This is a genomic window from Actinoplanes sp. NPDC026670, from assembly GCF_040638175.1.
Lineage (GTDB): Bacteria > Actinomycetota > Actinomycetes > Mycobacteriales > Micromonosporaceae > Actinoplanes.
This window is the reverse complement of record NZ_JBEZXU010000031.1, coordinates 54827-112096: the sequence shown is the minus strand read 5'-3', so window position 1 is coordinate 112096 and position 57270 is coordinate 54827. Positions and strand designations below refer to the sequence as shown.

Here is a 57270-nt window from a genome sequence, read left to right as displayed (position 1 = left end):
GCATCACCGACCCGCGCAACGTGGGCGCGGTGATCCGGTCGGTGGCCGCGTTCGGTGGGCACGGCGTCTTCATGACCGAGCGCCGGGCCGCCGGCATCACCGCGACGGCCTGGCGCACCAGCGCCGGCGCGGCCGCCCGCGTCCCGGTCTCCCAGGTGGTCAACCTGACCCGGGCGATCAAGTCGGCGCAGAAAGCGGGCTTCACCGCGATCGGCCTGGACGCCGACGGCGAGACCGGGCTGTACGAGTTGGAGGCCGCCGTCGGTCCGCTGATCGTGGTCGTCGGCTCCGAGGGCCGCGGGCTGTCCCGCCTGGTCGGCGAGACGTGTGACCTGCGGGTGAGCATCCCGATGGCCTCCGACGTGGAGTCGCTGAACGCCAGCGTGGCGGCAGCGGTCACTCTCGCCGAGGTGAGCCGCCGCCGCCACCAGGGCTGATCGTCAGGAGTAAGCGCGCAGGCGGTTGCCGTCCGTGAGGAAGAGGCGGCCGCCTGCCACCGCTGGTGGATAGTTCTGACTGCTCGGCATGCCGCCCTTCAGGACCCGGCCGGTCGTCGCGTCCGCGACCGACAGCGGCGACCCCATGCCGGACGGGCTGTAGAGCAGCGCCCCGGCCCGGACCGGCTGTCCCGCGCCGTCCGGCAGGTGCACCGACCAGAGTTTCCGGCCGGTCTTCGCGTCCAGGCAGACGACACTGCGATGACGGGGGAAGTAGACCCGCTCGTCGTCGGTGGTCACCGAAGGGGCCGGCCAGTCCGACTCCCACGCCTTGTTGCCGTTGGCCGAGTCGATCGCGGTGAGCCCGCCGTTCCGGCCGCCGACGTAGAACCGGGAACCGCTCGGGTTGCTGCCCACGGCGTACCAATCCTCCGGGGTCTGCCAGATCGTCGCCCCGGTTTTGACGTCGACCGCCCGGGAGCCTTCGCCTTCGGTGCGCAGCAGGATCCGCCCCTGCGCCGACAGCAGCCCGTCGCCGCGGGTGCCGAAGAGTTTCCACAGGCGGGCGCCGGTGGCCAGCCGGTGCGCGATGGTGGACGCCTCGAAGTCGGGCCGGCTGTCCACCACGACCACGCCCCGGTCCACGATCATGTCCTGGGCCGGGACGCCGAGTGGGATCTCCCAGATCCGGGCGCCCGTGGTGGCCCGGTAGGCGCCGAGGAAGCTGTGCTGGTTGTCGCAGGCGTAGGAGAGGGTGGCCAGGACCCCGTCGGACAGGGCCATCCGGGTGACGCCGCGGCGCTCCAGGGCGACATGCCAGCGGCGGGCGCCGGTGGCCGGGTCGTATGCGCCGATCCCGCCCGGGTCGCTGGTGTACAGGTTGCCGTCGTCGGCGAGCGGCTCCCGCCCGACCTCGCATTCCGGGGCGCCGTGGGTGGCGATGTCCCAGCGGCTGGTGATCGTGTCGACTGATTCCGGGGTCAGCGCCGTCTCGTGCGGGTTGTAGAAGGTCAGGCCCGGGCCGTACCCGGTCTGGTTCCACTCCGAGACGGCTGCCGGGGCCGGTCCGGGTGGGGTGGGCAGACTGAGTGCCGCGGTGAAAGCAGCTATCAGGAAGAGGTTCACACAAGATCAACGAGCGGGGGCGGGATCGATGATGGGCCGTTCCTCCACCGCCCGGTCAACGGCCGGACGGTGGAAGAAGCGCTGATCAGAGGTTTGCGGCGGGTGTGAAGACGTCGCAGTTGCGGCCCTGCTCGGCACGCGCCAGAGTGATGCCGGTGCACAGGCGGACCTCCGGGTGGCCACCGCCCCAGAGGAACTCGGAACGGGCCGAGAAGTTGGTCTTCCCGGGCCGGCACAGGCTGTTCAGGGTGCGCCACTCGATGCCGTCGGCCGGGCCGTTGTAGGCGATCTGCGCGACCGCGCACCGGTTACGGCCGTTGACGGCAAGCGTGCCGTTGACCGCGATCGGCGGAACCGGGCGCTCCGGAACGCTCATCATCCGGTCGTAGGTGCCATAGGCGCTGGCCTTTCCGACGGCCAGGTCGAAGGTGTTGTCCGCCGCGAGAGCGGGCGTGGCGGCCAGAGCGACGGCCGATCCGACACCGGCGAGAATGGTGATGGTACGGCTGGCGAACGATTTCATGAATTAGTCCTCAATTGTGTCGAGGGTATACGTCGAGACAACAACGAATGAAATGAGAAAAAGGCGCGCGAACGGTCAGCGCACGAGCAGTGTGTAGCTCGGCACGAACCCGGTCCGGCAGCGGAACGAGACCCAGGCCCGCTGCGCGACACCGGCCGCGCCGACCTTCTGGCACTCGCCCCGCGGGTCGGCCACCTCGTTGAAGGCGGCGGTGTAGACGACGGTCTCGGAGGCCAGTGGCGTGGTCCGCGCCGGGTGGCTGACGATCAGGTCGTCACCGGCGTATCCCGAGCGTACGGCATACGCCGACCAGGCTCCGGACGCCAGTCCGGCCGCCCCGATGACAGCCGCCCGGCCGAAGCCGAAGGTGCCCATGAGGCCGGTGGCGTCGACGGCCGGTGAGGCCTGCGCGGCGGCCGGAGTGAGCACGGTCGCAGCGGCGGCGAGCAGGACGACGCCACGTGTGATGGAACGCATTTGTTCGGTGTCCCTTCCATGAAAGCCCGGGGATCTCCCGCGACATGATGGACGGCCGTACGGAAAGGATCGTGTCTCCCCGCAGGCATTACCGAACATACATGAGAAGCGCGGCCGGTAAAGGGCGGGGCCGCAGGTTATATTCGCACGTTCGTATTGTTTGCGGATCTGTTGTTTTCGTAGTCGATTTCAGCGCCGAAAAATGAAGAACCCCCGCCGGTCGCAGGGGTGCGGTGGACGCCGGGTGGCGGGGTGATGCTCAGTGGCGGAGACCGTCGAGCATCCGGCCGAGCACCTGCAGGCACTCGTCGGTGGCGGCCTCCGGAGCGTCGGCCGCCGCCACGTGCCGTGCCGCCTCGTTGAGGGCGCCGAGCAGCAGCCGGGCCAGGGGTGCGGCCGGTTGCGGGGCGAGGGCGCCGGTGTCGATCAGGTTCTGCACGGCGGACTCGATCAGGCCCAGGCCGTAGCGCTCGTTGAGCTCCTGCCAGCGGGCGGCGCCGAGCGCGGCCGGGGCGTCGCGCAGCAGGATCCGGTCGACGCCCGGATTCGCGCACGCGGTGAGGAAGACCCGGGCGCCCTGCAGCAGCCCGCTGACCGGATCGGCGGCCGGCTCGGCCAGCGTCGCGGTCACCTCGGCGACGATCTCCGTCTCGACGGCCTCCACCACCGCGCCGAAGAGCTCGGCCTTGTCACGGAACTGGTGGTAGAGGGCGCCGCGGGTGACTCCGGCGGCGTGCACGATCTGCTCGGTGCCGACGGCGGCGTATCCCCGCTGCTCGAACAGCTCCCGAGCGACAGTGATCAGCCGCTCCCGGGTCGCGGCGGATCTCAGGTCGTGCTTGGTCTTGCGTTCCATCGCCACCCCGCCCTTGATTACGTACAGCCTGTATGTAATTTTTACGTACAGGCTGTATGCATTTTAGGAGCAGACCATGCCGTACGCCGCCCTGCCCGCCGGAACCATCCACTACCGCGACCTCGGCACTGGCCGGCCGCTGGTCTTCCTGCACGGACTCCTCCAGGACGGTCGGGTGTGGAACGAGGTCGTCGACCGGCTCGCCGGCGAGTTCCGGTGCCTCGTCCCCGACCTGCCCCTCGGCGCCCACCGGACAGCCATGCGCCCCGATGCCGACCTGAGCGTCACCGGAGTCGCCGGTCTGGTCACCGACCTGTTCGAGGTCCTCGACCTGCGCGACGTCACCCTCGTCGGCAACGACACCGGTGGCGCCGTCGCCCAGATCGTCGCGGCGCAGCGGCCGGCTCGGCTCGGCTCGCTGGTGCTGATCAGTTGCGAGGCGTTCGACAACGTCCCGCCGCCGGTCTTCCGCGCGCTCCCGCCCGCCGCCCGGCTCGGGCTGCTGCCGGCGTTGCTGTGGCCCCTGCGGTTCCGTGCACCGCGATCGCTGGCGACCGGATACGGCCGGCTGACCCGCGGCCCGCTCCCGCACGACCTGATCGACGACTGGATCGCGGCCTACCGCAGCGATCCGGGCATCCGTCGCGACACTCGCCGGTTCGTCACCTCGCTGGGCGACCGGCACGTCCTGACGCGTCTCGCCGAGCCCCTGGCGGCCTTCCCGGATCCGGCGCTGGTCCTGTGGGCGGCCGACGACGAGTTGTTCCCGGTCGACCACGCGCGCCGGCTCGGTCGCCTGCTGCCGGCCGCCCGGGTCGAGATCGTCGAGGACTCCCGTACCTGGGTCATGCTCGACCAGCCGGACCGGACCGCCGCCGCGATCCGCCGTTTCCTCGCGTAGCGGCCCCGCCCGGGGCCGCTACGGGCGTCAGGGGGTCTCAGAAGAGGTCGCAGCCGACCGAGTAGTCGAAGGCGCCCTTGCAGGTGTCGGTGCCGGTGAAGTAGTCGACGACGGACTGCTTGGTGCGGTCGCCCTCGCCGACGTCGAGGTAGTCGTCGGCCGCACCGCCCCAGACCTTGTCGTCGCCCTGCTGACCCCGGAGCGCGGCCGGCGCGGTCTGCCCGTTGGCGTCGAGCTGGTCGTTGCCGGTGCCGCCCTGCACGCTCACCGGGACCGGCCCGTCGATTTTGATCCGGTCGTTGCCGTCACCGAGCTGGAAGAAGAGGTACGAATTGAACTTGCAGATGACGATGATGGTCGGCCCGGTCTGTTTGATGCACTGGTAGTAATAGGCGGCGTCCGGGTGGATGACGATGTCGCGGTTGGTGTCGTAGACGGTGAGCGTGCCGGCCGCACTGGTGAATCCGTGAAGGTCGTTGGCGATCCCGGGCGCCGCGAAGAACTCGACACCACGCCAGCCGAACTTGAGCGTGCCGCCGACCACCGGGGCCGCGCTCGCCGGAACGGCCGGGGCGATCATCAGGGCGGCGAACAGCGCGAGCAGGGCCGTCATAGATCGTCGCAGATTCATCGGGCCACGCTAACCACGACGGTCAAGCCATACCCGTGCGTGATGGACGTCAAAGGCTGTTTGAGCCCCCGGTCGGGATCGAACCGACGACCTCCCGTTTACAAGACGGGTGCTCTGGCCATCTGAGCTACAGGGGCGACGGACATCAGCATAACGTCCTGTGATGCGGTCGCCATCTTGGCAGGTCGGAAAGAAACGAATACGGTGGCGGGGCTGTTCCTTCTACTCGGATCGTCCGGCACGTTCCTGCCGGTGGAAAGGAAGTCGCTTCACCATGGCTACAGTTACCTATGACAAGGCCTCCCGGATCTACCCGGGCTCCGAGCGCCCCGCGGTCAACGAGCTGAACCTCGAGATCGGCGACGGAGAGTTCCTCGTCCTGGTCGGGCCCTCCGGTTGTGGTAAGTCCACCAGCCTGCGCATGCTCGCCGGCCTGGAGGACGTGGACCGCGGCCGCATCCTCATCAACGACAAGGACGTCACGCACCTCCCGCCGAAGTCGCGGGACATCGCGATGGTGTTCCAGAACTACGCTCTCTACCCGCACATGACGGTGTACGAGAACATGGCGTTCGCCCTGAAGCTGCGCAAGACCCCGAAGGCGGAGATCGACCGCGCCGTCAAGGAGGCCGCGGCCCTGCTCCAGCTCGAGGAGTACCTGTCGCGTAAGCCGAAGGCGCTCTCCGGCGGTCAGCGTCAGCGTGTCGCCATGGGCCGCGCGATCGTGCGCCAGCCGCAGGTGTTCCTCATGGACGAGCCGCTGTCGAACCTCGACGCCAAGCTCCGTGTGCAGACCCGTTCGCAGATCGCCTCGCTCCAGGCGAAGCTCGGCGTCACCACCGTCTACGTCACCCACGACCAGGTCGAGGCCATGACCATGGGTCACCGGGTCGCGGTCATGCTGGACGGTGTGCTCCAGCAGGTGGACACCCCGCGGGCGCTGTACGACACCCCCGGCAACGTCTTCGTGGCCGGCTTCATGGGCTCCCCGGCGATGAACATCAAGACCGTTCCGCTGAACGAGACCGGCGCCCACTTCGGCGCGCTGAACATCCCGCTCACCCGTGAGCAGGTGGCCGCGGCCCGCGAGGGTGGCGACGGCAAGGTGACCGTCGGCTTCCGTCCGGAGGCGGCCGAGGTCGTCGGCGAGTCGGCCGAGGCCCTGGCGATCGTCGTCGACCTGGTCGAGGACCTCGGCTCGGACGCCAACGTCTACGGTCACGCCGACCTGCCGGGTGGTTCGGAGCGGTTCGTGGTCCGCACCGAGCGCCGCAACATGCCGCACATGGGCGAGACGGTCTACATCCGTCCGCAGACCAACGCGCTGCACGTCTTCAACGCGGGCTCCGGCATCCGCATCTGAAGCTGAGCAGTACCGCGACGGCCTCCCTTTCGAGGGGGGCCGTCACTGTTTCAGGCGAACGAATAGACGACGTATTCCTTCTCCTCGGCGCAGACGACCACCGACGTGTTCCAGGAACACGTGTCGGAGCGGACCTTCTGCAGCACGCCGAGGTTCACCGACTCCTCGCCGAGGTGCGTGCCGGACAGCTCCCGGTCACTGACCGAGCTGGTCAGGGCGTCGGAGAAGCTGAGCACGTTACGGGCGTCCAGCCGGACCGTGACTCCGAGCCGGTACCAGGCCTGCTTGCCGCCGACGAACAGCGTGGTGCCCTCGTCGCTGATCGCGAGCAGCCCGTTGCTGCCGACCGAGACCAGGCTCTCGGCGCCCGGCACGGTCTTCTCCCAGCCGCCCTCGCCGCCGACCGCCCGGACGACCGCGGCTTTCCGGTCGTAGCCGGTCGTCGCGACGAAACAGAGCAGGTTGCCGCACGGGGTGAGCTCGTCGAGGCTCTCGTCGGCTGCGACCGTGTACACCGACTCCGGCTGGGCGTCGGCGAGCTTGGCCAGGTCGTACCGGAAGACGCGTTTGGTGGTGCCGGGCTCCAGCACGTACAGCCGGCCGTCGTGGGCCGCGACCTTGTCGCCGGTGGAGGCCACCTCGGCGCGTTTCTGCAGGACGTCACCGGTGCGCACGTCGCGGACCGAGACCGTACGGTCGGAGTCGATCTGCACGAACCGCTGCTTGTCGCCGGCGGCCGGGGCGAACGGCCGCCCTCCGGTGCCGGCCGGACCGTTCACGTCGTCGGGGCCGGTGACCAGCAGCAGGGTGGTGCTGTCCGGGTCGTCGACCGACCACTTCACCGTCCCGTCGGCCAGGTCGAGGCCGGTCAGTTTCTTGGCCTCCCGGTTCACCCAGAGCACGACGTCGGACGCCAGGTACAGCTCGTCCGAGGAGCCGAGGTCCTCATCCCAGACCAGCCGGCCGTCGTCGCTGCTCAGGGCCACCACCCGGCTGCGGCTGGTGGTGGGGTCGACACCGGAGACGAAGACCACCACCTTTTCCCGGGCATACATCCATTTCCAGCTGTACGCCGTACCGGCGCTGTCGTTCTGCCAGAGGGTGGTGCCGGTCCCGGTGTCGACGGCCACCGTGTGCAGTGGCCCCGCCTCGGTGACGCCGGCGAAGAACGCCCGATCCCCGTACACCTCGCTGTCGACGAACGTCGACGTGAACGCCGGCTCCGGCGCGACCCGTCCCACCTCGCGCAGCGAGTGGTAGTCGAGGGCCGGGAACTTCGGCCAGAGCAGCACCGTGGCCACGGCGGCCACGAGCACCACCACGGCGGTCGCCGCCCCGCCGATGATCAGCCCGAGCCGGCGCCGGGACGAGACGGTCGACTCGACCGCGCCGGGCACCGTCCACGTGCCCTCCGGGTGCGGATGCGGGGTGTAACCGCCGGGCTGGCCACCCGCGGCGATGGCGGCGGCCTCGGCGGTGGCCCACGGGTCGACCGGCTCGGCGTAGGTCTGGCCGTCCGGAGCGGCCGCCGGAACGGTGACCGGCGTCGGTGTCGGGGTGGCCGCCTCGGAGAGACCGGCCGTGAAACGCACCTCCGTCGCCTCCGCCTCGGCCGGCTGCGTCTCGTCCTCCGGACCCGGACCCGCCATGTTCCCGCCCTTCTCCGCCGTACCGGCCCGTCATCGTACCGACCTGGGCACCGGCGATCAGTCCGGCGATCATCCGCGGGGCTGCCGGAAAACCGAATGCCGAGTCGTGATTAGTCCGTGGCTATCGTGGCGTCATGCGCATCGAACGAGTCACCGCCGAGGCCGACGTCCATCGAGCGGCCGACCTGTTCGACGCGCCGCCCATCGACTCGGTGACCCGCCGCTTCCTCACCGAGCCGACCCACCATCTGCTGCTCGCCTACGACGACGCGGACCGCCCGGTCGGCATGATCACCGGGGTCGAGACGACCCATCCGGACAAGGGCACCGAGATGCTGATCTACGAGCTCGGTGTCGCCCCGGTGGCCCGGCTCCAGGGGGTCGGCACGGCGCTCGTCGACGCGCTGGCCGCGATCGCCCGCAAGAACGGCTGTTACGGCATGTGGGTGGCCGCCGAGTCGGACAACAAGGCGGCCCTGGCCACCTATCGCCGGGCCGGCGCCGACGAGGAGATGACGTTCACCCTGCTCAGCTGGGATCTCGCGAAAGATTGAGATCCTTTCTGGTACGGCTGGGCCACACCGCGGCCAGGCAGAGGGCGGCGAGGATGCCGACCGTGGGCAGAAGCAGAACCCGGGGGTCGTCCGCCACGTCCTGCCAGTAGGTCTCCGGGAGGAGCGGATCGACGAGCCCTTGCCGGTCCTGCACCACGGTGACCTTGTCACCCAGTTCGCCAGCGCCGTCCCCGGGCCATTCGGTGAGCCGCCCGGGCAGCGGAACCCCGTCCTCCTCCAGGTCGTAGAACGGCGCCCCGCTGTGCCCGTCGTACACCTTCGCGACCGTGGCCCGGATCTCCTGCGCACGCCCGCCATCCAGCAGCCACATCTGCACCGACATCGCCACGAAGACCATCAGGAGGGCGTTGACGATGCCGGCGGCGACGAGCGGGATCATCCGTGGCAACCGCTCGCTCTCGGTGGCGATGAGCCGTAGCACCAGCACTTCGCCGGCCAGGATGAGAACGGCCGGAATCGCGTCCACGTCATGGCGTACCCAGGTGGTGGCCACCGGTACGACCATGGCGGTGAACGCCAGGAACGTGAGCAGATAAACCGGAGCAATCGCCAGATCGGCCCGCGGACGCATGCGCACACGCTACCGGCGTCCTTCAAGGACGGTGGGGCCTAACGCTTCCACTTCTCCCGGTTCACGTAACCGTCCACCGGCTCTTCGAGCAGCCGGGGGTCGTCGAGAGCGGTGAGGGTGAGGATCTTCGGCTTCGGTCCGACCGGTTTCTGTTCGGCCGGTTTCTGTTCGGCGGCGAACGCCGGAGCGGCCGGCGACAGTGTGGGGGTGGCCGGGGCCGGGGTGTCGGCCGGCGGCGGAGCGGAGACGGACGCGATCCCGGCCGTCGGCGCGGGGGTCGGCGTGGAGCCGTCGTCCGGCATGATCCCGGCCGAACGGAGTCCTGCCCCTGAGGCGACGCCGGCCCAGGCGGGCGCACCGCCGAGGAACAGGATTCCGGTCGCGATCGCTCCGAAGCACCACAACTTGCGCACTGAACTTTTCTCCCGGTCGGGCGGTGGGTTCGGGATACCCACCAAGTCGGACATCAGCTGTCGGATGAGGCAACGAGCGGGCACACGAGGGGGTTCGGGCTGACTACGATTCGTGAACGTGAGCGCCGCGCCATCGGAAAAGATCCACAACCGCCCCGAGTCCGACGAGGACACCCGGCCTCACCTGGTGCTCTGCGGTGCAGACGCGCTGGTTTACACCCTCGCCGAGGAGCTGGCCAACTCCCGCCACCGGATCCGGATCACCGTGATCACCCCGCACCGGATCCGGGCCGACGTGCCCGACCTGGCACAGCTCGCCGACCGCGACGTGGTCTGGCTCAAGGCCGACCGGCTGGACGAGCGCACCTTCCGCGACGCCGGCCTCACCGGATCCTCGGCCCTCGCCCTCGTCATGCCGGACGACATGGTCAACCTGCACGCCGCGCTCTGCGCCCGCGAGGTCGAGGAGAACCTGCGTGTGGTGGTGCGGATGTTCAACACCGGGCTGGGACAGAGCGTGGTCCGGCTCTTCCCGGACTGTGCGGTGCTGTCCGACGCCGAGATGGCCGCGCCGGCGTTCGTCGCGGCGGCACTGGGCGAGGTCGCTCCGACTCACTTCCGGCGCGCCGGCCGCACCCTGTATGTGGCGCACCGGGGCGACGTACCGGATAGATCGGTGATTTTGACCCTGACCAGCGGAAACGGTGACGGCGAGGTGAGCGTGCTGCCCTCGGAGCCGGCGCCGGCCGCGGCGAAGCCGGCCGATCTGGTGCTGGCCGAAGCGGTCGGGCGTCCGGCCGGCGAGGATGTGACCCGGAGGCTGCTGAGCCGGGCCGGGCGCCGTCGACGGCCGGGCCGCGCGATCGGGAACGCGCTGCGCGCCGCGCTGAGCCGCAAACTCGGCATCGCCGTGCTGATCACCCTGGCCACCACGCTCGTCGCCGGGCTGGTGCTGGCCCAGTTCGACGGTTCGCCGCACGGGCTCTGGGAGTCGATCTACATGACGCTGCTGACCGCGGTCGGCTCGTCCGATGTGGAGATCGGCCGCGAACCGGTGGCCCAGGCCGCGCAGCTGGTGCTGACGATCGCCGGTCTGGCGCTGATTCCGCTGATCACCGCGGCCGTGGTGGACGGCATGGTGAACGCACGGCTCGCCCTCAGCCAGGGCCGGCTCACCGGGGAGATCAGTGACCACATCGTGCTCGTCGGGCTCGGCAATGTCGGCACCCAGGTGCTGCGTCAGCTCACCGACCTGGGCGTACGCGTGGTGGCCATCGACCGTGTCGCCGACGCCCGCGGGGTGAAGACCGCCCAGCGCCGTGGCGTGCCGGTGATCGTGGGTGACGCCGCCGCCGAGGCCACCCTGCGTGCCGCCTCGATCGACACCTGCCGGGCTCTGGTCGTGCTCTCCACCGACGACACGGTGAACCTCCAGGCCGCGTTGCAGTCCCGGCTGGCCCGCCCGGACCTGCGGGTGGTGCTGCGGCTCTTCGACGACGACTTCGCGCAGCGGGTCGAGTCGGCGTTCCAGATCAACACCTCCCGCAGCGTCTCCCGGATCTGCGCGCCGGTCTTCGCCGCCGCCCTCCTGGAACGCGACGTGCACGCCACCATCCCGGTCGACAGGCACTCGGTGCTGGTCGCCACGGTCACCGTCGCGGCACTGTCCCCTCTGGACGGCGCGCCGCTGGAGCACGCCGACCACCCGGGTGAGGCGCGGGTGCTCGGCATGTCGTCGGCCGGCCAGCAGTGGGTCGACTGGGTGCCGGACCGCCGGCGGGTGCTGGCCGAGGGCGACCGGATCCTGGTGGTGGCCCGCCGCGGCGGCCTGCGGGCCCTGGTCGAGCTGGCCAGCCCGCCGTTACAGCGACCCGCTTAGCTCGTCCGCCTCGACGCCCAGCACGGCCTGCTCATCAGGCTTGTTGACCAGCACGTCGGACAGGTAGCTCTGCACCGCCGGGCCCATCCCGACGTCACGCCCGGCCTTCTCGGAGAGCAGCCACTTGTGCTGGATGATCTGCGAGAACACCTCCTGCGGCTCGAGCTTGCGCCGCAGGTGGGCCGGAACCGCCCGGACCACCGGCTCGAACACCTCGGTCAGCCAGCGGTGCGCGGCCTGCTGCTCGTCCTTCAGGTGACTCTCCGCGCGGTACGCGTCCAGGTCGTTGAGCAGCTGCCGGGCCTGGTTCTCCTCGGCGTCCAGACCGGTCAGGCGCATCAGCCGGCGGGTGTGATAGCCGGCGTCGACCACCTTGGGGCGGACCAGATAACCGCCGTCCACCGTGGACATGGAAACCTCGGCGATGTCGAAACCCATCTCGTTGAGCCGCCGGATCCGACGCTCGATGTGGTGCCGGGCGTCCTTGGCCACCTCCTGCTCGTAGGTGACCTCGTGCCACAGCCGCTCGTAGCGCGCCACGATGTCGTCGACCACCGTCTCCGGGTCGATCGACTCGTGCAGCAGCTCAGCGGCCTGCAGGTCCAGGCACTCGCCGAAGATGTTCAGCCGCAGGATCTCGATGTCCTCGCTGCGCTGCCCCTCGGACAGTTTCGGGTACAGGTTGCCGGTCTCGGCGTCGACCAGATACGCCGCGAAAGCGCCCGCGTCCCGCCGGAACAGCGTGTTCGACAGCGAACAGTCGCCCCACGAGAAACCGGTCAGATGCATTCGCACGACCAGCGCGGCGAGGGCGTCCAGGAGGCGGTTCATCGTGTCCGGGCGGAGCACACGAGAGAACAGCGCACGGTACGGCAGCGAGAACTGCAGATGTCTGGTGACCAGCACGGTCTCCAGCGGTTCGCCGTCGAGCGTCTGCCGGTCGGTGGCGATGGCAACCGCTTCGACGGCCGGGAAGCCGATCCGCTCCAGGGCTCGGAGCAGGTCGTACTCCTTCTCGGCGATCCGCTCCCGGGTCTCCTTCATGGCGTAGACCACGCCGTTCAGCTTGACGAACCGGACGATGTGCCGCGAGATGCCCTGGGGCAGCGCGACCAGGTGATCGGCGGGCCACTCCTCCAGCGGGATGTGCCACGGCAGGTCCAGGAGCGCTGGGTCGACGACGGCTGAGGTGATGCGCACGGACCAAGTGTGCCGGTTCGTGCGGCGCGTCGTGCCCGCACGTGGCTCGTTACACAGGTGCGAAACGGCCCACGACGTAACGGGAGTGGCATGCGACGCAAGACACGCCGCACCATTGGCATGGTCATCGGAACGTGCGCCGCCCTGGCCCTGGCCGGAGTGGCCGGCGCGGTGGCCGCCGGGCAGGACGACAGCGAACCGGCCGGATGGCACGAACCGCCGGCGGTGGCGCCGACCCCGGTGGCGGAGCGCGGTCTCGTCCCGGGCGCGTCCGCATCACCAGCCCCTCCGGGGACATCAGACACACCGCCCGCATCGTCCGCTCCGGCCACATCGAGTACGCCCGGGCAGCCCGCCGGGTCACCGTCCGCGGCGCCGCCGACCCCGGAACACGTACAGGACCGGCGTCTCGAATCGACCGACGCGCCCACCTCCGGGCGGGAGCGGATCGGCAGCATGCACCGCGTCGACGAGCTGCTCGGGTATCAGGCCGGGCCGGCGCGGCAGGAGCTGTCCTATCCCGGTGCCTCCTACGTGAAGGTGCACTTCGAGAAGATCGCCGTGCCCGCCGGGGACTACGTGACCGTGGCCAACCCGTCCGGCACCGAGTCGTACCGGTACGAGGCCGACAGCGACGGCCGCTGGGCCATGTCGATCACCGGGGACACCGCGGTCGTCGAGGTGCACCGGCGGACCGAGTCGCTGAGCAACGCGGTCCTCGCCGAGCTGGGCGTCGACATCGACCGGGTGGCTCGCGGGGACGCGCGTGAATCGGGCGGCGCCGGCGCTGGCGCCGCCGTTCCCGGGCCCGCCGGTCCAGGCAAGGAGGAGTCGGTCTGCGGCACCGACACCTCGACCGATGCGGTCTGCTACGAGTCGAGTGACCCGGTCGCGTACACCAAGTCGAAGGCGATCGCCCGGCTGCTGATCAACGGGACCGAGCTGTGCACCGCCTGGCGGGTCGGCGCCAAGAACCGCATGATCACCAACAACCACTGCCTGACCTCGTCCGAGGAGGCATACGACACCGAGGTGTGGTTCAACTACCAGTGCGCCAAATGCGGTGGGTACGACGTGTTCAAGCCGACCAAGGTCTGGGGCGACAAGGTGCTGGCCACCGACAAGACCTACGACTACACGCTGTTCACGGTGGACGGTTTCGCGTCGATCGAGAAGTTCGGCTTCCTCGTGCTGGACGTCGCGCGGCCCAAACGGGGACAGGAGCTCTACGTGCCACAACATCCGGCCGGTGAACCGGCCCGGATCGCCGGCAGCCAGGGCGAGGCGGCCGGCAACTGTGCCGTCGACAACCCCGACTACACCGGGTACACCGCACACTCGGACGTCTCGTACTTCTGCGACACCGCGGGCGGCTCCTCCGGCTCCCCGGTGATCTCCCGCGCCACCAACAAGGTGGTGGCCCTGCATCACTTCGGCGGATGCCCCAACTCCGGGGTCCGGGGTGATCTGCTGGCCGGGAGGTTGCGCGCGTACCTCTAGGTTTGAGGGGTGCTTTCGAAGATCACCCGGAGCTGGTGGCCCGACCTGCTGGCCGTCGTCGCTTTCGTGGCGCTGACCGTGGCCCTGGCCCGGGGCCACCTGCTCGACCTGGACCAGCAGGTCGCCGACTGGTCCCTCAGCCATCAGCCATCGGTGCCGTTCTGGACCGCCCGGGTCTTCAACTACCTGGGCCAGGGCGGGCAGGTCCTGATGCCGGTCGCGGTGATCCTGACCGGCCTCCTGGTGTGGCGGACGAGGTCGATCCGGGCGGTCCTGCCGTTCGTGGCGGCGTTCGTGCTCACCCTCTTCACCATCGGCCCGGCCAAGGTCTTCTTCGACCGGGCCGCGCCGAAATTCACCGGCCCGGATCGGGCGGTGCTGTTCAACCCGTACGCCGAGGGCGATCTCGCGTTGAGCTACCCGTCCGGCCACATGGGCAACGTGCTGGTCTGGTATGCCGTTCTGGCTCTGCTGGCGACCGCACTGCTGGGCCGGTCACTGACCAGGACCGAGTGGATCGCCATCCGGGTCGTCCCGGTGGTGATCGTCTTCGTGACCACGGTCTACCTCGGCTACCACTGGATCACCGACTCGGTCGCCGGCGTTCTGCTCGGCCTGGTCCTGGCCCGGCTGCTGGAGCGAATCCGGTGGGATCGGATTCCGATGCCGCCCCCACTGACGGAGTGGAGCCAACCGGCCGGATTGCGGTGAACCACGCGATGTCAGAGATGGATCCCGCCGAGATTGCCGTTTACTGACATCCACGCGATCCAGATGTCTGTCATCCCAAGGTTGACACACATCTCCCCTATGATGGGTCCGTGGATCTGGCGGCTTTCACTTCAGTGTCTCCGGGCGATCTCGTGCGGATCTCCGGAACGGACCTGCGGCACGGTTCCTGGGAGCATTCCGCCTTCGTCCCGTCGCCACTTCCGCGAGTTCCACCCGCCCTGACATCGCGGACGTACCGCGCGGTAGCGGATGCGCGGGCTGCCTTGGCGGCTCTCGACAGCACGGCCCGTCGGCTTCCGAACCCCCGGATCTTCCGGCGGCCCGCGCTCCAAGCGGAGGCGCAGAGCACGTCGGCCCTGGAGGGCACCTATGCGCCCCTGAGCGAGGTGCTGACCGCAGACGAGGATCGCCCACCGAACCTCGATCTTCGTGAGGTGCTCAACTACGTGCGGATGGGTGACACGGCATTCGGCTGGATCGAAGCCGGACAGCCGGTGAGTGTCGGCATGCTCGAGGAGTTACAGGCACTGCTCGTGCAGGGCACTCGTGCGGAGAGCGCCGCCTCCGGCGCGCTGCGCGGCCATCAGGTGGTGGTCGGGCGGCGTGCCGATGCCGATCCGCGGGCGATTCCGGTTCACGCCGCGCGTTTCGTGCCCTCGCCGCCGGGCCCGGATCTCCGGATCAACCTTCAGCAGCTTCTCGACTGGATGACCGACGACGAGGTCTCCTGGGAGATCGACCCGGTGGTCGCCTCTGCGATGGCTCACTACCAGTTCGAGACGCTACACCCCTTCCACGACGGCAACGGGCGGATCGGTCGCTTCATCATCGTCGTGCATCTACTGCTGCAAGGCGTGCTGGCCGAGCCCACCCTCACCGTGTCGCCCTGGTTCGAGGTGCGTCGGTCGGAGTACTACGACCGGCTCCTCGCCGTCAGCACGGGTGGGGACTGGGACGCGTACATCAAATTCTTCGCCATGGGCCTGGGTGCGTCGGCGGAGAGCACCCATCGGAGGATGGGTGCCCTGGTCGAGGTGCAGGCCTCCTTGAAGGAGCGGATCCGCGGCTCGGCGCTACGGGCGGACACCGCTCACGCCCTCGTCGACTTTGCGATCACCCGTGCCTCGTTCACGGTACGAGCGGTCGAACGAGGCCTCGGCATCTCGTATGGCAGGGCCAATACGCTGGTCAATCAGCTCGTCCAACTCGGCGTGCTGGCGCCGGTGGAGGAGCGGGCGAGCGCGGTCAACAGGCGTTTCTTCGCCCCCGCAGTCTTCGACGTGCTGGTCAGCGACCCGGGGTCCTGATCAATCGATGGAGGTTCCGGCCCGGAGCACCGTGTGAAGGGTCAGGTCGGGGGAGAGCACGACCAGGTCGGCGCGCAGGCCCGGGCGGATGGCGCCCAATCGATCGGAGAGGCCGAGGAGGCGGGCCGGGGTGGTCGCGGCCATGATCGCCGCGTCGACCAGGGGCAGGCCGGCGGCCACCGCGTTGCGCAGGGCCACGTCCATGGTGAGGGTGCTGCCGGCGATCGAGCCGTTGTGGGCGAGCCGGGCCACCCGGTCGGCGACCACCACCTCCTGGCCGCCCAGTTCGTACCGGCCGTCGGGCATTCCGGTGGCGTCCATCGCGTCGGTGATCAGCATCGCGTGGCCGGGGCCGGCGCTGCGGGCGGCGAACGCGAGCATGCCCGGGTGCAGGTGGATGTTGTCGGCGATCAGTTCGCACACGACGGTCGAGGAGAGCAGTCCGACGACCGGGCCCGGCTCGCGGTGGTGCGGCGGGCGCATGCCGTTGAACAGGTGGGTGGCCACGGTCGCGCCGGCCGTCACCCCGGCGTGGGTCTGGCCGTACGTGGCGTCGGTGTGCCCGATGGCCGCCAGAACCCGGTGTTCGGCCAGGTAGGTGATGGCCTCCAGAGCGCCCGGCAGTTCCGGGGCGACGGTCATCATCCGTACCGTGCCCTCGCCGATCTTGATCAGGTCTTTGATCTCCGACATCGAAGGGTCACGCAGGTAGGCCGGGTTCTGCGCGCCGCAGCGCACCTCGGAGAGGTAGGGGCCCTCGAAGTGGATCCCGGCCAGTGTCCCGTCGGCGACCAGCGGCTGGAAGGCCAGCACCGCCGACCGCATCAGCTCGAACGGTGAGCTGACCAGGCTGGCCAGCATCGTCGTCGTCCCGTGCCGCAGGTGGAAGGCGGCGGCCGCCGCAGCGGAGGCGGGATCTCCGGTGGTGAACGTGTGCCCGCCGCCGCCGTGACAGTGCAGGTCGACGAACCCGGGCACGATCACGTCGTCGCCCACGCTGTCGTCCGGGACGATCGCCGCGATCAGTTCGCCGTCCAGGTCGAGGTGGCCGGGAACGACCGCGCCGGGGGTGACGATCCGGCCGGAGATTCGAGTCACGATGCGCCTTTCGGGAGGGTCACGGCTTGCCGGAACGGCTGTCCAGGGCGAGCAGGGCGGAGCCGAGGCAGCCGGCGGTGTCGCCGAGCTCGGCCCGGACGATCTCGGGCGACCTGTGGAACGTGACCCGTTCGGCGATCGCGGCCCGCACCGGCAGCAGCAGGTCGTCGCCCGCTTCGGCCAGGCCGCCGCCGAGCACGACCACCCCGACGTCGTAGAGCGCCTGCGCGGTCAGCAGCCCGTCGGCCAGCGCCTCCACGGCGTCCAGCCAGACCTGCCGGGCCAGCTCCTCGCCGCGGGCGGCCCGGGTCGCCACGTCGAACGCGGTCGCGCCCGCCTCGCCGGACAGCTCGGCGTACTTGCGGCCGACCGACTTGGCCGACGCCTCCGCCTCCAGGCAGCCGCGCAGGCCGCATCCGCACTCCGCGCCGCCCGGCCGGACCACGACGTGTCCCAGTTCGCCGGCTGCGCCGTGTGCTCCCGGGTAGCCGCGGCCGTCGATGACGAGGCCTCCGGCTATGCCGGTACCGATAGCTACGAACAGGACATGTCGCCGGCCGCGTCCGGCGCCGAGGCGAGCCTCGGCAAGAGCGCCGACACGCACGTCGTGGCCGAGCGCCGCGGGCAGGTCCAGGCGCTGCTCGGCAAGTTCCTTCAGCGGTACGTCACGGAAGCCCACATTCGCCGACCACACCGCCACGCCGTTCAGCTCGTCGACGACACCCGGCACCGCGATGCCCGTCGCGATCGGCGTGAGCCCGTCGGCACGAGCCCGGACGGCCAGCCCTTCGGCGACGGTCAGGATCGTCTCGGTGACCGCCTGCGGGCCGCGCTCGGCCCGGGTCGGGTGCCGTTCCTCGTGGTGGACGGCGCCGTCCGGCCGGACCAGGGCGCACTTCATCCCGGTGCCGCCCACGTCGAGGGCGACGACGACCGGGTCGCTCATGCCAGGACTACGGAACGGCTGAGGTTGCGTGGGTGGTCGGGGTCGAGCCCCTGGGTGGTGGCCAGTGCGAGGGCCACCCGCTGGGCCAGGATCAGGTCGGCCATCGGGTCGAGGGGGGCCCGCTTGCCCGCCCAGCGGCCGATCGCGCCATAACCGCCGTGGTGCCGGCTGTGCACGAACGCGGCGCCGGTCGCCTCGACCTCCTCGGCCAGGCCGGCCGGAACGTCACCGAAGGCCCACACCACGCGGCGCGGGCCGGCGATCGCGATCGGGCCGTGCCGGTAGTCCATGGCCGGGTACGACTCGGTCCAGAACCCGGCGGTCTCCCGGCACTTGAGCGCGGCCTCCTCGGCCAGTCCGACGGTCCAGCCGCGGCCGATGAAGGTGATCTGGTCGACCAGCGACGGGTGCACCGGCAGCGGCAGCCGGATGGCCACCTCGGCGTCGGCCGCCGCGGTCTCGATGTCGTGCCCCAGGTGGGCCCGGAGGGTGGCCAGCACGCTGGTGGCGAACCGGGTCTGCACGACCGACTTCTCGTCGGCGAAGTCGAGCACGACGGAGTGGCCGGCGATCTCGGTGGCCGCCTGGCCGGCGTCGGCGGTGAAGACGGTGACCGGGGTGTGCTCACCGACCGTGCGCATCACGTCGAGGGTCTCGGTGGTGGTGCCGGACCGGGTGATCGCGACGAGCCTGTCGTAGCGCCTGCCGTACGGGAAGTCGGAGGCCTGGAAGGCGTCGGTCTCCCCGTGTTCGAGCTGCTCACGCAGTACCGCGTAGGACTTGGCCATGAACCAGGAGGTGCCGCATCCGACGACGGCGACGCGCTCCCCACGGGCCGGCAGCCCGGGGGACTCGGCTAGTTTCGCCGCCTGCCGCCAGCACTCGGCTTGTGTGGCGATTTCCGCTTTGACATGGCTCATGTCGGTTCCTCACCGGTAGGTGCTGCGCATTCGCGCTCGGTTCCCGGGTCTTTCGCGCGTTATTGTGCTCAGAGTGCTGCCGCGGGGGCAAGTTCCAATGGTCCTTCGCGCATCAGATGGCTTTGCTTCCGGGCCTTTCGCGCACTAATGTGCACACACTTATCATGGAACGTGCATCGGAGAGTGGTGGGTGGACCGGTACGCGCGGTGGAATGCCCTGCTTGAGCTACTGACGGAGAGCGGCCGGGTGACCGTGGAGGAGGCCTCCGAGCGCCTCGACGTGTCCCAGGCGACCATTCGCCGCGACTTCGACCAGCTCGCCCAGCAGCAGATGATCACCCGCACCCGGGGTGGCGCGGTGGCCAACGGGGTCTCGTACGACCTGCCGCTGCGCTACAAGAGCGCCAAGCACTCCGCCGAGAAGCAGCGCATCGGTGAGACCGCCGCCCGCCTGGTCGCCCCCGGCACCGTCGTCGGCCTCAACGGCGGCACCACGATCACCGAGGTCGCCCGGGCGCTCGCGGTCCGCCCCGACCTCAACGCCGGCGGCGAGGGCTCCCAGCTCACCGTGGTCACCAACGCGCTGAACATCGCCAACGAGCTGCTGCTGCGCTCCCGCATGAAGATCGTGGTCGCCGGTGGTGTGGTGCGCCCGCAGTCCTTCGAGGTGGTCGGCCCGCTCGGCGGAGCGCTCCTCAAGGAGGTCACCCTCGACATCGTGCTGCTCGGCGTCGACGCGCTCGACGTCGAGCTGGGCGCGGCCTCCCACCACGAGGGTGAGGCGTCGATGAACAGCCTGATGGTCGCCCGGGCCAAGCGGGTCGTGGTGATCGCCGACTCGTCCAAGCTGGGTGGCCACGCGTTCGCCCGGATCTGCCCGATCAGCAAGATCGAGACGCTGGTCACCGACTCCGGGGCGTCCGCTTCGACGATCGCCGCGTTCCGGGAGGCCGGAGTGGACGTCATCACCGCCTGATTTCCTCAGATCGGCCGTGATTTAGCCGATCGGGTGGCAGCTATTTGGACGGACCGTAGTCGATGTGTCGCGTCGGGTAGCGTCTGCGGGGATCTTCGGTGCGTCCTATGCTGAGGATCCCTCGTGAAATCCGTGGTCACCGATGCCGTCTGGGAGCGCCATGCAGCCCGCCGCCGAACCGACCGGTGACCAGCCGGTCGAGGAGCAGCAGCACATCCCTGCCCCACGTGTGGCGGAGCCGGTCACCCCCGTTCCGGAGGCCGCGCTCACCGATCGGGAGCAGGAGATCCTCGCGTTCGAGGGCAAGTGGTGGAAGCACGCCGGCTCCAAGGAGCAGGCCATCCGGGACACCTTCGGCCTCTCCTCGACCCGCTACTACCAGCTCCTCAACAGCCTGCTCGACAACCCGGCCGCCCTGGAGAAGGACCCGGTCCTGGTCGGCCGCCTCCGTCGCCTCCGCTCGGCCCGCGCCCGCACCCGCCGCCGCTGAACCCAGCCGGGTCGGCGGTGAGGTCAGGGCTGGTGGGAGTCGGCGTACGCGGCCAGCCACGCCACCTGGTCCGGGTCCAGTGAGGGGCGGACGCGAGAGCGGGCCGTCGCCACGTTCGCCGCGGTGACCGTCGTCGCCTCCAGCGAGTCGCGCATCGCGGCCAGCGCCGACTCCCGGATCAGCGCGGCACAGTCGGCGGCCGAGAACCCGTCGAGCGAAGCGCCGAGCTCGACCAGGTCGACCGACGAGTCCAGCGGAACCGCCTTCGACGACGCGCGCAGGATCGCGGTCCGGGCCTCGGCGTCCGGCGGCGGCACGAACACCAGCCGCTCCAGCCGGCCCGGCCGCAGCAGCGCCGGATCGATCAGGTCGGGCCGGTTGGTCGCGCCGATCACCACCACGTTGCGCAGGTCTTCGACACCGTCCAACTCGGTCAGCAGCGCGGCCACCACCCGATCGGTGACACCGCCGTCGGTGCCCTGCCCACGGGCCGGGGCCAGCGCGTCCACCTCGTCCAGGAAGACGAGTGTCGGGGCCGCCTCCCGGGCCCGGCGGAACAGCTCCCGCACCGACTTCTCACTGTCGCCGACCCACTTGCTGAGCAGCTCGGCGCCTTTGACGGAAAGGACGTTCGCTTTACCCGTACCCGCGATGGCTTTGACCAGATAGGTCTTTCCGCAGCCGGGCGGGCCGTAGAGCAGCACGCCGCGCGGCGGCGAGACGCCGAGCCGGGCGAACGTGTCCGGATAGGTGAGCGGCCACAGCACCGACTCGGTGAGCACCTGCTTGACCTCGGCCATGTCGCCGACGTCGTCCAGGGTGACCGCGGCGACCTCCAGCGTGGACTCGGCCATCGAGGTGGGCCGGACCACGTCGAGGGCTGCCTCGAAATCGGCCATGGTGACTGTCGGCGACGGCGCCTCCTTCTGCCGGAGAGCGGCCCGGACCCCGGCCTCCCGGGCCAGCGCGCCGAGATCGGCGGCGACGAAACCGGGGGTACGCCCGGCGACCTCGTCCAGCCGCACATCCTCGGCCAGTGGCATCCCGCGGGTCAGCACGCCCAGCTGCTCCCGCCGCATCGCCGAATCCGGCAGCGGCACGGTGAACTGGACGGACAGCAGCTCCGGGGCACGCAGCGACGGGTCCACCGACTCCGGCTTGCTCGTGGTGCAGACGACAGCGGTCCCGTCGGCGAGCGTGTCGGCCAACACCTGACGGAACACCGTGGAGATCGGGCCGGGCTCCTCACGTGGAGCGAGCGCCTCGACATCGGAGATCAGCAGAACGGCCGGCTGCCTCGCTCGTACCTCCTTGGAAAGCTCTCGCAACCTGGCCGCCGCCGCATTGTTGGTGAGAGCCGCGAGCTCGGGCGCCCAGACCGTGCGCACCTCGGCGCTGACCGCCGCGCCGACCGCCCGGACCAGCGCCGATTTGCCGGACCCGGCGGGGCCGGAGATCAACACGCCGAGTGTCACCCGGGTGCCCAGTTTGGCCAGCACCTCCCGGTGGTGGAAACCGAGATCGAGCAGTTCCTCCAGCTCCTTGGCCTGGGCGCGGAGGCCCGGCAGATCGTCCAGGCTGAGCGGCGGCACATCCGGGTCGGTCGAGGCCGGCGCGTCCGGGGAGACCGCCGGGCGGGCCGCCGGAGCGGCGGCCGCGGACGGGCCGTCCTGCCAGGCGACGACGGTGTCCATGGTGACCAGCGAGGCGTCGCCGCCGGCCACCTCGATCACGTTGAGCAGGGTGCTCGTCCAGGCGTAACCGACCCGGTTGGCGAGACTGCGCCGGGCCGCCTCGACCAGGGGCCGGTGCCCGGCCTCCGGGAGCACGTCCTGCGGCAGCAGGGAGACGTCGTCGCCGGCGCTGACCACCTTGCCGAGCAGCGCCAGCCGCAGCATCTCGGGGGAGACCACGGCGACCACCTCGGCCGGGCCGGCCAGGGTCACCCTGGTCGCCTGCGTCACCGGGACCGGCGTGACGGTGACCTGGCCGCCGTCGCGCATGCCGAGGTTGCCGAGGGTCAGATCGTCGGCGTAGAGCAGGCCCCGCCCGGCCGTCGACTCGGCCTTGGCCACGATCCCGGCCGTGGTCCGGGCACCGGTCAGCCGCACCGGATCGCCGGAACGCAGAGCCAGCGCGGCCATCACCTCCGGGTGCAACCGCACGATGCCACGTCGCGCGTCCAGGGCGGCCGGTCGCAGGGTCACGGTCAGCGTGAGGTCATCGGCCACCGGGCGTGCCTTTCCGAAGGTGGGTGGGACTGCGGCGTCCACGCTATCCGGCGCTGGGTAGCGCTGTCGGCTGAGAGGTTTCACAGGCACCGCTCAGTTGGATCGAGCTAGCGTGTGCGCCATGCCTGACCTGACCGCCGGACTGCGCCGTGCGCTTTCCCGGCTTCCCCGGCGCCGGGTCCTGCCCGCGGCCGCCGCTCTCGTGGTGCTGGCCGGCGCCGCCGTCTGGGCGGTCCGCCCGGCGCCTGACGCCTGGACCACCGAGGATCTCCGGATCGCCGGCGCCGACGTCGAGCTGGACGCCCGTTTCTACCTGCCCGCCGACCGGGACGGCAAGGTGCCCGCGGTGCTGCTGGCCCACGGGTTCGGCGGTTCCAAGGAGTCGGTCCGGGAGGACGCCGAGTCGCTCGCCGAGCGGGGTTACGCGGTCCTCGCGTACACCGCCCGCGGGTTCGGCCGCAGCACCGGGCAGATCCACCTGGACAGCCCGGACCACGAGGTCAAGGACGCGCAGAAGCTGCTCGACTGGCTGGCCGCCCGTCCCGAGGTGGTCACCGACACCGCCGGGGACCCGAAGGTCGCGGCGGTCGGCGGCTCCTACGGTGGCGCTCTGGCGCTGCTGCTGGCCGCCCAGGATCAGCGGGTCGACGCGATCGTCCCGCAGATCACCTGGAACGACCTGAACCAGGCGCTCGTCCCGGGCGGGGTCTTCAAGAAGGCGTGGGCCGGCTACTTCTTCGGCAACGGAGCGGGCTCGCTGATGCCCGGCGGCCGCGGCCAGGAGCAGGGCGATCCCGCGTGCGGCCGGTTCGCCGAGGACGTCTGCAAGGCGTACCTGCAGATGGCCACCACCGGCACCCCCGACGAGACCACCAAGGCCCTGCTGCTCAAGTCCAGCCCGGCCACCGTGCTCGACCGGATCAAGGCGCCGACGCTGCTGATCCAGGGCGCGGTCGACACCCTCTTCCCGCTCTCCGAGGCGGACGCCAACGCCAAGGGCATCGCCGCGGCCGGCACCCCGGTGCGGGTCGCCTGGTTCACCGGCGGCCACGACGGCGGCGGTGGCCCGCGCTCCGACTCCGACCGGCTGAAGTACCTGACGGTCCAGTGGCTCGACCACTACCTGAAGGGCGAGGGCGACGCGCCCGGCGACGACTTCACGTTCTCCCGGGTGGCGGGGTTCAGCGCGCTCGACCGCGGGCTGGTCACCAACGGCTACTCCACCGGCTCGTACCCGGGCCTCACCGGCACCGGCAGCACCGAGATCACCGTGCAGGGCGCGGCGCAGCCGATCGCGAACCCGCCGAACGGCAACCCGGGCGCCATCTCCTCGGTGCCGGGCATCACCAGCCGGCTCAGTTCGGTGCTCAGCGGCGGCGTCGCCATGGACGTCCCGGGCCAGCACGCGAACTTCGAGTCGGCCGCGCTGACCACTCCGGTCGAGGTGGCCGGCGCGCCCACGGTCCGGCTGCGGGCGGGGTCACCGACGGGCGAGGCGGTCCTCTTCGTCAAGCTCTACGACGTCGACGCCAACGGGTCGGCGACGCTCAGCGCCGGCCTGGTCGCGCCGATCCGGCTCACCGGCCTGCCGGCCGATATCGCACAGGCCCAACCGGTCAGCGTCACGCTTCCGGCGATCGTTCGGCAGATCGAGGCAGGTCATACGGTACGGGTGACAGTCGCCACCTCCGACCAGGCATTCCTCACGCCCGCCCAGCCGGCGACGTACACGGTCGCGGTGGAGCCGGCGCTGACCCTGCCGACGCTGACCGGCACACCGATCGCCGATCCGGGCAGCCTCTGGTGGTACGTGCTGGCCGGCGTGATCGGCGCGATCCTGCTCGGGCTGGCCGTGCTGCTGCTGGTCAGCCGGATCCGGCACCGGCGGCGGGACGTCGCCGTGGTCGCGGAGCACGTGGACACCCCGCTCGTGGTGAACGGGCTCCGGAAGGCGTACGGCGACGGGTTCGTGGCGGTCCAGGAGATCGACTTCACCGTTGAGCGCGGTCAGGTCGTCGGCCTGCTCGGCCCGAACGGCGCCGGCAAGACCACCACGCTGCGGGTGCTGATGGGCCTGACCCAGCCGACCGCGGGCGAGATCTACGTCTTCGGGCACCGGCTGGTTCCCGGCGCCCCGATCCTGTCGCGGGTCGGCGCGCTGGTCGAGGGCCCCGGCTTCCTGCCGCACCTGACCGGTGAGGAGAACCTGAAGGCGTACTGGCAGGCCACCGGCCGTCCGTGGGAGGACGCTCACTTCGCCGAGGCCCTGGAGATCGCCGGCCTGGGCGACTCGGTGCACCGCAAGACCCGCAAGTACAGCCACGGCATGCGGCAGCGGCTCGCCATCGCGCAGGCCATGCTCGGCCTGCCGGAGCTGCTGGTGCTCGACGAGCCGACGGACGGACTGGACCCGCCGCAGATCGCCGAGATGCGCCGTGTCCTGCAGCGGTACGCCACCGACGGCCGGGCCGTGCTGGTCTCCAGCCACCTGCTCGCCGAGGTGGAGCAGACCTGCACCCACGCGGTCGTCGTCAACAAGGGGCGGATCGTCGCGTCCGGCCCGGTCAGCGACATCGTCGGGGACTCCCCGTCGGTGCAGCTGGACGTCTCGGACGTGCCGGCGGCCACCCGGATCCTTCAGGACCTGGGGGTGGCCTCGGTCAAGACCGAAGGCCCCAACGGCCTGATCGTCGACATGAACGGCACGGCCCGCTCCGAGGTGGTGGCCTCCCTGGTCGGCGCCGGCATCGGGGTGGACCGGCTGGTGCCACGCCGCCGCCTGGAGGACGCGTTCCTGTCCCTGGTCGGCGACAACTCGCGAGGAAGTGGAGACCGATGAGCGAGCTGGCGAGCGAATCAATCAGCACAGGTTCAACGTCGTCGCGACACCGGAGCGCAGCGGAGGTGGCGCGATGACCACGTTGGAGGCGGCTTCGGGCTACAAGCCGTCGCGCACCATGCCGCTCTGGGCCGAGGTGCGCCGGCAGGCGTCCCGGCGGCGTACCCAGCTGGCGCTCGGTTTCATGGTCCTGTTGCCGTTGATCGTGCTGGCCGCCTTCGAGTTCGGTGGTGGCGGCGGTGGCGACGACGACGGCAACGGCGGCGGCGCGTTCAGCAGCATGTCCGACCTGGCCACCTCCGGCGGGCTGAACTTCGCGCTCTTCGGTCTCGCCGTGTCGGCCGGGTTCCTGCTGGTGGTGGTGGTCGCGCTGTTCTTCGGCGACACGGTGGCCAGCGAGGCGAGCTGGGGCAGCCTGCGCTACCTGCTGGCGATCCCGGTCCCGCGGGCCCGGCTGCTCGGCGTCAAGCTGACCGTCGCCGCCGGCTATTCGCTGCTGGCCATGCTCCTGCTGGTCGGCACCAGCCTGCTGGTCGGCACCCTGCGGTACGGCTGGTCCCCGATGGGCAGCACGATCGCCGCCGAGATCCCGCCCGGCGAGGGTCTGCTGCGGCTGCTGGGGATCTGCGCCTATCTGGCGACCACCCTGCTCGTGGTGGCCGGCCTGGCGTTCCTGCTGTCCGTGCTGACCGACGCCGCTCTCGGTGCGGTCGGCGGCGCGGTGCTGCTCTGGATCCTGTCCAGCATCCTGGACCAGATCGAGGCGCTCGGCAGCATCCGTAACGGCCTGCCGAGCCACTACTCGGACGCCTGGATGGGCCTCCTCTCGACTCCGGTGCAGAGCGAGGACCTGGCGAAGGGGGCGATCTCCGCGATCGTCTACGCGACCCTGTTCTGGGGCATCGCCTTCTACCGCTTCACCCGCAAGGACGTCACCTCCTGACGGTGTGCCCCGGTCGCAATTGGGTTGACGGCCGGGGCACCCGCACGGTGGCATGACGGCCGTGACGGCTGACTTCTCGATCCGCCCGGCCCACCCCGACGACGCCGCGGCGTCGGCCGCGCTCCGCGCCGTGGTCCACCCCTATCTGGTCCGTGGTGAGGCCTCCACCCGCCGCACGTTCGCCGACCCACCACCCGGCGGGGACCGGATCTACCTGCTGGCCGAGAGCAACGGTGGGATCATCGGCCAGGCCTCGGCCTTCCGGGACACCCGCTCGTCGGATGCCGGCTTCGGCCGGATCGCGTTGCACGTGCACCCGCAGCACCGGGGCCGGGGTGTCGGCACGGCTCTGCTCACCGAGGCGACCACCCATCTGCGGTCGATCGGGGTGTGCCGGGCGAGTTGCTGGGCCCGGCCGGAGTCGGCCGGGTTCGCCCGCGCCCACGGGTTCGAGCCGTCCCGCGAGATGCGTTTCTCGGGCCTGGACCTGACCGGGTTCGGCGATCGGCCGTTCGTGCCGGCGCCACCCGGGATCCAGGTGGTGCGGCTGCGCGAGGTGACCGAGGAGGCGCTGTACGCGGCGGATGTGGCGGCCGCGACGGACGAGCCGGGTGAGGCACCGCCGCAGCCCACGCCCTACCCGCTGTGGCGTTACGAGATCTGGGACGAGCCGGGCCTGGACCGGGACACCAGCATCGCCGCCGTCGCGGACGGCGTGATCGTGTCGTTCTCGCTGGTGCTGCGGGACGGCGACCGGATGTGGTCGGACATGACCGCCACGGTTCCGGAGCATCGCGGCCGTGGTCTGGCCCGCCTGGTCAAGTACGCGGCCCTGCGCCGCGCCGCGGCCTCCGGCGTACGAACCGCCTACACCAGCAACGCCGAGGAGAACAAGCCGATGCTCGCGGTCAACGACCGGCTCGGCTACCGCACGGTGGCCACCCAGGTGTCCTGCGTGGCTCAGCTCTGAGAAGTCAGCCCCGAGAAGGAGGTGGCTCACACATCGGGAAGACCGTGTGGCGTACGCGGGATCTCGTCGTAAGGTGTTGGAAACAACTGAATACCTCATCCAGAGGGGCAGAGGGATACGGCCCGACGAAGCCCCGGCAACCACCGCGCAGCGATTCTCGATGACGAGCCGCGCGTGGCAGGTGCTAATTCCGTCCCCGTTTCGGCAGGTCGCCGCGGGGAAAGATGAGAGGAAACTCTGATGACGTCTGTCGTTGACGCACCCTCGACCACCTCCACGTCGCCCGCTCGTGGCCTGATCTGTCGCGCTTGCAGCTCCGAGTACCCGCTGGCCGCGCAGCACGCTTGTTACGAGTGTTTCGGCCCGCTCGAGGTCGCCTACGACGAGGCGGCGCTCGCGCGGGTGACCCGGGCCCAGATCGAGGCGGGCCCGCAGAACATCTGGCGTTACGCGGCCCTGCTGCCGGCCGGCCAGGACCCGGCGACCCGGGTGACCCTCGACCCGGGCCTGACCCCGCTGGTGGCGGCCCCGCAGCTGGCCGCCGCGGTCGGCATCGAGGCCCCGCTCTACGTCAAGGACGACTCGCAGAACCCGACGCACTCGTTCAAGGACCGGGTCGTCTCGGTGGCCCTGACCGCGGCCAAGGAGTTGGGCTTCAAGCGGTTCTCCTGCGCCTCGACCGGCAACCTGGCCAACTCGGTCGCCGCCCACGCGGCCCGGGCCGGTGTGCCGAGCATCGTCTTCATCCCGTCCGACCTCGAGCCGGGCAAGATCATCACGACCGCGGTGTACGGCGGCGAGCTGGTCGCCATCGAGGGCTCCTACGACGACGTGAACCGGCTGTGCAGCGAGCTCGTGGAGACCGACGAGTTCGAGGACACCGCGTTCGTGAACGTGAACGTCCGCCCGTTCTACGCCGAGGGCTCGAAGACGCTGGGCTACGAGGTGGCCGAGCAGCTCGGCTGGCGCATCCCGGCCCAGGTGGTCATCCCGATGGCCTCCGGCGAGCTGCTCACCAAGGTGGACAAGGCGTTCTCCGAGCTGGTCGAGATCGGACTGGCCGAGGCCCCGGAGGGCGGCTGGACGGTCTTCGGCGCCCAGTCCGAGGGCTGTAACCCGATCGCGGTCGCCCTGCACGCCGACACCGACGTGATCACCCCGGTGAAGCCGACCGGCATCGCCAAGTCGCTGAACATCGGTGACCCGGCCGCCGGGCCGTACGCGATCGAGGCCGTGAAGCGCACCGGCGGCTGGATGGACTACGCGAACGACGACGAGATCCGGGCCGGCATCCGGCTGCTCGCCGAGACGACAGGCATCTTCGCCGAGACCGCCGGCGGCACCACCGTCGCGGTGCTCAAGAAGCTGGTGGCCAGTGGCAAGCTCGACCCTGCCAAGGAGACCGTCGTCTACAACACCGGCGAGGGCCTGAAGACGCTCGACGCGGTGGCCGGCCAGGTTGGACCGACCCACACGATCAAGCCGTCGCTGCGCGGCGCCCGGGAGGCCGGCCTGCTCGGCTGACCCCGTTACGGGTCGTCCGAGCGGACGGGCGAAGGTCACCAATTCGTGACCAACTCTCACTGACTGTCACCGACGATCAGCCGGTTGTCAGAATTACCTCCTCCGAGGACTTGCACTCCGATCTCCGGATGGGCAGGATGCTCTCTGCGGGAGGACGCGACGCCGTACGAGGCCCCTCACCAGAGCTTGGCGACAATCTCCAGAGGGTCCCAACGATCCAGCGCTGACCCAAACGGCTACGTGCCCGGAGGTGCTGTGCGTCCGTCCTCCCGACCAACTTCCTTGCGGAGCACCCGCAGGACCCAGGGGCGCAGCGGCAGTTCGAGCGGGTAATGCCCGTCGGCCAGGCCCGCGTTCTTCTCGAACCAGTTGCGCACCCCGTAGGACGGGGTCAGTGCGATCGACCAGCCACACGCGAGCCAGTAGGCGGGCCAGAACAGCGGGCCGAAGAACGCGTACTGGCTCGCGTGCCGTGATTCGTGGGTGAACAGCCGGAGCCGTTCGTCGGCGAGCAGCCACTCGGCGGAGCGGTTCGTGATGATCACCGAGCCGACCGTGAAGCAGGAGCCGGCCGGCATCCGGAACCGGAAGTTCTCCGCGATCAGCACCCCGTGGCGTCCTCGCCGGACCTTCGTGCCGGTGCCGAGGGCCACCAGCAGCCCGACGAGGGTCGTCCCGTTCACCGCGGTCAGCGTCGTCCGCGTCACGTGCCACCCGCGCCCGGCCATCTCAGACCCGCCGGCGCATCTGCAACTCGGTGAGGACCCGCACGGTCGGGTGCGGCAGCCGGACCCCGGTGTCGGTGAAGCCCAGCTTCTCGTACGCCCGGACGGCCCGGTCGTTGCCGCAGACCACCTCGAGCAGCAGCTCGTCCCGCCCGGCCGCCGCGGACCAGTCGGCGACCGCCTCGACGAGCTGGCCGAGCATCTTGCCGCCCCGGGCGGCCGGAGTCAGGTAGACCGCGAAGATGACCGTGCAACCCGGCTCGCCGGGCACCGTGGTCCCGCCGGCGTGCCCGACCAGCGGCCCGCCCGGGTCGACGATGAACTGGGCCGTGTCCGGTCCCTCCGACGACTGCGCGATCCGCTGCCGGTAGTTCTCGTGCGGTCGTGCCGCGGCCTGGGCCAGGGTCTCCAGGAACGCCAGTGGACTGTCGGCCAGCATCTCCAGGCGAAGCGCCCGCATCCGCCCGGCGTCGTCCGGGGTCACCCGCCGTACGTCCCAGTTCTCCATGGGTCCATCCCTACCGCTGGGATGCCTGGTCGGCAACCGGGTTGTCGCTAAGTCGAGTGGCCCGGATGGGTCATGATTCGACGATGAGCGATGAGTTCCCGCGGCCGTACGCGGAGGAGCCCCCGGCCCCCGAGCCGGTCTCCGGTCTCCGGCTCGTGCGTACCCGCCCGTGGGGGGTCGCCGCGGCGGTGCTGATCACCTTCGTGGTCACGGTCGCCTATCCGTTGACCGTGAACGCCTTGATGACGTCGCCTGACTACGACTTCGGGCCGGCCTTCTGGGCCGCAGGGGTGACCATCGACGCCCTTCCCGAGGTCGTGTCGCTGACGATCGTCGCCGCGCTGGCGGGCCGCCGGGTGACCGTAGGCCGGGCACTGGGCTTTCTGGTGGCGTCGATCGGTCTGGTGTTCGCGCAGAGCCTCCTGTTCACGGCTCTTCCGTTCAGCACACTTCTGGAGGCCGGTCTGCCCCTGGAGGTGCTGTCGCCGGTGATCCATGCGCTGACGCTGCTCGCCCACGGTCTGCTGGGCATCGTCCTGTTCCCGCCGGTGTCCGGCCGCAGCAACCTGTGGGGTCTGGTGGTGGCCTCAGTGGCCGTGGCGGTACTGAACGCCGTGGAGTTGTGGACCCCGGTCCCCGTGATCGACGCGCTGCCGCTGGGGTGGCCGGCGGTGGACGCGGTCCTTCTGGTCGGTTGGGCGATTGCGGTGCTCGTCACGTCACCCTCGGCCGCCCCGGCATGGGTCGCCACCCCCTCTGACCTGGGCCGTCAAGATCCTTAGCCGAATCGCGGCCACCGGCGGGTGTTTCGCGGGAAGATGGGGTTTCTTGCACTCGCCATCGGAGAGTGCTAAACAAGTGATTGGCACTCGCGCATGCTGAGTGCCAGCAGGTCGGGACGGTGGGGTTCCGGTCGCGATGCTGCCATCGGCATCGGGGCACGGAGCCGGTCGTCGCGGGCTATCCGGCTCGGCCTGAGGACGTCACCTTCGCCAGGTGGTGGCGTCCGCAGACTTCCTCAACGTGCGGAGAGCGGGGCCGACGAGGCCCGGCGCCGCGGATGTCCGGGAGGACAACGCCGTATGGCCAAGATCATCGCATTCGACGAGGAGGCTCGTCGGGGCCTCGAGCGTGGCATGAACCAGCTCGCCGACGCCGTCAAGGTGACGCTCGGCCCCAAGGGTCGCAACGTCGTGCTCGAGAAGAAGTGGGGCGCCCCCACGATCACCAACGATGGTGTATCCATCGCCAAGGAGATCGAGCTCGAGGACACCTTCGAGAAGATCGGCGCCGAGCTGGTCAAGGAGGTCGCCAAGAAGACCGACGACGTCGCCGGTGACGGCACGACGACCGCGACCGTCCTCGCCCAGGCACTGGTCCGTGAGGGCCTGCGCAACGTGGCCGCCGGCGCCAACCCGATGGCCCTCAAGCGGGGCATCGAGGCCGCCGTGGCCAGCGTCTCCGAGGAGCTGAGCAAGCTCGCGAAGGACGTGGAGACCAAGGAGCAGATCGCCTCCACCGCCTCCATCTCGGCCGCTGACACCACGGTCGGCGAGAAGGTCGCCGAGGCCATGGACAAGGTCGGCAAGGAAGGCGTCATCACCGTCGAGGAGAGCAACACCTTCGGCCTCGAGCTCGAGCTCACCGAGGGTATGCGCTTCGACAAGGGCTTCATCTCGGCGTACTTCATGACCGACGCCGAGCGCATGGAGGCCGTCTTCGACGACCCCTACATCCTGATCGCGAACAGCAAGATCTCCGCGGTCAAGGACCTGCTCCCGATCCTGGAGAAGGTCATGCAGGGCGGCAAGCCCCTCGTGATCATCGCCGAGGACGTCGAGGGCGAGGCCCTGGCCACCCTGGTCGTCAACAAGGTCCGTGGCACCTTCAAGTCGGTCGCCGTCAAGGCCCCCGGCTTCGGTGACCGCCGCAAGGCCATGCTGGAGGACATCGCCATCCTCACCGGTGGCGCCGTCATCAGCGAAGAGGTCGGCCTCAAGCTGGACGCCGCTGACCTGTCCCTGCTGGGCCAGGCCCGCAAGATCGTCATCACCAAGGACGAGACCACCATCGTCGACGGTGCCGGCAACGCCGACCAGATCCAGGGCCGGGTCAACCAGATCCGCGCCGAGATCGAGCGCTCGGACTCCGACTACGACCGTGAGAAGCTGCAGGAGCGCCTGGCCAAGCTGGCCGGCGGCGTTGCGGTGATCAAGGTCGGCGCGGCCACCGAGGTCGAGCTCAAGGAGCGCAAGCACCGCATCGAGGACGCCGTTCGCAACGCGAAGGCGGCCGTCGAGGAGGGCATCGTCCCCGGTGGTGGCGTGGCGCTGGTCCAGGCCGGCAAGTTCGCGTTCGAGAAGCTCGACCTGTCCGGCGACGAGGCCACCGGTGCCAACATCGTCAAGGTCGCGCTCGACGCCCCGCTGCGTCAGATCGCCGTCAACGCCGGCCTCGAGGGCGGCGTCGTGGTCGAGAAGGTGCGCAACCTCGAAGCGGGTTGGGGCCTGAACGCCGCGAACGGCGAGTACGTCGACCTGCTGGCCGCGGGCATCATCGACCCGGCCAAGGTCACCCGCTCGGCGCTGCAGAACGCCGCGTCGATCGCCGCGCTGTTCCTCACCACCGAGGCCGTCGTGGCCGACAAGCCCGAGAAGTCCCCGGCTCCGGCCGGTGCCCCGGGCGGCGGTGACATGGACTTCTGAGTCCAGTCTTAGAACGGGCGGTCCGCTTCGGCGGGCCGCCCGTTCTGCTTTCCGTCCGTCATCGGCTCTGTCTTCCGTCACCGTCGGCGGTGCCGTCCCGGTTCGAGGGCCGTCAGCCACCGCAGCAGGACCCCGGAGAGTACGGCCAGAGCGCCCACTCGGGCCACGGAGGCACTGTCCGGGCCGGTCACCGGCACGTCGGGTGGCGTCGGTTCCGGGGTGGCGGCGGTGACCCGGACGGTGATCGTGCCGGTGGCGGTGCCGCCCCGCCAGTCGGTGACCGTGTAGGTGAACCTGTCGATCCCGGCGAACCCGGCGTCCGGGATGTACCGCACCGTGCCCGTGTTCCCGGCCGTGGCCGCGGCGGCACCGCCGATCCGGGCCGTTCCGTGGGCCGGCTGCCCGACGGCCACCAGGGTCAGGCGGTCACCGTCGGGGTCCGTGTCGTTCCCGGCCGGCCACAGGGTGACCTGCTCGCCGGACGTGACGGCGGTCAGGTCGCCGGTCACCAGCGGAGGCCGGTTCGGCACCCGGCCGGTCGGTGACGGCGATGCCGGCGGCCTGGTCGGAGGCACGGTGACCGGCGGGCCGGACGGCGACGGCGAAGCAGACGGCGACGGCGAAGCGGGTGGGGACGCAGATGGGGACGGCGACACGGAAACCGACGGCGACACGGATGCTGACGGCGACACGGATGCTGACGGGGATGTGGAAGCCGACGGGGACGTGGAAGCCGACGGGGATGCTGACGGGGACGCAGGTGCCGGCGGGGAGACGGACGGCGAGGCCGACGCGGACGGCGCCGGCGGTAGGAGCTGGACGGTCACCGAGGCGGTGGCGACGCGCCCCAGGTCGTCACTGACCACGTAGGTGAAGGAGTCCGAGGTGACGCCGGCCCGGGAGACGTACGTGATCGCCTGGTCGGTGTCGAGCCAGGCGGTGCCGTTGGCGGCCGCCCGGACCTCGGTCAGCGTGAGGGTCTGCCCGGTGTTCGGATCGTGGTCGTTGGCCAGCACGTCGAAGATCACGACCGTGGACCCGGCGACGGAGTAGGCGTCGTTCAGGGCGACCGGCGGAGCGTTGCGGACCAGCACGGTGAGCACGGCCGTCGAGGTGGCGTGGACCGGGTCCTCGATGGTGTACGAGACCGTGTCGAGGCCCTGGAACCCGGTCGCCGGGCGGTAGGTGAGGACCCCGCCGGCCTGCTGGATCGTGCCGAATCCGGGCGAGGTCGCCGCGACCAGGCTGAGCGGGTCGCCGTTCGGGTCGTCGTCGTTGGCGAGCACATCGACGGTGACCTCGGTGTTCGTGTCGGTGGTGGCGGTGTCGGCGCGGGCCTGTGGTGCGGCGTTGACCACTCCTATCGTCACGGTGGCGGTGGTCGTGCCGGTCCCGTCGCTGAGCCGGTAGTCGAACTGGTCCGCGCCGAGGTAGCCGCCTGACGGGGTGTACGTGATCGTCCGGCCCGGACCGGGGACCGCGGTCCCGTGGGCGGGCCCGGCCGTCACCGTGACGGTCAGGGTCTCGCCGTTCGGATCGTCGTCGTCGTTGGCCAGCACGTCGATCACCTTCGGCGCCCCGGCCGGGACGGTGACCGCGTCGGCGCGCGCCACCGGCAGCCCGTTCGCCACGTTCACCGTGATCCGCTCGGTGACGGTCCCGCCGTGCCCGTCGTCGATCGTGTAGTCGAGCTGGTCCGTACCCCAGAAGGTTTGATCAGGGGTGTAGCGGATGATGCCGCCTGCCTGGACCACCGCGGTGCCGTGCGCCGGGAGGGTGGTCCCGGCGATCCAGAGCGAATCGCCCGGATTGTCGTCGTCGGCCAGGCCGGGGCCGAGCACCGTGACGTCGATGTGCTGGCCGGTGCCGGTGTTGACGGTCCAGGGGGCGGCGCGCGGCGGAGCATTGCGCACGGTGACCGTGATGTTGGCGGTTCCGGGGGCGTTGTTGATGTCCCTGATCGTGTAGAGGAAGGTCACGTCGCCCCGGAACCCGAACGGCGGCTGGTAGCGGATCCGTCCGTTGTCGATCAGTGCGGTGCCGACCGCGGGTGTGCCGACCGTGTCCAGGGTGATCGCGTCGCCGTCCGAGTCGGAGTCGTTGCCGAGCACGTCGACCAGCACGTCCGTCTGATGATCGGTGGACGCCAGGTCGTCGGCCGCGGTGGGCGCGGCGTTCGCCACGTCCACCCAGACGTCCGCCACATCCTGATCGCCGTGACTGTCCTCGATCGTGTAGGTGAAGTGCGCCCGGCTCGCGAACCCGAACGCCGGGGTGAAGGTGAACGAGTTCCCGGACCGGATGACCGAGCCCTCGGACAGCGCGGGCGGGGTGAAGCTGATGACGGTGAGTGATTCCGGGACGTTCACGTCGGTGTCGTTGTCCAGCACGTCGATCACCACGGAATGCCCGGACCCGGTGCTGATCTCGTCGTCGGCGGCGACCGGTGCCACGTTGGCGGTGGTCACCGTGATCGTGGCGGTACGGAATCCGCCCGAACCGTCGGCGACCTGGTAGACGAGGGTGTCCGCCCCGGTCCAGCCGACCGCCGGCAGGTAGGTGATCCGCCCGTTCGACCCGGCGACCGCCGTGCCGTGCGCCGGGAGCCCGGCCAGGGTGATCGTCAGGGTCGCGTCGTCCGGGTCGCTGACCAGGGCCGGCACGTCGATGATGACCGGGGTGTTGTGCGTGGTGGAGACGGTGGTGGCGGAGGCGGCCGGCGGTGTGTTGACCCGCAGCGTCGCCGAGGCGGAGTCGTCGCCGGCGCCGGTGTCCCGGCCGTCCCCGGAGACGTCCAGGCCGGCGTCCGCGGACGCGGCGGCGGTCGAGTCCACCTCGGCGGGCACGGTGACGGTCGCCTGATGCCCGGCCAGCAACGGCCCGAGCAGGCAGGTGACGATCTGACCGGCGGGTGTGCACCCGGCCGGAAGGACGCCCACGGTGACCCCGGCCGGCAGGGTGAACGTGGCGCGGGCGGCCGGCTCCAGATCCGGGCCGGCGTTGGTGACGGTCGCGGTGTACGCCACCGGCTGTGGCGTGGCCGGCCGCTGCACCCGGTCCGGGCTGACGGTGAGCCCGGCGGCCAGATCGGCGTCCGGCTGGAGCACGGTGCTGGCCACCGTCCCGCCCGACGAGGTGACGCTGACACTCGTGGTCCGCCCGGTGTAGCTCGCGTTGACCTGGTTGGTGATCGCGTGCGCGGGCGGCACGGTCAGGGCGACCCGGACCCGGAACGTCACCCAGGTCGAGCCGAGATAGGGGATGCTGCCCAGCCGGAACACCGCGGCGCCACCGGCCACCTCGGAAGCGTCACCGTCGGCCGGGTCGGTGGCCGGCACCCCCTCGATTCTCAGTGAGCCCGGCACGTAGTCGGTGTACGCCGGGAACGCGTCCGAGACGACCACCCCGTCGGCCCAGTCGTTGCCCTCGTTGCGGACGTCGATCCGGTACTCGATCTCGTCGCCGGGCAGCAGCGCGCCGCCGTGCACGTCGGTGGCCGTCGAGGTGGTCACGATCTTCGGGGCGTACAGGTCGATGGCGATCGTGAGAACGCCCGGATAGTACGTCTCCCCGCTGGTCTTCATGCTCAGCGTGGCGCTGGTGACCGCGTTGCCGAGCACCCCGTCCGCGGCGATCTGGTCGATGTCGACGCCGAACAGGTTCGAGTACGGCGGATTCCGGCCCCCGACAGGTGTCCCGCCCTCGCTGACGGTGCTGTTGAAGATGTTGTTCGACGGGTTCGCCCCGTCGCTGAGCACCTGGCCGTTGAGCCGCAGCTCGTCGCCGAACTTGCCCAGGTCGCCCTCGTAGGCGACGGCGCCGACCTCGGCGTGCACCTGGCCGCTGTGCGGCGTCTCGAAGCCGGTCACCGGGATCTGCACCGTCTCGGTGCCGGAGATCGACCCGAAACCGTCGTAGACACGCAGGCTGCGGTAGTCCTCGGCGGCGTTGCGGTAGGCGATCACCAGGGTCCAGCCGGCGTACCTGTCGCCACCCCGGCCGGCCTGGATGTTCGCCACCCCGTAGACGCCGTTCCCGGCGCCGGCGACCAGAGCTGTCACGTCGGCGAATCCCTGGAAGGCGCCGGTCGGCGAGATCATGTTCAGACTGGTGGCGGTGATCGGGTTCCAGTTGGCGGCGGACGGCGTACGAAAGAGAACCTTGTCCTTGTCGGCCGGGGCCGGTGCGGGGGCGCCGCCGGAACTCGTGCGGGGATCCGCACCCCAGTAGAGCCCGGCGAAGAGAACGCTGCTGCCGGGCGGCATGGTGATCGTCGCGGTGCTGTCGTTGAAGGTCGCCGGGTCCCCGTCGGTGTCGGTCCAGACCATCGCGTAGCCGTTGTCGTTCAGCTCCTCGGTGGCGGTCGAGCCGGTGCCGTTGCGGGCGGTCGTGCACGGTGAGGTGGCCGGCGGGCAGGTGATGTTGGCGTTCCCGCGCAGCATGATCGCGCCGTTCGCGTTCACCTCGAAGCGGGCGGTGAACGCCGTGGTGATCGCCGCCGTGACCGGTCCGCCCGGCGACGCGGCGACCAGCACGGCCAGGACCAGGAGCAGGATGCCGAGCGACCGTCCCCGCACCACCTCACGCTAGCCGCCGGATCTCCGTCGCCGGGGTGAACGGCCGAAGGGGCGGGCCGCGTGTGCGACCCGCCCCTTGCCTTGTGCCAGGGTCAGGCCTGGCGCCGTCCGGCGCGGTGGCGGCCCGGCTTCTCGGAGGTGAGCAGGATCAGCACTCCGCCGACGACTATCGCGAGGACACCCGCGGAGACGGCCGGGACCAGGTCGGAACCGGTGGTCGGCAGATCCACCGTGGCGGCGGCGGTGATCCGGATGGCGATCGTCGCCTGCGCGGTGCTCCCGTTCACGTCCTGGATCGTGTAGGCCAGGGTCTCCGTGCCGGTGAAACCGGTGGGCGCCACATAGGTCACGGTCAGGTCGGTCAGGGTCGCCGTGCCACGCTCCGGCTTGCTGATCTTGAGGATTGTGAGGTCGCCGCCGTTCGGGTCGGTGTCGTTCGACGTCGGGTTGAAGGTGAGCGCCTCACCCGCCACGACCGTGTACCTGTCCTTCACCGCCACCGGCGCCGCGTCGACACCGGCCACGGTCACCGTCACGGTGCCGGTGGTCCGGTTGCCGTCCGCGTCCACGGCCTCGTAGGTGAACGAGTCGGTGCCCACGAAACCCTTGTCCGGGGTGTAGGTGAACGTGCCGTCCGGGTTCATCACCACGGTTCCGTGCTGCGGCTGCCCGACCGAGATCACCGAGATGGCGATGCCGTTCTCGTCGACCGTCGGCAGCGGGATGGTGACCGGCTTGTCCGGCTCGGTCTCCGCCTCCTTGTTCGGGGCGTGCGGGGCGGGCGAGACGGTCACCGTCACGGTGGCGCCGGCGCTCTGCCCGAGGGCGTCCTTGGTCGAGTAGTCGAAGGTGGCGACTCCGGAGAAACCCTCCGCCGGGGTGTAGACGACCTGGTTCCCGTCGACGGCCGCGGTGCCGTTGCCGGGCGTGCCGACCGACACCAGGGCCAGCGTGCCGTCCGGGTCGACGTCGTTGTCGAGCACCGGGATCGTCAGGATCCGCTGGTACGGGGTGGTCCGCTGGTCCGGGACGGCGACCGGCCGGTGGTCGGTCACGGTCACCGTCACGGTGCCGGTCGCCTTGCCGCCCGCACCGTCGCTCACCACGTAGGTGAACCTGTCGTCGCCGGTGAAGTCCTTGGCCGGGGTGTACCGGATCAGGTCACCGGAGACCGCCGCCGTGCCGTGGCCGGGCTCGCCGACCTCGGTGACCGCCAGCTCCTGGTCGGCGTTCGGGTCGCTGTCGTTGCCGAGCACGTTCACGTCGACGTACCGGCCGCTCTCCACCGCGGCGACGTCGGCCACCGCGACCGGCGCGGCGTTGCCCACGACCACGGTGACCTTTCCGACCGCGGAGTCCCCGGCCGCGTCCTCGACCGTGTACTCGAACGTGTCGGTGCCGTGGAAGGCCGCCTCCGGGCTGTACCTGATGGTCCGGCCGGCGTCGACGGCCACGTGGCCGTGCGCCGGTGCCGTGGCCCGGGAGACGATCAGCCGATCACCGTCCGGGTCGCTGTCGTTGGCCGTGACGTCGATGACGACCGAGCTGCCGGCCGGCGTCGAGACGGTGTCCGGGAGGGCCACCGGCACCGCCGAGACCATCACCGTGACGACTGCCGAGTCGGTGGCCCCGAGCTCGTCGGTGAGCTCGTAACCGAAGGTGTCGATGCCGGCGTAACCGGGTGTCGCCAGGTAGGTGAGGACACCGTCGGTGACCGCGGTGGTGCCGTGCGACGCCGTTCCGGCCCGGGCCACGCTCAGCACCTGGCCGGTGTTGGCGTCGGTGTCGTTGCCGAGCACGGCCAGCCGGGCGGCCACCCCGGACCGCACCGTGAACCGGTCGTCGAGCGCGATCGGCGCCACGTTGGCCACGGTGATCACCACCGACGCGGAGGCGGTGTTCCCGGCCGGGTCGGCGACGGTGTAGGTGAACAGGTCGGTCCCGCAGTACCCGGTGGCCGGGGTGTACGTGACACCGCCGTCCGCAGTGGTGACGAGCGTCCCGTGGGCCGGGGCGGTCGTCGCGGTCATGGTCAGCGCGTCGCCGTTCGGGTCGGCGTCGTTGGCCAGCACGTTGAACGTCACCGGGCTGTCCGTGCCGGTGCCCGCCGCGTCCGGGTGCGCCTGCGGCGGCATGTCGACGGCGACCACCGAGACCGTCGTGTGGTCGGTCCCGCCGTTGCCGTCGTCGATCGAGTAGCGGAACGTGTCGGTGCCGTGGAACCCGTCCCGCGCCTGGTAGCTGATCGCGCCGTTGACCACCGACGCGCGGCCGTTCGCCGGCGCCGAGTCGATGGCGACGGTCAGGGTGTCGCCGTTCGGGTCGGTGTCGTTGGCGAGCACGTCGAGCGAGGTCGGCGCGTTCGAGGACACGGTGAACGAGTCGGGGCGGGCGGCCGGCACCGCGTTGGCGACGGTGATCGTCACGGTGCCGGTGACGCTGTCCCGGCCGTCGCTGACCGTGTAGCTGAAGGTCTCGGTGCCACGGAAACCGCTGTCCGGGGTGTACGTGAGCGTGCCGTCGCCGTTGAGCACCACGCTGCCGTGCGCCGGCGTGGTGGTGCCGGTGATGGTCAGCGCGTCGCCGTTCGGGTCGGACGAGTGGCCGGCCGGGTCGATCACCACGGCGGTGGCGTGCCCGGTGCCCGCGGTCTCGGTCGCCGCCAGGGGCACGGCGTTGCCGACCTCCACCTCCACTGCGCCGGTCGCGGTCTGCCCGCTGTCGTCCCGGATGGTGTAGGTGAACTTCGCCGTACCGGAGAAGCCGTTCGGCGCGCTGTAGACGATCTTGCCGTTGACGATCTGCGCGGTGCCCCGGTTCGGAGTGGTCACCGAGCTGATGGTGAGCGGGTCCCCGTTCGGGTCGGTGTCGTTGTCCAGCACGTCGAGGGTGGTGGTCCCGCGGTAGGCGACACTGCCGGTGTCGTCGGCGGCGACCGGCGGGCCGTTGGCGACCGTCACCGTGACATCGCCGGTGGCGGTGCCGCCGTGACCGTCCGAGATGGTGTAGGTGAAGGTCACCACACCCTTGACCGTGGCCGACGGGGTGTAGACCACCTTGCCGTTGGTCACCCGGGTCGTTCCGGCGCCGGCCCGTGGCTGGGTCACCGAGTCGATCGTACGGGTGTCGCCGTTCGGGTCGTCGTCGTTGGCCAGCACGTCGATCGTCACCGGGGCGCCCTGTGCGGTCGAGGTGTCGTCGGCCACTGCGACCGGGTCGGCGTTCGCCGTACCGACGCTGATCGTGGCCGTGTCCGAGGCGCCGTTGGCGTCGGTCACCCGGTATTCGAAGGTGTCCGTGCCACGCCAGCCGGGGTCCGGTGTGTAGGTGATCGTCTGGTCGGCGTTGACCACCACCGTGCCGTGCGCCGGCGGGGTGCTGATCGTGATGGTGAGGTCGTTCCGGTTGTCGTCGGGGTCGGTGACGTCGTCGCCGACCCGGATGGTCACCGACGAGCCGTTGCCGGTGGTCGTCGAACCGCCTGTCGCCTTGGGCGAGCGGTTCAGGGTCAGGCTCACCCGGTCGGTGTTGTCGGCCGGGGTGGTGTCGTCGCCCACCCCGGTCACGCCGAGCTCGGCCGAGACCGTGTTCGCGGCGCTGTCGTCCACGATGGCCGGGAAGGTCGCCGAGGCGGTGGTGGTCGGCGCGATCGGGCTGAGCGCGCAGGTCACCCGGCGGCTGACGGCCGAGCAGCCGTTCGGCATCGCACCGGGGGTCACCCCGGCCGGCAGGTCGACGGTGGCGACCGGCAGCGGCTCGAGGCTCTCGCCGTCGTTGCGGGCCGAGGCGGTGTAGGAGACGGCGGCCGGAGTCGAGTCCCGGTTCACCACGGACGGCGTGACGGTCAGGTGGGCGACCAGGTCGACGCGTGGCCGCTGCACGGTCACCGAGGAGGTGTCACCGATGCCGTTCAGCACGAGTCCGGTGCTGGCGCCCACGTAGGCCATGGTCGGCACGTTGACGATCGAGGTGCCGGGGGCGGTGGCCTCGTTCACCCGGGCCCGGAAGGTGACCTGGGTGGTGCCGGCGACGGCCAGGTTCGGCAGGTTGAAGGTGAGCGGGGCAGCGGTGTCGGCGACCGGGTTCCCGGCCACCGTCATCGAGCCCGGCACGTAGGTCAGTCCGCTCGGCACCGCGTCGGTGAGAACGGCGTTCTTCGCGCCGTCGCTGCCCTCGTTACGGATCGCGATCCGGTACTCGACGGTGTCGCCGGGGTTCAGGTCGCCGCCGTTCAGGTCGGCGACCGTGGTGGTGGTGTCCAGGTCGGGGGCGAACAGGGCGGTGGTGAAGGTGATCGCGCCCGGGTAGAACGTGTCACCGACGGTGCTCAGCTGGAGCGCCGCCGAGGTGTCGTTGTTGGCCAGCCGCCCGGTGGCGTCGAACTGGTCGGCGTCGATGCCCATCAGGTTCTTCGCGTTCGGGTTGCGGGCGGTGTTCGCGACCCCGCCGGTGCTGACGCTGCTGTTGAAGAAGTTGGTGACCGGGTTCTCGGCGTCGGTCATCGAGACGCCGTTCAGCTTGAGGGCGTCACCGACCTTCCCGAAGTCGCCCTCGTAGACCACCGTGCCGATGGCCGTGTGGAACGCGCCGGTCTGCGGTGTCTGGATGCCGGTCACGGTGATGTCCACCGAGGCCGAAGTGCTGCTGACCACGCCGTAGCCGTCGTAGATGCGCAGGCTGTGCATCGGTTCGTCGGCGTGGTAGTACGCGATGACCAGGGACCAGCCGGCGTACCTGTCGTTGCCGGTGCCGGCCTCGATGTCGGCGACCCGGTAGGTGCCGTTGCCCGCCCCGGAGACCAGCGCGGTCACGTCCGCGAACTGCTGGTACGTGGTCAGCCCGGTCGGCTCGTAGTTGGTGGTCGCGGTGATACTCGCGAGAGCGCTGCCGGGCACCCCGAAGCGCACGATGCGCTTGCGGGCGGCGTTGCGGGCCACCGCCCCACCGGTGCCGGCGCTGGTGTCCGCGCTCCAGTACAGCCCGGCGAAGAGCACCCGGCTGCCGGTCGGCATGCTGACCGTCGCCTCGCTGTCGTTGAACGTGTCGGTGCTGCCGTCGACGTCGGTGTAGCCCATCACGTAGCCGTTGTTGTTCAACGTCTCGGTGCCGTTGTTGTCGTTGATCCCGTTCCGGGCGTGCGCACACGTCGCCGCGGACGCCGGGCACTGCATGTTGGTGTTGCCGGTGATCAGGATCGAGCCGTTCGTGTTGACGCTGTAGCGAGTGGTGAACGGGTTGGTGATCGCAGCCTGTGCGTCCTTCGACGAGACGGCGATACCGAACGTGACCACGAGTGCCATGGTGGTGATCGCCGTGATCACCTGCCGTGCGCGTGCGCGCAGAACGGCTCGGGGCATGTCTTCTCGCATCCTGGGTGGGGGGATCCGCGGGGGCGGGAAGCGGTGGGGGGCCGCGAACTGCAAACGCTAGAAACGGATGAGTGCAGAACGGGGGCAGATCGTTGCCCGTTGGGTTGCAGAGGCCGTGGCCCGCAGAATTCCCTCGCCGGGGTGAACGGCCGAAGCGCTAACGTGGGACGGGTGCGTGATCCCTCCGTCTCCCGCTACTCAGCCGGCCGTCTCTCGCCGATCCGTCGCACGGCCGATCTGCGGCGGCTGCGTGACGAACAGTTCGACGTCCTGGTGATCGGTGGCGGGGTCACCGGTGCCGGGGCCGCCGTCGACGCCGCGTCCCGGGGGCTCAAGGTCGCCCTGGTCGAGGCCCGCGACTTCGCCGCCGGCACCTCCAGCCGCTCCAGCAAGCTGATCCACGGCGGTCTGCGCTATCTGGAGCAGCTGGAGCTGCACCTGGTGCACGAGGCGCTGACCGAGCGCGGCCTGCTGGCCACCCGGCTCGCCCCGCACCTGGTGCGCCCGGTGCCGATCCTGGTTCCGCTGCCCAGCACCAACATTCCGAAACGGGCCTGGCAGCGTGGCTACTACGGGCTCGGCGTGGCGGCGTACGACGCGTTCGCCGGGGTCTTCGGCGCCGGCCGGGGCATGCCGCTGCACCGGCACCTGACCCGGGACGGCGCCCGTCACCTGTTCCCGAGCCTGCGCGCCGACAAGATCGCCGGCGCGATCCGCTACTTCGACGGCCAGGTCGACGACGCCCGTCTCGTGGTCAACCTGGCCCGGACCGCGGCCAGCCTGGGCGCGGCCGTCGCCACCAGCGCCCGCGTGGTCGGTTTCGTCCGCGAGGCCCGGCAGGTGGTCGGCGTCCGCGTGCGCGACCTGGAGGCCCCCGATCAAGAGCCTTTCGAGGTACGGGCACGCACCGTCGTCGCCGCGACCGGGGTGTGGAGCGACGACATGTCGCAGATGCTCAACGACGTCGGGGTGCGTCCCGGCTTCCGGGTCCGCGCCTCCAAGGGCGTGCACCTGGTGGTGCCCCGCTCGGCGATCACCGGCGAGGCCGGGCTGATCCTGCGGACCGCGACGAGTGTGCTCTTCGTCATCCCGTGGGGCGGCCACTGGATCATCGGCACCACCGACACCGACTGGCAGCTCGACCGGGCCCACCCGGCCGCGTCCGCCCGTGACATCCGCTACCTGCTGGACCAGGTCAACACGGTGCTGGACCGGCCGCTCACCACCGACGACATCGAGGGCGTCTACGCCGGTCTGCGGCCGCTGCTCTCCGGTGAGGCCGACTCCACCTCCAAGCTGTCCCGTGAGCACGCGGTGGTCGAGCCGATGCTCGGGCTGATGCTGGTGGCCGGCGGGAAGTACACGACGTACCGGGTGATGGCGGCCGACGTCATCGACCGTGCGGTGCGCCGCCTCGGTGGCCCGGCCGGGCCGTCCCGCACCGACGAGCTGCCGCTGCTCGGCGCGGACGGCTACGCCGCCGCGTGGCGCGACCGGCAGGACATCGCCCGGCGGCACGGCGTCACGGCCGGCGTCGTCGAGCATCTCCTGGAGCGGTACGGGACGCTGACCGTCCACCTGCTGGCGATGATGGCCGCCCAGCCCGAGCTGGCCGTCCCGCTCGCCGGGGCCCCGGAGTATCTGGCGGCCGAGGTGGCGTACGCGGCGCTCGCCGAAGGCGCCCTGCACCTCGACGACGTGCTCACCAGACGGACCCGGATCTCGATCGAGACCGCCCACCGGGGCGCCGAGTCGGCCGAGCACGCCGCCCAGATCATGGGCGAGGCCCTCGGCTGGGACGCGACCGTCCGGCAGAAGGAGGTCGAGCACTACCTGGCCCGGGTCACCGCCGAGCGGCAGTCGCAGACCATGCCTGACGACGCGACCGCCGACGCCGCCCGGATCGGGGTGCCGGACGTGCGCGGCCTGGCCGCCGACCGGAGGATGCCGCTGCTCGAGATCGAGCTTTGATCCTCGTCGACGAGCCCCGCTGGCCGGGGCGCGGCCACCTGTGGTCGCACCTGGTCAGCGACGTCTCGTACGCCGAGTTGCACGCCTTCGCGGAGATGCTGGGCGTGCCGCGGCGCGGGTTCGACCGGGACCACTACGACATCCCGGAGGCCCGGTTCCGCAGCGCGCTGTGGCTCGGCGCCACCCTGCTGCCGTCCCGCGACCTGACCGCCCGCCTCCGTGCATCCGGCCTGCGCCGCCCGAAACACCTGGTCAGGCAAGCTCCGCCAGTTCGGCCTTGAGGTTGGCGCGGGCGCGTTCCTCCCACTGCTCGTGGATCGGCGCGAGGCGGTAGATCGACGGCAGGTTCAGCAGCTCGGTGAGCACCCGGGAGCGGCCGCCGCGGAAGGCGTCGTCGGGGACGTGGGCGTACTCCCGGCGGATCGCCTCGGCGTAGCGGGCGTAACGCTCCGGTTCGGCGGCGAGGATCGCCAGGTCGGCGTCGCAGAGCAGCTCGCCGTCCGGGTCGTCGTCCTCGGTCGCGTGCCCGGCGGTCAGACTCACCAGGCGGGCCACCTCGGCCGACACCTCGTCCGGGGCGCCCAGGCTCTGCAGCAGGCCGGCCGCGAACTCGGCGCTGTCCCGTTCGTTCGCGTCACCCAGGGCACGCGGGTCGTAGACGGCGTCGTGCAGCCAGGCGGCCAGCCGTACCCGATCGGGATTGGGGGTGAGGTGAGCGAAGCGATCGATCACCTCGAGCACCGACGCGAGGTGGGTCACGTCGTGGTAGTGGCGTTGCGGCTCGGTCCAGCGGCCCAGCAGGTACTGCCCGGCGGCGTCCAGGTCCGCGTCGGCCGCGGTGGCGCCGGCGCCGCGGGCGGCCGAACGGAAGGCTTCGGGAGATGTCACCCCCGCATCCTGGCACGTACCTTGAGGTCATGATCCGGGTGACCGCCGCGCTGCACCGGGGCCGGGCCGGGCTGATGCTCGCCGTCCAGGCCGGGCTGGCCGCCGGTCTCGCCTGGTTCGTGGCGCACGATCTGTTCGGCCGTCCGGTGCCGTTCTTCGCGCCGATCGCCGCCGTGATCGCGCTCGGCTCCTCGGTGGGGCAGCGGCTGCGGCGCACCTCCGAGCTGGTCATCGGGGTCGCCGCCGGGATCGGCCTGGGTGACGGGATCATCCTGCTGATCGGCGCCGGCCCGATCCAGATCGGCGTGATCGTGCTGCTCGCGGTGCTGCTGGCCACCGCGGTCGGCGGCGGCGCTCCGCTGATCGTGCAGTCCGCCTCCTCGGCCGTGCTGGTCGCCACCCTGACCTCGACCACCGGCCAGCCCTGGACACGTTTCCTGGATGCGCTGGTGGGCGGCGGGATCGCGCTCGTCGTGATGACCGTGCTGCTGCCGCTCAACCCGCTCACCGTGGTCCGCCGGTCGGCCGATCCGGCGCTGCGGGCGTTCACCGGCGGGCTGTACGACGCGGCGGCCGGACTGGCCGACGCCGACGCCGAGGTGGTGCGGACCGCGGTGGAACGGCTGCGGGCCGCCGAGGGCACGTTCGCGGCGTTCAGTGCGGCCATCGACGCGGCCCGGGAGAACGTGGCCTTCGCGCCGGCCCGGTGGCGGGCCCGGGGCGCCCTCGCCCAATACGTGGACGGCGCCGCCCAGCTCACCTATGCGCTGCGCAACGTGCGGGTGCTGCTGCGCCGGGCGCAGACCGCGATCGACGACCGGGAGCCGATCCCGGAGGTGCTGCCGGTCTCGGTGCGCCACCTCGGCGACGCGGTCGAGCTGCTGCGCCAGGAATGGGACCGCGGTGACGAGCCGGTGGCCGCCCGGGAGCAGGCGCTGCGGGCGGTCGCCGAGTCGGGGCGCGCCTACCAGGCCGGGGTCGGCTACTCCGGCGGCGTGGTGGTGGCACAGACCCGGACCGCGGTGGCCGACCTGCTGCGCGCGACCGGGATCGAGTACGCCGAGGCGACCCGTCAGGTGCGCGCCGCGATCGGCTGGCCGGAGCGGCCGCACGGGACACGCCGCAAGCCGGGCCGGTCCGGATCGATGCCTTCGTGATCGGTTTCCGGCTCCTCGGGCCGGTCGCGCAAGGATCCGGTGACTACGCTGGCGGTCATGGCCGATGTCTCGCCGAGCGGTACGCCCGATCCCGCCGACCGCCCGCAGTCCGTCCCTCCGGCCGTCTCGTCACCCCCGGCGGCTGCTGAGCCCCCGGCCGTTGCTGAGCCCTCGGCCGTTGCTGAGCCTCCGGCTGCTCCTGAGCCGCCGGCCCCGCTCGCTTTCGAGCCGCCGGTTTTCGGCCAGCCGCCGGTCGTCCGGCCGTCCTCACCGGGCAGCCCGCCGTATTTCACGGTTCCGCAGGCCGCCCCGGCTCAGCCGCAGTTCGCGCCTCCGCAGGCTGTCCCGGCCCAGCCACAGTTCGCGCCGATGCAGGTCCCCCCGGGTAGCCCGGTGCCCCTTCCGCCGTACCCAGGGATGACCGATGCGGCGAAAGCCGCCGTCCCCGGCCGCCGCACCGGCTGGCGGCGCTGGCTGCCGATGACCATCGCCATCGCCGGGATCGCGATCGTGGCCATCGGCATGCTCACCTACCTCGGCTACAACATCGGGATCACCGGCCTCGCGATCGGCCTGACCGCCGCCATCCTCCCGGTGCCGCTGCTGGCCAGCACCTTCGTCTGGCTGGACCGGTATGAGCCGGAGCCGACGAAATACCTGGTCTTCTGCTTCGCCTGGGGCGCGGCGATCGCGACCGCGGTGGCCCTGCTGGTGAACACGGGTTCGGCCTGGCTGTTCGACAAGATCGGTCTGCCCGACGCGCTGGTGGCGGTGCTGGTGGCCCCCTTCATCGAGGAGTCGATGAAGGTGCTCGGCCCGCTGCTGATCTTCTGGCGGCGGCGTTCCGAGTGGTCCGGCATGACCGACGGCATCGTCTACTGCGGCCTGTCCGCGCTCGGCTTCGCCATGGTGGAGAACGTGCTCTACCTGGGCGGACACGGCTACGCGGCGGGCGAGGCGGAGTATGGTCCGGCCACCGGCCTGCAGAACGTCTTCCTGATCTTCATCGTGCGGATCCTCTTCACCGGCTTCGCGCACCCGCTCTTCACCTCGATGGCCGGAATCGGCCTGGGCATCGCGGCGCGCTCCGGCAACCGGACCATCAGGTGGCTCGCCCCGGTCGCCGGCCTGCTGCTGGCGATGATGCTGCACGGCATCTTCAACCTGCTGCCGACGCTGTCCGCCGCGACCGGCGAAACCATGATCATGCTGTACGGCTACCTCGGCTTCATGGTGCCGTTCTTCTTCGCGGTGGTCGGCCTGGCCATCGCCCTGCGCAGCTGGGAGGGCCGCCTGTCGGAGCGGGTGCTGTTCCGGTACGCGGAGACCGGCTGGTTCGCCCCGGCCGAGGTGGCGGCACTGGGCACGCTCGGTCGCCGGCACGCAGCGCGGGAGTGGGCCCGCCGGGTGGCCGGGCCGGTCGGGCACCGGGCGATGCGCGAGTTCCAGTTCGCCGCGACCCGCCTCGCCCTGATCCGGGACGGCCTGGACCGTGGCCTGCCCCGGACACCCATCGATCTCCAGCGGGCCGTCGACGAGGAGCGGGAGCTGCTGGGCGCGATCATCAACTACCGGTCGGCGTTCGCCGGCCGTGATCCGCAGACGCCGCCGGCCTGGTGGGACGGGCAGAACTACCGGATCACCTTCCCGGACGGCGTGGTGCGGACCGTCGCGGCCCCGCCGGAGCCGGTGATGCCGGTGCCGATCGTCCTGCCGCCGCCTCCGCCGCCGGTCTACGGCGGTCCCTACGGCGGCCCGGCCGGTCCCTACGGCGGCCCGGCCGGTCCCTACGGCGGCCCGCCGCCGTTCGCCCCGCCGCCGCGGCCCTGGTAGGGCGGCGTCACAGGTAGAGGCCGGTGCCGTCCGACTCGACCCGGGTGGCCGCGACCGCGTGCACATCCCGCTCGCGCAGCAACACATACCCCTTGCCGTGCAGCTCGACCTCGGAACGGTCGTCCGGATCGAAGAGGACCCGGTCACCGACCACGATCGACCGGACGTTGGGGCCCACCCCGACCGCGGTGGCCCAGGACAGCCGCCGGCCCATCGAGGCGGTGGCCGGGATCACGATGCCGGCGGTCGATCGGCGCTCTCCCTCGCCGCCATCCTGGCGGACGAGAACGCGGTCGTGCAGCATTCGGATCGGCAATCCGGTCTCGGTACGGGTGTCGGCACTCACGTTGCAGACGGTACGCCGCCGCCGGTCCGGCCCGTCGCCGGGTAAGGCGATGCGGGCATCGGCGTACTAGCGTGGCTACTGCGCATTCGAGGTCGAGGGGGTTATGCGGTTGAACCGCTTCCAGCGGGTCCGGGACAACCTGGCCAGGGCCTACGACGCGGGCCGGCAGTCGGTGCGGCAGGCGCGGGCCGATCGTCCGGCCGAGCCCGAGCGGTATGACGAGTTCCTCCCGCTCCAGCCGGACGCCGAGATCGTGCACGCCTCGACGACCAGCCTCGACGACGCCGACGTGCCCCAGCCGCTGCGGATCGCCGCCGCCTGGAGCTGGCGGATGATCGTGGTCGGCGTGATCGGCTGGGCGCTGCTGCGCCTGATCGGCATGGTCAGCATCGTGGTCGTCCCGCTGGCCATCGCACTGCTGCTGTCGGCGCTGTTCGGCCCGGCGGTGGGCTGGCTGCTGCGGCTGCGCCTGCCCCGGTCGCTGGCCACCTTCCTGGTGCTGGTCACCGGGGTCGGCCTGCTGGTGGGCACGTTGACCCTGGTGGTGAACGAGTTCATCGCCGGCGTGCCGAAACTGACCGAGAACGCGGCGGAGGGGGTCAACCAGATCCAGACGTGGGCCAAGACCGGTCCGCTGCACCTCTCCAACGACCAGGTGGCGCAGGGCATCTCGGCGGCGCAGGAGTGGGTGAATTCGAACACGGCGGCGCTCACCTCGACCGGCATCGCCACCGTCGCGACCATCGCCGAGCTGGTCACCGGCATGCTGCTGGTGATCTTCGCGACCTTCTTCTTCCTGCGGGACGGCCGGCAGATCTGGCGGTTCATCGTCCGGCTGTTCCCGGTGAACGCGCGCTGGTCGCTGGCCGACGCGGGCGACGCCGGCTGGCGCACCCTCGGCGCCTACGTGCGGGCCACCGTGCTGGTCGCGTTCATCGACGCGGTCGGCATCGGGCTGGCGCTCGTGGTGCTCGAGGTGGAGTTCGCGTTCCCGCTGGCCGCGCTGGTGTTCCTGGGCGCGTTCGTGCCGATCGTCGGGGCCAGCGTGTCGGGGGCGGTGGCCGTGCTGGTGGCGCTGGTCGACGAGGGCTGGGTGATCGCGCTGATCACGCTCGGCGCGGTGATCCTGGTCCAGCAGATCGAGGGGCACGTGCTCCAGCCGCTGATCATGGGCCGGGCGGTTTCGGTGCACCCGCTCGCGGTGATCATCGGGATCGCGTGTGGTGTGGTGCTGGCCGGGATCATCGGCGCGCTGGTGGCCGTACCGCTGATAGCGGTCTTGAACACCGCGGTCCGGCGGCTGTCCCGGCGACGTCCGGAGGTCCCACCCCATGCCGAGGTGGTGACGACAGGCGGAGCATGAAAATGGGGGCCCCGAGGGGCCCCCATTTTTCAACAGAGCGTGGGTCAGACGGTGGCCACGTTCAGCGCGATCTCGTTGACACCGCGGGCGGCGTCGACGGCCAGCTCGCCGTTGCCGTGCCGGCTGAGCGCCCGCACGGTCCAGGAGCCGGGCGCCGCGAAGAAGCGGAACACACCCTCGGGCGACGAGACCACCTCGGCGGTGAACTCGCCGGCGCCGTCCAGCAGGCGCACGTACGCGCCGCCGACGACCTCGTCGTCGGCGTTCCGGACGACGCCGGTGATGACCGTCTCCTTGGCCAGGTCCACGCTGCTGGGGAGGGGCGCGGACTGGTCCGGGGCGGCACAGCCGGCCGGCAGGTTGGCGGTCACGTCGGTTGCGGGAGAAGTCATGATCAGGCCTTTCCGGGCTCGTCGCCGAGGGCGATCGGCACACCGATGAGGGAGCCGTACTCGGTCCACGAACCGTCGTAGTTCTTCACGTTCTCGTGGCCGAGGATCTCCTTGAGTACGAACCAGGTGTGCGAGGAGCGCTCGCCGATCCGGCAGTACGCGATGGTGTCCTTGCTGCCGTCGAGGCCGGCCTCGCCGTAGATCTTGGCGAGCTCCTCGTCGGACTTGAAGGTGCCGTCCTCGTTGGCGGCCTTGCTCCACGGCACGCTGAGAGCGGTCGGGATGTGGCCGGCCCGCTGCGACTGCTCCTGCGGCAGGTGCGCCGGGGCGAGCAGGCGGCCCGCGAACTCGTCGGGGCTGCGCACGTCGACCAGGTTCTTCACGCCGATGGCCTGCACGACCTCGTCACGGAACGCGCGGATCTCCAGGTTCGGAGCCTTGGCGGTGTAGGAGGTCTTCGCCCGCACCGGCACGTCCTTGGAATAGACGCGGGCGTCCAGCTCCCACTTCTTGCGGCCGCCGTCGATCAGGCGGACCTGCTCGTGGCCGTACAGCTTGAAGTACCAGTACGCGTACGCCGCGAACCAGTTGTTGTTGCCGCCGTACAGGATCACGGTGTCGTCGTTGGAGATGCCGCGCTCGGACAGCAGCGCCTCGAACTGCTCCTGGTTGACGAAGTCCCGGCGGATCGGGTCCTGCAGGTCCTTCTTCCAGTCCAGCTTGATGGCGCCGGGGATGTGGCCGCCGTCGTAGGCGGTGGTGTCCTCGTCGACCTCGACGAAGACGAGGCCCGGGGTCTCCAGGTTCTGCTCGGCCCACTCGGCCGAGACGAGTGCGGTGTCGCGACTCATCGGTTCACTCCCTGTGGAAGGTGGGTGGAGGGAGAGTCAGCGCACGGAGAGAGCTGGTAGTCGCACTCCGCGCGGACCCATCGGATAGGTGGGATCACGGGAAACTGTGCGACGGCGCCACTGCCGGCAAGAATGCCTAGAGCTTCAGAATGTGCTCAGCACGAGATGGCCCCGTCAGATGACGGGACGACACAGGCACGCGGCCACGCGGCACAGGTCGACCGCGCGCCTTTTCGTGAGCAACAGGCTCATGAGAAACGACCCTACCAGCGGGCCCAACTCTCGGAACAGGTCCGACCACGATCCGGGATCGGACGGTCGTCACACTCCCGCTGCGGCGAGGTTGACGTCACTCGCCCCGAAGGTGACCCGCAGCCCCTCCGGAAGCGGCTGCAACTCCTGCACCACCAGGTTCAACGGCAGCTTCGGCACGTCCAGTTCGAAGGCCATCTGCTCGATGAACGCATCCACCTGGGTCCGCACCAGCGGGTTGTCCGGCAGACCCGGCGTGTTCACATCGGAGAAACGAACCTGCACCTTGCCGTCGGCGACCTTGAGCTCGGCGGCGGCGGTCAGCGGGATCTCCTGGGTCTGCGAGATCGTCACCACCCCGGAGCCGACCAGCTTGCCGTCCTTCTCGGCCAGTTTCAGGTCCTTCTGGCCGGTGGCCTCGGCCAGCAACTGGTAGTTGATGGTCCCGGTACCGGTGACCGAGCCGGCCACCACGTCCCCGCCGCCGCGCAGGGCGCTCAGCGGGGCCGTCACGTCACGGGCCCGGATGTCCAGCAGGTCCATCCGGACGGTCTCGCCGGTGCCGGTCTGCGCCTTGAAGTCGGGCAACTCGATCCGGATCTCCTCGTACTTCCCGGCGAGCACCTGGGTGAGGAACGGGACGCCGGCGATCGTGACCACCGGACGGCTGCTCTCCGCCTTCTGGTTCGCCACCTCGGTGGCCACCTTCTCGGCGAGGACGTTCTCGGCGTACGAGTTGCTGAAACGGTCCAGCAGCACGACCCCGACGATCAGGAAGACGAGCAGGGTCAGCACGACGACCCGCAGGGTGCGCCCCCGGCGACGGCGGGGACGATCCGATCCGTACACCTCGGCCACTGTTCCTCCCGAATCACCGCTCTGTCCTGAGGAACGTACATGCCCGTGCCCAGGGTTCAGCGAAACCGTTCTGCCGAGATGGACGAGCCGGGCCGAAAGAGTCAGGTGAGGTACAGGTGCACTGACAGATAGGTGGCCACCGCGGTCAGCGCGAACCCGCCGAGCGGCCCCTGCATGTGCCGGGCCAGCCAGAACGTCGGCGCCTCACCGGCCAGCCGGCGGCCCGCCTCACCGAAGTTCACCGCCAGGTCGACCAGTTGCGCGGCCACCGCGGCGACCAGGCCGAGGACCGCGCCCTTGGTCGGGTCGAACGGCAGCACCATGTAACTGCCGAGCACGGCCGACGCCAGCGTGCCCAGCATGGCGCCGAGCACGATGCCGGTGGCCCCGCGCGGCACCTGCGCGGCGATCCGCGGCTTGGGGAAGACCGCGTCGGTGATCCGGGCGACCAGCAGGGCGACCCCGGCGCCGGTGCAGCAGATCAGGATCGCCGGCGCGCCGAGCGGCTCGCGGACCAGCGTGATCAGCACCGCGTAGGCGACCGCCCCGGACACGATGAGCAGCGTGGTCCGCCACGAGTCCTTGGCCCGCTGCCGGTCCTCGGCCCGGATCACCTGGGCCACCATGGCCGCCGCGAAACCGCCGAGGCCCACCCAGAACAGCGGCAGCAGGGCGCCCGGCTCGCCGGTGACGGCCAGATAGTCGGCGGCCAGCGCGGCCACCGCGACCACTCCGGCGGTCGCCCCCGCCGCCGGCGGCTGAAGCGCCATGGTCCACGCGAGCAGACCGAGCAACTGCACCCCGAAGAGCACGATCGCGTACGACACGCGCGCGCCCGGCCCGGTGACATGACTGCCGACGATCAGTGCCACGGCGAGGAGCACCGCGAATCCGCCGATCGCCGCCGACAGCTGCGGCCGGACCGGGAGGACCTGGATCTCCTCGAACTCCTCGTCGTCCTCCGGCTCCGACGAGGGGGAGGTCTCCTCGTCGTCCTCGGGGACAGCGCCGTAGAACCCGGCTTTGGGCCGGCCCGGGTTCATGCGGGCGACCTGCTGAGAGGCCTCGGCGTCCCAGGGGTCGTCGTTCGGCATAGAGGGAAACACGACTGCGATCGTGCCAGACGGGTGACCGTGGTCCCAATCGCTGCCGCGGGGGCTTCGCCGCTCAGGTAAAAGGCTGGTTACGAATCAGCCGTTCGGTCACCTACTGGGCGTTCTCTACATCACTTGCGTGCGCGACCAGGGTGTCAGACCTGATGCATCGGTTAAGGTGAGCGCAACCCACCCGTCGGTGACGCCGGGCCCCATCCTCCGGTGGCGAAGCCCCGTGGCTTTCGCAGACCGGGTCACCCGAGCGGCTCCCCGCCGCGAGGACGGAGGTGAGTGTGGAGATCCTTCTGCTGGTCACGGCACGTGCCGGTGAGCCTTCTGCCGTATTGCCCGCTCTGGACCTTCTGCCCCACTCAGTTCGCACCGCCCCGCGTGACGTGCGCACCCTGGTGTCCGGGCCCAGCCCCGACGCCGTTCTGGTCGACGCCCGCTCCGAGCTCTCGGAGGCGCGTGCCACCTGCCGCATGCTGCACGCCACGGGCATCGGTGTTCCGCTGGTCGCGGTCGTCACCGAGGCCGGCCTGATCGCGCTCAACGCGGACTGGGGCGTCGACGACGTGATCCTGGCCAGCGCGGGTCCGGCCGAGGTCGAGGCGCGGCTGCGTCTCGCGGTCGGCCGTCTCAACAACGCGACCGCCGGCGCCGGCGGCTCGATCCGCGCGGGCGAGCTCAACATCGACCCGGACACCTACGCCGCGAAACTCAAGGGCCGTCCGCTCGACCTCACCTACAAGGAGTTCGAGCTGCTCAAGTTCCTCGCCCAGCACCCGGGCCGGGTCTTCACCCGCGACCAGCTGCTGCGTGAGGTCTGGGGCTACGACTACTTCGGCGGCACCCGCACGGTCGACGTGCACGTGCGTCGCCTGCGGGCCAAGCTCGGCTCGGAGTACGAGTCGATGATCGGCACCGTCCGTCAGGTGGGCTACAAGTTCGTGGTCCCGCCGTCCGGCCGTCAGCTGCCGGACAACGAGCCGGTCTCCCTCCCGGTCTGATCTAGAGTTCCTTTTCATGACGAGTCGACAGCCGGTCCGTGCCACGGACCGGCTGTCTTCGTCTGAGGCCGATGACGTGCTGGCCCTGGCTGCGGCTGCGGGGCACGTCGACGGCGTCTACCCGCTCTCCGAGGACGTCGTGTTGCGGGTGCGCGGCGACGTTCCGTACCAGGGCGTTCATCTGCTCGCCTACCTCGGTGACCGGCTGGCCGGCTACGCGTTCGTGGAGGCCGGCTCGGGTGAGCTGATCGTGCACCCGGAGTTCCGGCGGGCCGGTGTCGGCACCGATCTGCTGGCCGCCGCCGGGCCGGGCCCGTTGCGGTTCTGGGCGCACGGCGACGATCCGGGGGCGGCCGCCTTCGCCGCGGGCGCCGGTTTCACCCGGGCACGGGTGCTGTGGCAGATGCGCCGTTCCCTGCTCGTGCCGCTGCCGGAGGTGCCGCTGCCGGCGGGGGTGACGCTGCGGAGTTTCCGTCCCGGCGTCGACGAGCAGGCCTGGATCGGGGTCAACGCGCGGGCTTTCGCCAGCCATCCGGAGCAGGGCCGCTGGACTCTCGACGACCTCCTGAGCCGGGAGTCCGAGCCGTGGTTCGATCCGGCCGGGTTCCTGCTGGCCGTCGACATCACCGACACGCTGCTCGGTTTCCACTGGACCAAGGTGCATCCGGCGTCGGGTGACGAGCCGGCCGTCGGTGAGATCTATGTGCTGGGTGTCGACCCGTCCGGGCACCGCCGTGGTCTGGGCGCCGCGTTGAGCGTGGCCGGGTTGCGGCATCTCGCCGAGGGCGGGCTGACCGTCGCCGGCCTCTACGTCGATGAGTCGAACTCGGCCGCCGTGAAGCTGTACCGGGGTCTGGGGTTCGAGGTTTTCAAGACCGACGTGAACTACAGCCGATAACGGCCCGGTCAAGCGAATGTATCGCTGCGGTCACGACTGGCCGTAAATAACCGACATATCGGGTAGCTGGAGCGCAGTTCACTTAACGGACAACTGTATTCCGGGGGATGGCTACCTTCCGGCGCTTACCTGTTCACTCCCAGTTCATTTACGACCGGGGATCCAGTCACTTCGCCTTCTTAGCTTTTCGGGTGTGAGCCGGTGAGAGACCGGCGGCAAACCCGAAGGGGAAATTGTGAAGCTCCAGCGGTCCGGTTTCGTGGCCGGCATTGCTTTGACTGCGACCATCGCTCTCACCGCGTGCGGCTCGGACAACAACGAGCCGGCGGCCGGCGGTACGTCTGCTGCTCCGGGCAGCTGCGTCAGCGGCAGCCTGACGGCTCAGGGCTCCACGGCTCAGAAGAACGCCATGGACGAGTGGATCAAGGCCTACCAGCAGCAGTGTGGTAGCGGCTCGACTGTCGACTACCAGGGCACCGGTTCCGGCGCGGGCATCGAGGCGTTCATCGCCGGCACCGCCGACTTCGCCGGTTCGGACTCGGCGCTGAAGGAGGAGGAGCAGCCGCAGGCTGACGCCAAGTGCGTCGGCGGCAAGGCCCTCAACCTCCCGATGGTCATCGGCCCGATCGCCGTGGTCTACAACGTCGAGGGCGCGGACGGCCTCCAGTTCTCGTCGGCCACCCTGGCGAAGATCTTCTCCGGCAAGATCACCAAGTGGAACGACGCGGCCATCGCCGCCGAGAACGCCGGTGCGAAGCTCCCGGACGCCAACATCGAGACGGTGCACCGCGCCGACGAGTCGGGCACCAGCGACAACTTCACCAAGTACCTGAGCAAGACCGCTGAGGCCGACTGGACCTACGGCAACGCCAAGGCGTGGAAGGCCCCGGGCGGCACCGCCGTCTCCAAGTCGGACGGTATCGCCACCAAGGTCAAGGGCACCGCCAACACCATCTCCTACATCGAGATGTCGTTCGCCGAGAACCAGAGCCTCCAGACCGCGAAGATCAAGAACGGTGCCGGCGAGTACGCCGAGCTGTCCGCTGAGAGCGCTGGCAAGACCTTCGAGAACGCCGAGATCAAGGGCAAGGACGGCGACCTCGCCCTGTCCCTCGACTACGCCACCACCACCCCGGGCGCCTACCCGATCGTGCTGGTGACCTACGAGATCGCCTGCAGCAAGGGCAGCCCGAAGGCCAAGGAGGTTCAGGCCTTCCTGAAGTACACCTCGAGCACCGAGGGCCAGAAGGAGCTCGGCGAGCTGGGCTACGCCCCGCTGCCGGAGACCCTCCGGGCCAAGGTCGCCGAGTCGGTCGCCACCATCGCCTGACGTACCCGCCAATCCCTCCGAGACGACAGCGAGCGCGCAGATGGGTGACAACCCCTCCCGCTCGGTG

The 57270-nt window shown here is 70.6% G+C and carries 49 protein-coding genes, 1 tRNA gene and 1 riboswitch (2 of these 51 only partly in view); of the genes, 25 read left to right on the top strand and 25 right to left on the bottom strand.

The window, feature by feature from the left end; all coding sequences use genetic code 11:
- Positions 1-437: the 3' portion of a 23S rRNA (guanosine(2251)-2'-O)-methyltransferase RlmB gene (gene rlmB / locus AB0E94_RS28385; protein WP_360331908.1), read on the top strand. Its footprint begins 691 nt before the window's first position; only the last 437 of its 1128 coding nucleotides appear in the window; its start codon lies beyond the left edge, outside the window; its stop codon occupies positions 435-437.
- 3 nt (positions 438-440) lie between these two features.
- Here rlmB and AB0E94_RS28380 read toward each other — a convergent pair whose 3' ends face one another.
- The 4 genes from AB0E94_RS28380 to AB0E94_RS28365 all read right to left on the bottom strand — a co-directional run bounded on the left by AB0E94_RS28380 (position 441) and on the right by AB0E94_RS28365 (position 3418).
- Positions 441-1562 carry a PQQ-binding-like beta-propeller repeat protein gene (locus tag AB0E94_RS28380; protein ID WP_360331905.1) on the bottom strand — a complete coding sequence of 374 codons (1122 nt, stop codon included), beginning with the start codon at positions 1560-1562 and terminating at the stop codon, positions 441-443.
- 85 nt (positions 1563-1647) lie between these two features.
- Entirely contained in the window at positions 1648-2085 is a 438-nt protein-coding gene (locus AB0E94_RS28375) for a hypothetical protein (protein WP_360331902.1), read from the bottom strand.
- Positions 2086-2160: 75 nt separating this feature from the next.
- Positions 2161-2562, bottom strand: coding sequence for a hypothetical protein (locus AB0E94_RS28370; RefSeq protein ID WP_360331899.1), 402 nt, complete (start codon positions 2560-2562; stop codon positions 2161-2163).
- 259 nt (positions 2563-2821) lie between these two features.
- On the bottom strand, positions 2822-3418 hold the full coding sequence (locus tag AB0E94_RS28365) for a TetR/AcrR family transcriptional regulator (protein ID WP_360331896.1): 597 nt from the start codon (positions 3416-3418) through the stop codon (positions 2822-2824).
- A gap of 76 nt (positions 3419-3494) precedes the next feature.
- Between AB0E94_RS28365 and AB0E94_RS28360 the strand changes: the two genes are divergently transcribed.
- Entirely contained in the window at positions 3495-4319 is an 825-nt protein-coding gene (locus tag AB0E94_RS28360) for an alpha/beta hydrolase (RefSeq protein WP_360331893.1), read from the top strand.
- A gap of 37 nt (positions 4320-4356) precedes the next feature.
- Here AB0E94_RS28360 and AB0E94_RS28355 read toward each other — a convergent pair whose 3' ends face one another.
- Both AB0E94_RS28355 and AB0E94_RS28350 read right to left on the bottom strand, forming a co-directional pair.
- Positions 4357-4950: a hypothetical protein gene (locus AB0E94_RS28355; protein ID WP_360331890.1), complete on the bottom strand. Its 594-nt coding sequence runs from the start codon at positions 4948-4950 to the stop codon at positions 4357-4359.
- A 63-nt stretch (positions 4951-5013) separates the two neighbouring features.
- Positions 5014-5087 (bottom strand) — tRNA-Thr (locus AB0E94_RS28350).
- A 137-nt stretch (positions 5088-5224) separates the two neighbouring features.
- On the opposite strand from AB0E94_RS28350, the gene ugpC reads away from it, so the two are divergent.
- A complete protein-coding gene (ugpC, locus tag AB0E94_RS28345) occupies positions 5225-6313 on the top strand; it encodes a sn-glycerol-3-phosphate ABC transporter ATP-binding protein UgpC (protein ID WP_360331887.1) in 1089 nt (362 codons plus the stop codon).
- A gap of 50 nt (positions 6314-6363) precedes the next feature.
- Here ugpC and AB0E94_RS28340 read toward each other — a convergent pair whose 3' ends face one another.
- Complete coding sequence (locus AB0E94_RS28340; RefSeq protein WP_360331884.1) at positions 6364-7962, bottom strand: PQQ-binding-like beta-propeller repeat protein; 1599 nt, start codon at positions 7960-7962, stop codon at positions 6364-6366.
- A gap of 134 nt (positions 7963-8096) precedes the next feature.
- Between AB0E94_RS28340 and AB0E94_RS28335 the strand changes: the two genes are divergently transcribed.
- Positions 8097-8516, top strand: a complete 420-nt coding sequence (locus tag AB0E94_RS28335; protein ID WP_360331881.1) for a GNAT family N-acetyltransferase — start codon at positions 8097-8099, stop codon at positions 8514-8516.
- Here AB0E94_RS28335 and AB0E94_RS28330 read toward each other — a convergent pair.
- Both AB0E94_RS28330 and AB0E94_RS28325 read right to left on the bottom strand, forming a co-directional pair.
- Entirely contained in the window at positions 8491-9108 is a 618-nt protein-coding gene (locus AB0E94_RS28330) for a hypothetical protein (protein WP_360331878.1), read from the bottom strand. The genes AB0E94_RS28335 and AB0E94_RS28330 overlap by 26 nt on opposite strands.
- A 38-nt stretch (positions 9109-9146) precedes the next feature.
- The gene (locus AB0E94_RS28325; RefSeq protein ID WP_360331875.1) at positions 9147-9521 is read right to left on the bottom strand and encodes a hypothetical protein; all 375 of its coding nucleotides are present in this window, start codon (positions 9519-9521) and stop codon (positions 9147-9149) included.
- 118 nt (positions 9522-9639) lie between these two features.
- On the opposite strand from AB0E94_RS28325, the gene AB0E94_RS28320 reads away from it, so the two are divergent.
- On the top strand, positions 9640-11400 hold the full coding sequence (locus AB0E94_RS28320; RefSeq protein ID WP_360331872.1) for an NAD-binding protein: 1761 nt from the start codon (positions 9640-9642) through the stop codon (positions 11398-11400).
- Here the strand turns inward: AB0E94_RS28320 and AB0E94_RS28315 are convergent.
- A complete protein-coding gene (locus tag AB0E94_RS28315) occupies positions 11383-12600 on the bottom strand; it encodes a DUF4032 domain-containing protein (RefSeq protein ID WP_360331869.1) in 1218 nt (405 codons plus the stop codon). The genes AB0E94_RS28320 and AB0E94_RS28315 overlap by 18 nt on opposite strands.
- A 120-nt stretch (positions 12601-12720) precedes the next feature.
- On the opposite strand from AB0E94_RS28315, the gene AB0E94_RS28310 reads away from it, so the two are divergent.
- The 3 genes from AB0E94_RS28310 to AB0E94_RS28300 all read left to right on the top strand — a co-directional run bounded on the left by AB0E94_RS28310 (position 12721) and on the right by AB0E94_RS28300 (position 16139).
- On the top strand, positions 12721-14100 hold the full coding sequence (locus tag AB0E94_RS28310) for a trypsin-like peptidase domain-containing protein (RefSeq protein ID WP_360331866.1): 1380 nt from the start codon (positions 12721-12723) through the stop codon (positions 14098-14100).
- Between the two features lie 9 nt (positions 14101-14109).
- Positions 14110-14811, top strand: a complete 702-nt coding sequence (locus tag AB0E94_RS28305; protein ID WP_360331863.1) for a phosphatase PAP2 family protein — start codon at positions 14110-14112, stop codon at positions 14809-14811.
- Between the two features lie 110 nt (positions 14812-14921).
- Complete coding sequence (locus AB0E94_RS28300) at positions 14922-16139, top strand: Fic/DOC family N-terminal domain-containing protein (RefSeq protein WP_360331860.1); 1218 nt, start codon at positions 14922-14924, stop codon at positions 16137-16139.
- Here AB0E94_RS28300 and nagA read toward each other — a convergent pair whose 3' ends face one another.
- The 3 genes from nagA to AB0E94_RS28285 are packed head-to-tail and all read right to left on the bottom strand — an operon-like array spanning position 16140 to position 19103.
- On the bottom strand, positions 16140-17240 hold the full coding sequence (gene nagA, locus AB0E94_RS28295; RefSeq protein WP_360331962.1) for an N-acetylglucosamine-6-phosphate deacetylase: 1101 nt from the start codon (positions 17238-17240) through the stop codon (positions 16140-16142). It abuts the gene before it with no gap.
- A 16-nt stretch (positions 17241-17256) separates the two neighbouring features.
- Complete coding sequence (locus AB0E94_RS28290) at positions 17257-18183, bottom strand: ROK family protein (protein ID WP_360331857.1); 927 nt, start codon at positions 18181-18183, stop codon at positions 17257-17259.
- Positions 18180-19103 carry a sugar isomerase gene (locus AB0E94_RS28285; protein ID WP_360331855.1) on the bottom strand — a complete coding sequence of 308 codons (924 nt, stop codon included), beginning with the start codon at positions 19101-19103 and terminating at the stop codon, positions 18180-18182. The genes AB0E94_RS28290 and AB0E94_RS28285 overlap by 4 nt, the downstream gene beginning before the upstream one ends.
- 190 nt (positions 19104-19293) lie before the next feature.
- Between AB0E94_RS28285 and AB0E94_RS28280 the strand changes: the two genes are divergently transcribed.
- Complete coding sequence (locus AB0E94_RS28280; protein ID WP_360331852.1) at positions 19294-20079, top strand: DeoR/GlpR family DNA-binding transcription regulator; 786 nt, start codon at positions 19294-19296, stop codon at positions 20077-20079.
- Positions 20080-20221: 142 nt separating this feature from the next.
- Entirely contained in the window at positions 20222-20569 is a 348-nt protein-coding gene (locus AB0E94_RS28275; protein WP_360331850.1) for a DUF3263 domain-containing protein, read from the top strand.
- 23 nt (positions 20570-20592) lie between these two features.
- Here the strand turns inward: AB0E94_RS28275 and AB0E94_RS28270 are convergent, their stop codons facing one another.
- A complete protein-coding gene (locus AB0E94_RS28270; RefSeq protein ID WP_360331848.1) occupies positions 20593-22800 on the bottom strand; it encodes an AAA family ATPase in 2208 nt (735 codons plus the stop codon).
- A 121-nt stretch (positions 22801-22921) separates the two neighbouring features.
- Between AB0E94_RS28270 and AB0E94_RS28265 the strand changes: the two genes are divergently transcribed.
- The 4 genes from AB0E94_RS28265 to thrC all read left to right on the top strand — a co-directional run bounded on the left by AB0E94_RS28265 (position 22922) and on the right by thrC (position 29076).
- Complete coding sequence (locus tag AB0E94_RS28265; RefSeq protein WP_360331845.1) at positions 22922-25639, top strand: alpha/beta fold hydrolase; 2718 nt, start codon at positions 22922-22924, stop codon at positions 25637-25639.
- A gap of 73 nt (positions 25640-25712) precedes the next feature.
- Positions 25713-26582 (top strand): ABC transporter permease subunit, encoded by an 870-nt coding sequence (locus AB0E94_RS28260; protein ID WP_360331842.1) that lies wholly within the window; start codon positions 25713-25715, stop codon positions 26580-26582.
- A 61-nt stretch (positions 26583-26643) separates the two neighbouring features.
- A complete protein-coding gene (locus tag AB0E94_RS28255; RefSeq protein WP_360331839.1) occupies positions 26644-27552 on the top strand; it encodes a GNAT family N-acetyltransferase in 909 nt (302 codons plus the stop codon).
- A gap of 92 nt (positions 27553-27644) precedes the next feature.
- Positions 27645-27783, top strand: a riboswitch (SAM riboswitch).
- A 9-nt stretch (positions 27784-27792) separates the two neighbouring features.
- Positions 27793-29076 (top strand): threonine synthase, encoded by a 1284-nt coding sequence (gene thrC / locus AB0E94_RS28250; RefSeq protein ID WP_360331837.1) that lies wholly within the window; start codon positions 27793-27795, stop codon positions 29074-29076.
- 236 nt (positions 29077-29312) lie between these two features.
- On the opposite strand, the gene AB0E94_RS28245 is transcribed toward thrC, so the two are convergent.
- Together AB0E94_RS28245 and AB0E94_RS28240 are read right to left on the bottom strand one after the other, a co-directional pair.
- Positions 29313-29783: a hypothetical protein gene (locus AB0E94_RS28245; protein ID WP_360331834.1), complete on the bottom strand. Its 471-nt coding sequence runs from the start codon at positions 29781-29783 to the stop codon at positions 29313-29315.
- Between the two features lie 22 nt (positions 29784-29805).
- Positions 29806-30309: a GNAT family N-acetyltransferase gene (locus AB0E94_RS28240; RefSeq protein WP_360331831.1), complete on the bottom strand. Its 504-nt coding sequence runs from the start codon at positions 30307-30309 to the stop codon at positions 29806-29808.
- Between the two features lie 83 nt (positions 30310-30392).
- On the opposite strand from AB0E94_RS28240, the gene AB0E94_RS28235 reads away from it, so the two are divergent.
- The gene (locus AB0E94_RS28235) at positions 30393-31091 is read left to right on the top strand and encodes a hypothetical protein (RefSeq protein ID WP_360331828.1); all 699 of its coding nucleotides are present in this window, start codon (positions 30393-30395) and stop codon (positions 31089-31091) included.
- Positions 31092-31391: 300 nt separating this feature from the next.
- Positions 31392-33014 (top strand): chaperonin GroEL, encoded by a 1623-nt coding sequence (gene groL / locus AB0E94_RS28230; protein WP_360331825.1) that lies wholly within the window; start codon positions 31392-31394, stop codon positions 33012-33014.
- A 77-nt stretch (positions 33015-33091) separates the two neighbouring features.
- Here the strand turns inward: groL and AB0E94_RS28225 are convergent, their stop codons facing one another.
- The gene (locus AB0E94_RS28225) at positions 33092-37591 is read right to left on the bottom strand and encodes an Ig-like domain-containing protein (RefSeq protein WP_360331822.1); all 4500 of its coding nucleotides are present in this window, start codon (positions 37589-37591) and stop codon (positions 33092-33094) included.
- A gap of 92 nt (positions 37592-37683) precedes the next feature.
- Positions 37684-42948: an Ig-like domain-containing protein gene (locus tag AB0E94_RS28220; RefSeq protein WP_360331819.1), complete on the bottom strand. Its 5265-nt coding sequence runs from the start codon at positions 42946-42948 to the stop codon at positions 37684-37686.
- A 183-nt stretch (positions 42949-43131) separates the two neighbouring features.
- Between AB0E94_RS28220 and AB0E94_RS28215 the strand changes: the two genes are divergently transcribed.
- Positions 43132-44931, top strand: coding sequence for a glycerol-3-phosphate dehydrogenase/oxidase (locus tag AB0E94_RS28215; protein WP_360331816.1), 1800 nt, complete (start codon positions 43132-43134; stop codon positions 44929-44931).
- Positions 44928-45212 (top strand): DUF4031 domain-containing protein, encoded by a 285-nt coding sequence (locus AB0E94_RS28210; protein ID WP_360331814.1) that lies wholly within the window; start codon positions 44928-44930, stop codon positions 45210-45212. Before AB0E94_RS28215 ends, AB0E94_RS28210 begins: the two co-directional genes overlap by 4 nt.
- Here AB0E94_RS28210 and AB0E94_RS28205 read toward each other — a convergent pair.
- Positions 45184-45819, bottom strand: a complete 636-nt coding sequence (locus AB0E94_RS28205; protein ID WP_360331811.1) for a metal-dependent phosphohydrolase — start codon at positions 45817-45819, stop codon at positions 45184-45186. The genes AB0E94_RS28210 and AB0E94_RS28205 overlap by 29 nt on opposite strands.
- A gap of 29 nt (positions 45820-45848) precedes the next feature.
- Here AB0E94_RS28205 and AB0E94_RS28200 point away from each other — a divergent pair, with 29 nt between their 5' ends.
- Both AB0E94_RS28200 and AB0E94_RS28195 read left to right on the top strand, forming a co-directional pair.
- Complete coding sequence (locus AB0E94_RS28200) at positions 45849-46976, top strand: FUSC family protein (RefSeq protein ID WP_360331809.1); 1128 nt, start codon at positions 45849-45851, stop codon at positions 46974-46976.
- A 369-nt stretch (positions 46977-47345) separates the two neighbouring features.
- Positions 47346-48809, top strand: a complete 1464-nt coding sequence (locus AB0E94_RS28195) for a PrsW family intramembrane metalloprotease (RefSeq protein ID WP_360331806.1) — start codon at positions 47346-47348, stop codon at positions 48807-48809.
- Between the two features lie 7 nt (positions 48810-48816).
- Here the strand turns inward: AB0E94_RS28195 and AB0E94_RS28190 are convergent, their stop codons facing one another.
- Complete coding sequence (locus tag AB0E94_RS28190) at positions 48817-49113, bottom strand: co-chaperone GroES (RefSeq protein WP_360331959.1); 297 nt, start codon at positions 49111-49113, stop codon at positions 48817-48819.
- Positions 49114-49258: 145 nt separating this feature from the next.
- On the opposite strand from AB0E94_RS28190, the gene AB0E94_RS28185 reads away from it, so the two are divergent.
- Positions 49259-50518, top strand: coding sequence for an AI-2E family transporter (locus tag AB0E94_RS28185; RefSeq protein WP_360331803.1), 1260 nt, complete (start codon positions 49259-49261; stop codon positions 50516-50518).
- Positions 50519-50562: 44 nt separating this feature from the next.
- On the opposite strand, the gene AB0E94_RS28180 is transcribed toward AB0E94_RS28185, so the two are convergent.
- From AB0E94_RS28180 to AB0E94_RS28160, 5 genes are all read right to left on the bottom strand, one after another.
- Complete coding sequence (locus tag AB0E94_RS28180; protein WP_360331800.1) at positions 50563-50910, bottom strand: DUF1416 domain-containing protein; 348 nt, start codon at positions 50908-50910, stop codon at positions 50563-50565.
- Positions 50911-50912: 2 nt separating this feature from the next.
- Positions 50913-51761: a sulfurtransferase gene (locus tag AB0E94_RS28175; RefSeq protein WP_360331797.1), complete on the bottom strand. Its 849-nt coding sequence runs from the start codon at positions 51759-51761 to the stop codon at positions 50913-50915.
- A 174-nt stretch (positions 51762-51935) separates the two neighbouring features.
- Complete coding sequence (locus AB0E94_RS28170; protein WP_311772860.1) at positions 51936-52013, bottom strand: Ms5788A family Cys-rich leader peptide; 78 nt, start codon at positions 52011-52013, stop codon at positions 51936-51938.
- Between the two features lie 69 nt (positions 52014-52082).
- A complete protein-coding gene (locus AB0E94_RS28165; protein ID WP_360331794.1) occupies positions 52083-52862 on the bottom strand; it encodes a DUF2993 domain-containing protein in 780 nt (259 codons plus the stop codon).
- A 110-nt stretch (positions 52863-52972) separates the two neighbouring features.
- A complete protein-coding gene (locus AB0E94_RS28160; RefSeq protein WP_360331791.1) occupies positions 52973-53977 on the bottom strand; it encodes a hypothetical protein in 1005 nt (334 codons plus the stop codon).
- 281 nt (positions 53978-54258) lie between these two features.
- Between AB0E94_RS28160 and AB0E94_RS28155 the strand changes: the two genes are divergently transcribed.
- The 4 genes from AB0E94_RS28155 to pstC form a co-directional block, all read left to right on the top strand.
- Complete coding sequence (locus AB0E94_RS28155; protein WP_109595296.1) at positions 54259-54975, top strand: response regulator transcription factor; 717 nt, start codon at positions 54259-54261, stop codon at positions 54973-54975.
- A 16-nt stretch (positions 54976-54991) separates the two neighbouring features.
- The gene (gene mshD, locus AB0E94_RS28150; RefSeq protein ID WP_360331788.1) at positions 54992-55873 is read left to right on the top strand and encodes a mycothiol synthase; all 882 of its coding nucleotides are present in this window, start codon (positions 54992-54994) and stop codon (positions 55871-55873) included.
- Between the two features lie 235 nt (positions 55874-56108).
- Entirely contained in the window at positions 56109-57203 is a 1095-nt protein-coding gene (gene pstS / locus AB0E94_RS28145; protein ID WP_360331786.1) for a phosphate ABC transporter substrate-binding protein PstS, read from the top strand.
- Between the two features lie 40 nt (positions 57204-57243).
- A protein-coding gene (gene pstC / locus AB0E94_RS28140; RefSeq protein ID WP_360331783.1) for a phosphate ABC transporter permease subunit PstC crosses the window boundary here: on the top strand, positions 57244-57270 show its 5' portion. 1044 nt of this gene lie beyond the right edge of the window; 27 of the gene's 1071 nt are visible here — the first part of the coding sequence; it begins with the start codon at positions 57244-57246; its stop codon lies off the right edge, out of view.

Excerpts from the sequence above, each read along its gene's own strand:
- AB0E94_RS28285 (WP_360331855.1), bottom strand. The coding sequence starts at position 19,103 with ATGAGCCATGTCAAAGCGGAAATCGCCACACAAGCCGAGTGCTGGCGG.
- AB0E94_RS28360 (WP_360331893.1), top strand. The coding sequence starts at position 3,495 with ATGCCGTACGCCGCCCTGCCCGCCGGAACCATCCACTACCGCGACCTC.
- AB0E94_RS28375 (WP_360331902.1), bottom strand. The coding sequence starts at position 2,085 with ATGAAATCGTTCGCCAGCCGTACCATCACCATTCTCGCCGGTGTCGGA.
- AB0E94_RS28370 (WP_360331899.1), bottom strand. The coding sequence starts at position 2,562 with ATGCGTTCCATCACACGTGGCGTCGTCCTGCTCGCCGCCGCTGCGACC.
- AB0E94_RS28365 (WP_360331896.1), bottom strand. The coding sequence starts at position 3,418 with ATGGAACGCAAGACCAAGCACGACCTGAGATCCGCCGCGACCCGGGAG.
- AB0E94_RS28330 (WP_360331878.1), bottom strand. The coding sequence starts at position 9,108 with ATGCGTCCGCGGGCCGATCTGGCGATTGCTCCGGTTTATCTGCTCACG.
- groL (WP_360331825.1), top strand. The coding sequence starts at position 31,392 with ATGGCCAAGATCATCGCATTCGACGAGGAGGCTCGTCGGGGCCTCGAG.
- AB0E94_RS28310 (WP_360331866.1), top strand. The coding sequence starts at position 12,721 with ATGGTCATCGGAACGTGCGCCGCCCTGGCCCTGGCCGGAGTGGCCGGC.
- AB0E94_RS28175 (WP_360331797.1), bottom strand. The coding sequence starts at position 51,761 with ATGAGTCGCGACACCGCACTCGTCTCGGCCGAGTGGGCCGAGCAGAAC.
- AB0E94_RS28170 (WP_311772860.1), bottom strand. The coding sequence starts at position 52,013 with ATGAGCCTGTTGCTCACGAAAAGGCGCGCGGTCGACCTGTGCCGCGTG.
- AB0E94_RS28240 (WP_360331831.1), bottom strand. The coding sequence starts at position 30,309 with ATGGAGAACTGGGACGTACGGCGGGTGACCCCGGACGACGCCGGGCGG.
- AB0E94_RS28265 (WP_360331845.1), top strand. The coding sequence starts at position 22,922 with ATGCCTGACCTGACCGCCGGACTGCGCCGTGCGCTTTCCCGGCTTCCC.
- AB0E94_RS28185 (WP_360331803.1), top strand. The coding sequence starts at position 49,259 with ATGCGGTTGAACCGCTTCCAGCGGGTCCGGGACAACCTGGCCAGGGCC.
- mshD (WP_360331788.1), top strand. The coding sequence starts at position 54,992 with ATGACGAGTCGACAGCCGGTCCGTGCCACGGACCGGCTGTCTTCGTCT.
- AB0E94_RS28220 (WP_360331819.1), bottom strand. The coding sequence starts at position 42,948 with ATGCCCCGAGCCGTTCTGCGCGCACGCGCACGGCAGGTGATCACGGCG.
- AB0E94_RS28290 (WP_360331857.1), bottom strand. The coding sequence starts at position 18,183 with ATGAGCGACCCGGTCGTCGTCGCCCTCGACGTGGGCGGCACCGGGATG.
- AB0E94_RS28335 (WP_360331881.1), top strand. The coding sequence starts at position 8,097 with ATGCGCATCGAACGAGTCACCGCCGAGGCCGACGTCCATCGAGCGGCC.
- thrC (WP_360331837.1), top strand. The coding sequence starts at position 27,793 with ATGACGTCTGTCGTTGACGCACCCTCGACCACCTCCACGTCGCCCGCT.
- AB0E94_RS28190 (WP_360331959.1), bottom strand. The coding sequence starts at position 49,113 with ATGCTGCACGACCGCGTTCTCGTCCGCCAGGATGGCGGCGAGGGAGAG.
- AB0E94_RS28195 (WP_360331806.1), top strand. The coding sequence starts at position 47,346 with ATGCAGGTCCCCCCGGGTAGCCCGGTGCCCCTTCCGCCGTACCCAGGG.
- AB0E94_RS28355 (WP_360331890.1), bottom strand. The coding sequence starts at position 4,950 with ATGAATCTGCGACGATCTATGACGGCCCTGCTCGCGCTGTTCGCCGCC.
- AB0E94_RS28260 (WP_360331842.1), top strand. The coding sequence starts at position 25,713 with ATGACCACGTTGGAGGCGGCTTCGGGCTACAAGCCGTCGCGCACCATG.
- AB0E94_RS28275 (WP_360331850.1), top strand. The coding sequence starts at position 20,222 with ATGCCGTCTGGGAGCGCCATGCAGCCCGCCGCCGAACCGACCGGTGAC.
- AB0E94_RS28180 (WP_360331800.1), bottom strand. The coding sequence starts at position 50,910 with ATGACTTCTCCCGCAACCGACGTGACCGCCAACCTGCCGGCCGGCTGT.
- AB0E94_RS28200 (WP_360331809.1), top strand. The coding sequence starts at position 45,849 with ATGATCCGGGTGACCGCCGCGCTGCACCGGGGCCGGGCCGGGCTGATG.
- AB0E94_RS28340 (WP_360331884.1), bottom strand. The coding sequence starts at position 7,962 with ATGGCGGGTCCGGGTCCGGAGGACGAGACGCAGCCGGCCGAGGCGGAG.
- ugpC (WP_360331887.1), top strand. The coding sequence starts at position 5,225 with ATGGCTACAGTTACCTATGACAAGGCCTCCCGGATCTACCCGGGCTCC.
- AB0E94_RS28235 (WP_360331828.1), top strand. The coding sequence starts at position 30,393 with ATGAGCGATGAGTTCCCGCGGCCGTACGCGGAGGAGCCCCCGGCCCCC.